This window comes from Cytobacillus spongiae (assembly GCF_021390075.1).
The window spans coordinates 115,343-173,013 of record NZ_CP089998.1; the positions used below are offsets into that span (position 1 = coordinate 115,343).

The 57,671-nt window shown below is 38.4% G+C and carries 63 protein-coding genes and 1 tRNA gene (2 of these 64 running past the window's edge); 55 read left to right on the forward strand and 9 right to left on the reverse strand.

All coding sequences use genetic code 11. From position 1 onward, the window contains the following. The 22 genes from LS684_RS21040 to LS684_RS21140 all read left to right on the forward strand — a co-directional run. On the forward strand, positions 1–46 hold the 3' end of the coding sequence (locus tag LS684_RS21040; protein WP_233812133.1) for a terminase TerL endonuclease subunit. Its footprint begins 1,598 nt before the window's first position; 46 of the gene's 1,644 nt are visible here — the last part of the coding sequence; its start codon lies off the left edge, out of view; the stop codon is at positions 44–46. Positions 47–54: 8 nt separating this feature from the next. Beyond that, on the forward strand, positions 55–1,206 hold the full coding sequence (locus tag LS684_RS21045; RefSeq protein WP_233811788.1) for a phage portal protein: 1,152 nt from the start codon (positions 55–57) through the stop codon (positions 1,204–1,206). Then, positions 1,203–1,994, forward strand: a complete 792-nt coding sequence (locus LS684_RS21050) for a head maturation protease, ClpP-related (RefSeq protein ID WP_233811789.1) — start codon at positions 1,203–1,205, stop codon at positions 1,992–1,994. Before LS684_RS21045 ends, LS684_RS21050 begins: the two co-directional genes overlap by 4 nt. Before the next feature lie 14 nt (positions 1,995–2,008). Further along, positions 2,009–3,163, forward strand: a complete 1,155-nt coding sequence (locus LS684_RS21055) for a phage major capsid protein (RefSeq protein ID WP_233811790.1) — start codon at positions 2,009–2,011, stop codon at positions 3,161–3,163. Between the two features lie 22 nt (positions 3,164–3,185). Next, positions 3,186–3,509 (forward strand): hypothetical protein, encoded by a 324-nt coding sequence (locus LS684_RS21060; RefSeq protein WP_233811791.1) that lies wholly within the window; start codon positions 3,186–3,188, stop codon positions 3,507–3,509. A 47-nt stretch (positions 3,510–3,556) separates the two neighbouring features. Next, entirely contained in the window at positions 3,557–3,817 is a 261-nt protein-coding gene (locus LS684_RS21065) for a phage gp6-like head-tail connector protein (RefSeq protein WP_233812134.1), read from the forward strand. Beyond that, the gene (locus LS684_RS21070) at positions 3,804–4,172 is read left to right on the forward strand and encodes a phage head completion protein (RefSeq protein WP_233811792.1); all 369 of its coding nucleotides are present in this window, start codon (positions 3,804–3,806) and stop codon (positions 4,170–4,172) included. Before LS684_RS21065 ends, LS684_RS21070 begins: the two co-directional genes overlap by 14 nt. After that, entirely contained in the window at positions 4,169–4,567 is a 399-nt protein-coding gene (locus LS684_RS21075) for a hypothetical protein (RefSeq protein ID WP_233811793.1), read from the forward strand. The genes LS684_RS21070 and LS684_RS21075 overlap by 4 nt, the downstream gene beginning before the upstream one ends. Next, on the forward strand, positions 4,564–4,938 hold the full coding sequence (locus LS684_RS21080; RefSeq protein WP_233811794.1) for a hypothetical protein: 375 nt from the start codon (positions 4,564–4,566) through the stop codon (positions 4,936–4,938). Before LS684_RS21075 ends, LS684_RS21080 begins: the two co-directional genes overlap by 4 nt. Before the next feature lie 16 nt (positions 4,939–4,954). After that, a complete protein-coding gene (locus LS684_RS21085; RefSeq protein ID WP_233811795.1) occupies positions 4,955–5,566 on the forward strand; it encodes a major tail protein in 612 nt (203 codons plus the stop codon). Positions 5,567–5,569: 3 nt separating this feature from the next. Beyond that, positions 5,570–5,752, forward strand: a complete 183-nt coding sequence (locus tag LS684_RS21090) for a hypothetical protein (RefSeq protein WP_233811796.1) — start codon at positions 5,570–5,572, stop codon at positions 5,750–5,752. Between the two features lie 57 nt (positions 5,753–5,809). After that, positions 5,810–6,175, forward strand: coding sequence for a phage tail assembly chaperone G (gene gpG / locus LS684_RS21095; RefSeq protein WP_233811797.1), 366 nt, complete (start codon positions 5,810–5,812; stop codon positions 6,173–6,175). 62 nt (positions 6,176–6,237) lie between these two features. Beyond that, positions 6,238–6,360 carry a phage tail assembly chaperone GT gene (gpGT, locus tag LS684_RS24340; protein ID WP_432418848.1) on the forward strand — a complete coding sequence of 41 codons (123 nt, stop codon included), beginning with the start codon at positions 6,238–6,240 and terminating at the stop codon, positions 6,358–6,360. A gap of 30 nt (positions 6,361–6,390) precedes the next feature. Beyond that, positions 6,391–10,074, forward strand: coding sequence for a phage tail tape measure protein (locus LS684_RS21100; protein WP_233811798.1), 3,684 nt, complete (start codon positions 6,391–6,393; stop codon positions 10,072–10,074). Beyond that, complete coding sequence (locus tag LS684_RS21105; RefSeq protein WP_233811799.1) at positions 10,075–11,505, forward strand: distal tail protein Dit; 1,431 nt, start codon at positions 10,075–10,077, stop codon at positions 11,503–11,505. It abuts the gene before it with no gap. Then, the gene (locus LS684_RS21110; RefSeq protein WP_233811800.1) at positions 11,502–14,717 is read left to right on the forward strand and encodes a phage tail spike protein; all 3,216 of its coding nucleotides are present in this window, start codon (positions 11,502–11,504) and stop codon (positions 14,715–14,717) included. The genes LS684_RS21105 and LS684_RS21110 overlap by 4 nt, the downstream gene beginning before the upstream one ends. A gap of 13 nt (positions 14,718–14,730) precedes the next feature. Beyond that, on the forward strand, positions 14,731–14,928 hold the full coding sequence (locus LS684_RS21115; RefSeq protein ID WP_233811801.1) for a hypothetical protein: 198 nt from the start codon (positions 14,731–14,733) through the stop codon (positions 14,926–14,928). Positions 14,929–14,967: 39 nt separating this feature from the next. After that, positions 14,968–15,180 (forward strand): hypothetical protein, encoded by a 213-nt coding sequence (locus LS684_RS21120; RefSeq protein ID WP_233811802.1) that lies wholly within the window; start codon positions 14,968–14,970, stop codon positions 15,178–15,180. 209 nt (positions 15,181–15,389) lie between these two features. Beyond that, positions 15,390–15,671: a hemolysin XhlA family protein gene (locus LS684_RS21125; RefSeq protein WP_233811803.1), complete on the forward strand. Its 282-nt coding sequence runs from the start codon at positions 15,390–15,392 to the stop codon at positions 15,669–15,671. Between the two features lie 15 nt (positions 15,672–15,686). Beyond that, positions 15,687–15,923, forward strand: a complete 237-nt coding sequence (locus tag LS684_RS21130; protein WP_233811804.1) for a hypothetical protein — start codon at positions 15,687–15,689, stop codon at positions 15,921–15,923. A 46-nt stretch (positions 15,924–15,969) separates the two neighbouring features. Further along, a complete protein-coding gene (locus LS684_RS21135; protein ID WP_233811805.1) occupies positions 15,970–16,881 on the forward strand; it encodes an N-acetylmuramoyl-L-alanine amidase in 912 nt (303 codons plus the stop codon). A 240-nt stretch (positions 16,882–17,121) separates the two neighbouring features. Next, entirely contained in the window at positions 17,122–17,724 is a 603-nt protein-coding gene (locus LS684_RS21140; protein WP_233811806.1) for a hypothetical protein, read from the forward strand. A gap of 597 nt (positions 17,725–18,321) precedes the next feature. Here the strand turns inward: LS684_RS21140 and LS684_RS21145 are convergent. From LS684_RS21145 to LS684_RS21155, 3 genes are read right to left on the reverse strand one after another with little or no spacing between them, the layout of a single operon-like run. Then, a complete protein-coding gene (locus LS684_RS21145) occupies positions 18,322–18,855 on the reverse strand; it encodes a GIY-YIG nuclease family protein (RefSeq protein WP_233811807.1) in 534 nt (177 codons plus the stop codon). Positions 18,856–18,904: 49 nt separating this feature from the next. After that, a complete protein-coding gene (locus LS684_RS21150; RefSeq protein ID WP_233811808.1) occupies positions 18,905–19,789 on the reverse strand; it encodes a hypothetical protein in 885 nt (294 codons plus the stop codon). A 14-nt stretch (positions 19,790–19,803) separates the two neighbouring features. Next, on the reverse strand, positions 19,804–20,001 hold the full coding sequence (locus LS684_RS21155) for a helix-turn-helix transcriptional regulator (RefSeq protein ID WP_233811809.1): 198 nt from the start codon (positions 19,999–20,001) through the stop codon (positions 19,804–19,806). A gap of 475 nt (positions 20,002–20,476) precedes the next feature. Here LS684_RS21155 and LS684_RS21160 point away from each other — a divergent pair, with 475 nt between their 5' ends. The 3 genes from LS684_RS21160 to LS684_RS21170 are packed head-to-tail and all read left to right on the forward strand — an operon-like array spanning position 20,477 to position 22,456. After that, entirely contained in the window at positions 20,477–20,707 is a 231-nt protein-coding gene (locus LS684_RS21160; protein ID WP_233811810.1) for a hypothetical protein, read from the forward strand. Next, complete coding sequence (locus LS684_RS21165; RefSeq protein ID WP_233811811.1) at positions 20,707–21,888, forward strand: FtsK/SpoIIIE domain-containing protein; 1,182 nt, start codon at positions 20,707–20,709, stop codon at positions 21,886–21,888. The genes LS684_RS21160 and LS684_RS21165 overlap by 1 nt, the downstream gene beginning before the upstream one ends. Further along, on the forward strand, positions 21,803–22,456 hold the full coding sequence (locus LS684_RS21170) for a hypothetical protein (protein ID WP_233811812.1): 654 nt from the start codon (positions 21,803–21,805) through the stop codon (positions 22,454–22,456). Before LS684_RS21165 ends, LS684_RS21170 begins: the two co-directional genes overlap by 86 nt. Before the next feature lie 303 nt (positions 22,457–22,759). On the opposite strand, the gene lexA is transcribed toward LS684_RS21170, so the two are convergent. Next, entirely contained in the window at positions 22,760–23,380 is a 621-nt protein-coding gene (lexA, locus tag LS684_RS21175) for a transcriptional repressor LexA (RefSeq protein WP_169215891.1), read from the reverse strand. A 155-nt stretch (positions 23,381–23,535) separates the two neighbouring features. On the opposite strand from lexA, the gene yneA reads away from it, so the two are divergent. The 9 genes from yneA (at position 23,536) to LS684_RS21220 (ending at position 33,313) form a co-directional block, all read left to right on the forward strand. Further along, positions 23,536–23,862: a cell division suppressor protein YneA gene (gene yneA / locus LS684_RS21180; RefSeq protein WP_169215890.1), complete on the forward strand. Its 327-nt coding sequence runs from the start codon at positions 23,536–23,538 to the stop codon at positions 23,860–23,862. 11 nt (positions 23,863–23,873) lie between these two features. Next, positions 23,874–24,524 carry a YneB family resolvase-like protein gene (locus tag LS684_RS21185; protein ID WP_169215889.1) on the forward strand — a complete coding sequence of 217 codons (651 nt, stop codon included), beginning with the start codon at positions 23,874–23,876 and terminating at the stop codon, positions 24,522–24,524. Positions 24,525–24,628: 104 nt separating this feature from the next. Then, positions 24,629–24,862, forward strand: a complete 234-nt coding sequence (locus tag LS684_RS21190; RefSeq protein ID WP_169215888.1) for a DUF896 domain-containing protein — start codon at positions 24,629–24,631, stop codon at positions 24,860–24,862. Positions 24,863–25,203: 341 nt separating this feature from the next. Then, entirely contained in the window at positions 25,204–27,210 is a 2,007-nt protein-coding gene (gene tkt / locus LS684_RS21195) for a transketolase (protein ID WP_233811813.1), read from the forward strand. A 356-nt stretch (positions 27,211–27,566) separates the two neighbouring features. After that, positions 27,567–28,004 (forward strand): sporulation inhibitor of replication protein SirA, encoded by a 438-nt coding sequence (gene sirA, locus LS684_RS21200; protein ID WP_169215886.1) that lies wholly within the window; start codon positions 27,567–27,569, stop codon positions 28,002–28,004. An 84-nt stretch (positions 28,005–28,088) separates the two neighbouring features. Then, complete coding sequence (locus LS684_RS21205) at positions 28,089–28,310, forward strand: YneF family protein (RefSeq protein ID WP_169215885.1); 222 nt, start codon at positions 28,089–28,091, stop codon at positions 28,308–28,310. A gap of 162 nt (positions 28,311–28,472) precedes the next feature. Further along, positions 28,473–29,594, forward strand: coding sequence for a CamS family sex pheromone protein (locus LS684_RS21210; RefSeq protein WP_233811814.1), 1,122 nt, complete (start codon positions 28,473–28,475; stop codon positions 29,592–29,594). Positions 29,595–29,755: 161 nt separating this feature from the next. Continuing rightward, positions 29,756–31,504, forward strand: a complete 1,749-nt coding sequence (locus tag LS684_RS21215) for an ABC transporter transmembrane domain-containing protein (RefSeq protein ID WP_169215883.1) — start codon at positions 29,756–29,758, stop codon at positions 31,502–31,504. A gap of 3 nt (positions 31,505–31,507) precedes the next feature. Further along, complete coding sequence (locus LS684_RS21220; RefSeq protein ID WP_233811815.1) at positions 31,508–33,313, forward strand: ABC transporter ATP-binding protein; 1,806 nt, start codon at positions 31,508–31,510, stop codon at positions 33,311–33,313. 88 nt (positions 33,314–33,401) lie between these two features. Here LS684_RS21220 and LS684_RS21225 read toward each other — a convergent pair whose 3' ends face one another. Continuing rightward, a complete protein-coding gene (locus LS684_RS21225; RefSeq protein ID WP_113968098.1) occupies positions 33,402–33,578 on the reverse strand; it encodes an aspartyl-phosphate phosphatase Spo0E family protein in 177 nt (58 codons plus the stop codon). 264 nt (positions 33,579–33,842) lie between these two features. On the opposite strand from LS684_RS21225, the gene LS684_RS21230 reads away from it, so the two are divergent. From LS684_RS21230 to LS684_RS21245, 4 genes are all read left to right on the forward strand, one after another. Next, complete coding sequence (locus LS684_RS21230; protein WP_169215881.1) at positions 33,843–34,550, forward strand: cytochrome c biogenesis CcdA family protein; 708 nt, start codon at positions 33,843–33,845, stop codon at positions 34,548–34,550. Positions 34,551–34,669: 119 nt separating this feature from the next. Continuing rightward, entirely contained in the window at positions 34,670–35,029 is a 360-nt protein-coding gene (locus LS684_RS21235) for a response regulator (RefSeq protein WP_267930441.1), read from the forward strand. Between the two features lie 117 nt (positions 35,030–35,146). Next, entirely contained in the window at positions 35,147–35,629 is a 483-nt protein-coding gene (locus LS684_RS21240) for a CcdC family protein (protein WP_225003791.1), read from the forward strand. A 266-nt stretch (positions 35,630–35,895) separates the two neighbouring features. Next, the gene (locus LS684_RS21245) at positions 35,896–36,375 is read left to right on the forward strand and encodes a site-2 protease family protein (protein WP_169215879.1); all 480 of its coding nucleotides are present in this window, start codon (positions 35,896–35,898) and stop codon (positions 36,373–36,375) included. Positions 36,376–36,521: 146 nt separating this feature from the next. Here the strand turns inward: LS684_RS21245 and LS684_RS21250 are convergent, their stop codons facing one another. Further along, complete coding sequence (locus LS684_RS21250; protein ID WP_169215878.1) at positions 36,522–36,947, reverse strand: DUF2621 domain-containing protein; 426 nt, start codon at positions 36,945–36,947, stop codon at positions 36,522–36,524. Between the two features lie 203 nt (positions 36,948–37,150). On the opposite strand from LS684_RS21250, the gene LS684_RS21255 reads away from it, so the two are divergent. Next, a complete protein-coding gene (locus LS684_RS21255; protein ID WP_233811816.1) occupies positions 37,151–38,476 on the forward strand; it encodes an ATP-binding protein in 1,326 nt (441 codons plus the stop codon). A gap of 70 nt (positions 38,477–38,546) precedes the next feature. On the opposite strand, the gene LS684_RS21260 is transcribed toward LS684_RS21255, so the two are convergent. Continuing rightward, positions 38,547–38,643 (reverse strand) — tRNA-Sec (locus tag LS684_RS21260). Positions 38,644–38,873: 230 nt separating this feature from the next. Between LS684_RS21260 and LS684_RS21265 the strand changes: the two genes are divergently transcribed. The 7 genes from LS684_RS21265 to LS684_RS21295 all read left to right on the forward strand — a co-directional run bounded on the left by LS684_RS21265 (position 38,874) and on the right by LS684_RS21295 (position 46,039). Beyond that, positions 38,874–40,004 (forward strand): SIR2 family protein, encoded by a 1,131-nt coding sequence (locus LS684_RS21265; protein ID WP_233811817.1) that lies wholly within the window; start codon positions 38,874–38,876, stop codon positions 40,002–40,004. A 94-nt stretch (positions 40,005–40,098) separates the two neighbouring features. Continuing rightward, on the forward strand, positions 40,099–41,469 hold the full coding sequence (locus tag LS684_RS21270; protein ID WP_233811818.1) for a PIN-like domain-containing protein: 1,371 nt from the start codon (positions 40,099–40,101) through the stop codon (positions 41,467–41,469). Between the two features lie 470 nt (positions 41,470–41,939). Continuing rightward, entirely contained in the window at positions 41,940–42,743 is an 804-nt protein-coding gene (locus LS684_RS21275) for a hypothetical protein (RefSeq protein WP_233811819.1), read from the forward strand. 32 nt (positions 42,744–42,775) lie between these two features. Then, positions 42,776–43,351, forward strand: a complete 576-nt coding sequence (locus LS684_RS21280) for a hypothetical protein (RefSeq protein ID WP_233811820.1) — start codon at positions 42,776–42,778, stop codon at positions 43,349–43,351. A 703-nt stretch (positions 43,352–44,054) separates the two neighbouring features. After that, positions 44,055–44,630 (forward strand): recombinase family protein, encoded by a 576-nt coding sequence (locus LS684_RS21285; protein ID WP_233811821.1) that lies wholly within the window; start codon positions 44,055–44,057, stop codon positions 44,628–44,630. 574 nt (positions 44,631–45,204) lie between these two features. Then, complete coding sequence (locus LS684_RS21290; protein WP_233811822.1) at positions 45,205–45,609, forward strand: hypothetical protein; 405 nt, start codon at positions 45,205–45,207, stop codon at positions 45,607–45,609. A 190-nt stretch (positions 45,610–45,799) separates the two neighbouring features. Continuing rightward, positions 45,800–46,039 carry a helix-turn-helix domain-containing protein gene (locus LS684_RS21295; RefSeq protein ID WP_233811823.1) on the forward strand — a complete coding sequence of 80 codons (240 nt, stop codon included), beginning with the start codon at positions 45,800–45,802 and terminating at the stop codon, positions 46,037–46,039. 115 nt (positions 46,040–46,154) lie between these two features. Here LS684_RS21295 and LS684_RS21300 read toward each other — a convergent pair whose 3' ends face one another. After that, entirely contained in the window at positions 46,155–46,325 is a 171-nt protein-coding gene (locus tag LS684_RS21300; protein WP_233811824.1) for a hypothetical protein, read from the reverse strand. A gap of 270 nt (positions 46,326–46,595) precedes the next feature. On the opposite strand from LS684_RS21300, the gene LS684_RS21305 reads away from it, so the two are divergent. Next, on the forward strand, positions 46,596–46,787 hold the full coding sequence (locus LS684_RS21305) for a hypothetical protein (protein WP_233811825.1): 192 nt from the start codon (positions 46,596–46,598) through the stop codon (positions 46,785–46,787). Between the two features lie 2 nt (positions 46,788–46,789). Continuing rightward, positions 46,790–47,275 (forward strand): HNH endonuclease signature motif containing protein, encoded by a 486-nt coding sequence (locus LS684_RS21310; RefSeq protein ID WP_233811826.1) that lies wholly within the window; start codon positions 46,790–46,792, stop codon positions 47,273–47,275. A gap of 23 nt (positions 47,276–47,298) precedes the next feature. Here the strand turns inward: LS684_RS21310 and LS684_RS21315 are convergent, their stop codons facing one another. Further along, positions 47,299–48,276 carry a tyrosine-type recombinase/integrase gene (locus LS684_RS21315; protein WP_233811827.1) on the reverse strand — a complete coding sequence of 326 codons (978 nt, stop codon included), beginning with the start codon at positions 48,274–48,276 and terminating at the stop codon, positions 47,299–47,301. Positions 48,277–48,799: 523 nt separating this feature from the next. Between LS684_RS21315 and LS684_RS21320 the strand changes: the two genes are divergently transcribed. The 7 genes from LS684_RS21320 to LS684_RS21350 form a co-directional block, all read left to right on the forward strand. Continuing rightward, the gene (locus LS684_RS21320) at positions 48,800–49,327 is read left to right on the forward strand and encodes a lipoprotein (protein ID WP_233811828.1); all 528 of its coding nucleotides are present in this window, start codon (positions 48,800–48,802) and stop codon (positions 49,325–49,327) included. Positions 49,328–49,429: 102 nt separating this feature from the next. After that, positions 49,430–49,567 (forward strand): YvrJ family protein, encoded by a 138-nt coding sequence (locus tag LS684_RS21325; RefSeq protein ID WP_169215875.1) that lies wholly within the window; start codon positions 49,430–49,432, stop codon positions 49,565–49,567. A gap of 162 nt (positions 49,568–49,729) precedes the next feature. Beyond that, complete coding sequence (locus tag LS684_RS21330) at positions 49,730–50,875, forward strand: exonuclease SbcCD subunit D (protein WP_233811829.1); 1,146 nt, start codon at positions 49,730–49,732, stop codon at positions 50,873–50,875. Beyond that, a complete protein-coding gene (locus LS684_RS21335; RefSeq protein ID WP_233811830.1) occupies positions 50,872–54,006 on the forward strand; it encodes an AAA family ATPase in 3,135 nt (1,044 codons plus the stop codon). Before LS684_RS21330 ends, LS684_RS21335 begins: the two co-directional genes overlap by 4 nt. 152 nt (positions 54,007–54,158) lie before the next feature. Continuing rightward, complete coding sequence (locus tag LS684_RS21340; protein ID WP_233811831.1) at positions 54,159–55,238, forward strand: endospore germination permease; 1,080 nt, start codon at positions 54,159–54,161, stop codon at positions 55,236–55,238. Positions 55,239–55,250: 12 nt separating this feature from the next. Further along, a complete protein-coding gene (locus tag LS684_RS21345; protein WP_233811832.1) occupies positions 55,251–56,726 on the forward strand; it encodes a spore germination protein in 1,476 nt (491 codons plus the stop codon). Continuing rightward, positions 56,707–57,671, forward strand: partial view of a Ger(x)C family spore germination protein gene (locus LS684_RS21350; RefSeq protein WP_233811833.1) — the 5' portion only. The gene runs 196 nt beyond the window's last position; the window shows 965 of its 1,161 coding nt (coding positions 1–965); the start codon lies at positions 56,707–56,709; the stop codon falls past the right edge of the window. The genes LS684_RS21345 and LS684_RS21350 overlap by 20 nt, the downstream gene beginning before the upstream one ends.

A 57,671-nucleotide genomic window follows, 5' to 3' on the forward strand; every position in this document is an offset into this window, starting at 1 on the left:
CCTGGAAGAAGAAGCTGAATTCTTCCTAGGCGATATTGATTTTTAAAGGGGGTGATGGTTATAGGATTAATCGAGACGATACTAAACCGAAATAAGGAAATTGCATTTTCTTTTGATCTTGAGCTTTTTGAACAACAATCACAAAGAGCCCATATGAAGCGACTGGCGATTGATACCTGCATTGCCTTCCTGGGACGCACGATAAGTCAGTCGGAATTCCGGGTCAAAGACGGCAGCAACCTTATTAAGGATGAACTGTATTATCGCTTGAATGTGCGGCCAAATAAAAACATGACCTCGAGCACATTCTGGGAAACTTTCGTTCACAAGCTTGTCTATGATAATGAAGGTTTAATCATACAAGCGGATGATGGAGATCTTCTGATAGCGGATGACTTTGAGCACAACGAATACGCCGTGTATGAAGATACGTTTACGAATGTCATGGTCAAGGATTTTACCTTTAAACGCCTTTTCCCTCAAAGCAAAGTCATTCATCTGAGATACCGAAATGAACGGCTGTCGCCATTGATTGACAGCATATTCGCAGATTATGGGGACTTGTTTGGAAAGTTATTAAACTCTCATAAGCGTAAGAACCAGTTGCGAGGGACGGTTGATATTGAATCGAATAAAGCAAAAGATGACGAGACGATGGCTAAGCTACAGAGCTATATCAACAAGATGTACAAAGCTTTCTCAGAAAATGACATCGCCATTGTCCCGCAACAGCCAGGTTTTAAGTACAACGAGACCTCATCGAATAAAGGCAGCACCTCGGGTCTTAGTGTGGATGAAATCAATAAAGTCACGGATGGATTTTTAAATCAGGTCGCGATGGCTCTTGGTATTCCTCTCACATTGATTTCTGGCAGCATGGCCGATGTTGAAAAACACACAAAGAACTATATGAAATTCACAGTAAATCCGTTGACTAAAAAGCTTCAGGATGAGAGTAATGTGAAATTTTTTACGATGGATGAGTACCTGGCTGGGAAGAGAATTGAGATCAAAACGATGTCGTACCAAAGTATTTTTGAGTTGGCTACCAGCATCGATAAGTTGGTTTCTTCCGGTGCCTTTACCGGTAACGAAATGAGACTGGAGGCAGGATATGAAAAATCTGCTGATCCTAAATTGGATAAGCATTACATTACAAAGAATTATCAAGAAATGGATACCGATGAAGGAGGTGAGAACAAGTGACAGTGAAAATTGAAATAAACGGGCCAATTGTTTCTAATGATGATGCCTGGATATATGAATGGTTTGAAATGGAGGCTACTTGGCCACGTAAGGTTATTCAAGAGTTAGATAAAGCGAATGGCGAAAATGTAATTGTGTCTATCAACAGTCCGGGAGGATATGTTTGGGACGGCTCAGAAATTTACACAGCGCTAAAAAGCTATCCTGGGTATACTGAATCACAGATTGTTGGCTTAGCAGCAAGCGCAGCCTCTTTCATTGCTTCTGCTACAAATAAAACCCGCATTGCACCTACTGGTCAGATAATGATTCACAATGCCTCATCAATTGGTTTTGGTGATCATCGAGATATGACTAAAACAGCTGAGAGGTTAAAGGTGACAGACAGAACCATTGTGAATGCCTATATCTTGAAGACTGGTAAGTCTGAAGAAGAGTTACTTAATATGATGGCAGAAGAAACGTGGATGGGTCCTCAGCAGGCTTTAGAATTTGGTTTTGTAGATGAAATCATGTTCGCTGATAATACAGTAAAATTTGCCGCGTCTGCTGCCAATAGTCCGGGTTTAATACCTCAACCGGTTATCGATGGCATTAGGAATAAGATTAAAAATAAAGAAGACAATGCACCTGATAATCAGGATAGTGTTGTAACCAAGGAATCTTTGCAACAGATGTTAGCAAAATTTAAGGACGAGCTAAAAAATGAATTACAACCTAAACCAAAAGAGCCTGAACAAGCGCCAGCTGCAAAGCGGAACTTGAGCAAGCTCTTTTTAAATTTATAATTGGAGGAATTTTGATGACAATCACATTTAAAAAATCGGAAGCATTTAACAATGCAAAAGCAAAACTCACAGCCACATTAGCCAATGCGGAGGCAACTGAGCAGGAGCAAACAACAGCTTTCCAGAGCTTCTTCGATGCTTTACAGAATGAAGTGGTGGACACCGTTCGTTCTCAAGTGAACGATGAGATGATGGATCGCTCCATCCTTCAACAGCGCGGCCAAAACGTCCTGACTTCTGAAGAGACGAAATTCTTCAATGCTGTTGTCCAGGATGGTGGGTTTAAAGATGACTCAATTTTGCCGGTTACTACACAAGAGCGCGTGTTTGAAGATCTCGTTTCCGAACATCCCCTTCTTGAAGCAATTGGTCTCCAGGACCTTGGAGCGGTTACTCGCTTCATTACATCTGATCCGACAAAAGCATACGCATGGGGAGCGCTATTCGGCGATATCAAAGGACAAGTAAATGCAGCCTTTGGTGAAGAACAGATCACACAATTAAAGCTCACTGCATTTGCAGCTGTCCCAAGTGACATGGTGGATCTTGGGCCGGTATGGGTTGAAAGGTATGTACGTACCCTTCTTGTAGAAAGCTACTCTGTTGGTTTGGAATACGGGTTTGTTAATGGTAAAGGACCTGCATCAAATGAGCCGGTTGGTCTTATGAAAAATGTAGCAGCCGATGGCGCCGTTACAGACAAGACCTCTTCAGGTACATTGACTTTTGCTCCTTCTCAAAACGGAGAAGTCGTCGCTGGAGAGTTATATGGTGTGGTAAAAGAGTTGTCTACAGATGCAAAAGGTAAGTCGCTGAAGGTATTGAATAAGGTGGTCATGGCGGTAAACCCTGTAGATGCCATCGGCGTGCAAGCGCGAAATACAATCCAAACGGCAAATGGTCAATGGGTAATGGCTCTACCTTACAACATTCAAGTTGTGGAATCCGAAGAAATACCAGTCGGCAAGGCTCTGTTCTTTGTAAAGGGACGCTACCTTGCTGCGTTAGCCGGTGGATATAAACTGAAGAAATTTGATCAGACTCTGGCGATTGAAGACGCTTTGCTTTACACCATCAAGCAATTTGCCAATGGTAAGCCGAAAGACAATAAAGCTGCATTAGTATATGACCTGAATATCACTTTCACTACAGAAGCGCCAGCAGTCTAAATTTTGAAAGAGGGAATAAATAATGCCAGAGTATAAAGTTGTAAATAGTTTCACTGATACTATGGACAAACGAAAAAAATATAACGTTGGAGATGTGTACCCTAAAGGGGAATACAAGCCGACGAAAGAACGGATTGAAGAACTATCTTCAGTCCATCCAGAACACAAACGTATTTTTATTGAGACATTGGAGGATAAGGATCCTGAAGGTGCCGAAAAGAAGGAAAAAGAAAAGATTAAAGCTGAGTTGGAGTCTCTGGGGGTTACCTTCCATCCAAACACAGGTCTTGAGAAGTTGAAAGAAAAGCTGGAAGAAGCGAAAGCAGAGCAAGAAGACAAGGAGTGATGTAATTGGACATCACAGATGACCTATTGAATGAATTCAAAGAGCGGATGCATATTACACATAATGAGGATGACAATCTGAAACGGTTGTTATCCTTTTCTATTGTGGCCATTAAAAGCAGTTGTGGATCTTTTGAAGTCTATGGTGAAACTGACATAGATCTTCAAGCAAAGGAACTCGTTTTTGAAAGAACAAGGTATGTTTACAATGACGCTCTAGAATACTTCAATGACAATTTTTTAAGCGAGATTAATAGTTTAGGGCTGGACATTGCACTGGAAGAGGAGGAAACCGATGCAACCGTTTAAGTATAAGCCACCAAGGGTGAACACAGGTGACCTTCGTACTCCAATCGTATTTTATGAATATGTAGAAAATAACGGTCCGATGCCTGGGGAATCCGAGAAGGAAATTAAATTTAAATCGTGGGCAAAGGTAGATAATGTCTGGATGAAAGACTTAGAGATTGCCAAATCCAACGGAACGTTATCAGATATCACGCTTACGATACGAGATCCACAAGAAGATTTTATACCAACCAATAAACATTATGTATCTATTGATCACCCGGGATATAAGGATAAGCGTTATAACGTAAAGCATGTTCAACCTGATTTCCAAAATCATGCTTTTATTAACGTTATCGCGAGGTTAGTAGAATGAGTAATGTTCAAATAAAAGGTGAAAAGGAACTATTGGCACAACTGGAGAAGCGACTTGGGAAAGAAAAGATGGATGAAGTAAGTGACATAGCGCTCATGCGCGGGGCTGAGGTGTTTGTGGAAGAACTAAAGAGTCAGTTTGCAAGTTTCAAAGACACAGGTGCTTCCATTGAGGAGATTCAAGTAACACAGCCTGAATCCATTCATGGTGTGAGAACAGTGAAAATTCACTGGAAGGGACCGGATAATCGATATCGTATCATCCATTTAAATGAGTTTGGAACAGTGAAGAACCCAAACCCTAAAGGAAAAGGTGCCATTGCTCGAGCGATGATGAATGCCAAGAAGGCGTACCGGAAGGCAATTAAGGATACGGTTATGGAGGGATTCAAATGATACAAAAGGTGCATGAAGCCTTTATCAATGACTCTATGATTAACTCCATGACAAACGGTCGAATTAAATTTTACACATATCCGGAGAGTGGAGATGTGACAGGACCTTATATCATTATCGATCCTCTCATCACGCCAAAACCAGGTGACTATGCAGATAACAAGTGGCTAACCAAGGAATATCTGTATCAAATTGAAGTTTGGTCGAAAAGCAAAGATGATACAGAAAGCTTAGCAGAGCAAATCCAGTTAGTGCTGTGGAATAAGATCGGTTATGCCAATACTGGCAGCGGGATGGACGAATATGATAAGGAACTCGGGATTTTCCGTGATGCGAGAAGATACCGAGGAAAAGAGTACGTTAATCAATGAATAGGGAGGGCTATACATGGCCGAAACAAAGAGCTACAGAGCAACAACGGGAGTAGACGAGTTTTATTATGGCGTCTTGGACGAAACAGAAGCAGCCATTATCGTGGGAACAATTGAAAGGGTGGAATTCCTCCAGGATATTACGGTGGATCTACCTTCTGAAATTGTACGAGCTTTCGGGGATAACCGAACAGCTGAACTTGCGACCTCTAACGGGAATGTCTCTGTTCAATCTGCTTTTCATAAGATCCCCATCGAGGATAGAAAAACCTTGTTAGGGTTGGAAGCGACCGCGGACGGATTACACTCCTATGGTAGTGAAGATAATCCACCTTATGTGGCCGTCGTTTTCGCCAAAACGGCTGAAGATGGTAGTAGAGAATGGGTAGGGTTGCCAAAAGGAATGTTTATGCGCCCGAACATCAAAGGTAAAACCAAGCAGGATAGCACGGAGTTCCAAGGAGATGAAATCTCTGCCGAATTTATGGATCGTCAGGTCGATGGATTCACAAAAGAAAAGTCGGTCATTTTCGGATACGATGAGAAAGGAAGTACAGCAAAACGCGATGCCTTATTCACAAAAATCTTCGGTCAGTCTCACCCTGACGCAGAACCGACGGGGGTGTAATGAATGGCGAAGAAGAAAAAGTATCAAGTTATTCAAGATTTTAAAGACCTTCAGGACAATGGAAAGATTTATCGTAAAGAGGATTCGTTCCCAAAACCAGCCAATAAAAAAGTGGATGAAGATCGTCTGGAAGAATTGCTTTCTTCTGAAAATAATCAAAAAAGACCGGTCATTAAAGAAGTATAAAAACCAACAAGCAGGCTTTTACCTGCTTTATTACATTGAGAAGAGAGGAAAATACTTATGGCAAATTTAAAGCGAAATATGATCGAGTTAGTGAAAGAAGTGAAAGAAGGGGAAATCGTTACAGAGAAATTTCTCACCCCTGTGTTTCTCCCGTTTTCTGTCGTATATGAAGCTATTGACATGATGGAGGAAATTGAAAAAAGTGAAGAAGAAACCAAAAACTCTAATTCAGAAAAAGAATTGATCAACAAGCTCTTAGACTTTGTGGCTAACAAAGTTTACAACAAACAATTTACAAAAGATGATCTCTTCAATGGGCTTCATGCTCCAGATGCGATCCAAACGCTCCAGGAACAAATCATGTTTGTGGCTCAAGGGAGACAGACTGATGAAACAAAAAAGTTCCTGGCGAAGAAGAACTGAGTGATGCAGACTTTACCCCTCAAAGGCAAAAAGAATACATGGATAGGCTGATCATGGACCTAATGAAAGATGGTAAGGACATAAGCGATGTGTTGAATATGCCCTTTCACTTTCTAATTGAGGTACTTCATGAGAAAAACAAACCTAGACGAGAAAAATCCTTAATTTCCGCCTTCGGAGGTTAAGGATTTTTTCATGGGAAGGGAGGGGGAAGTTTGGAGAAAATCGAAGGTCTTTCCATAGGACTAGATTTAAATACCTTGAAAATCGATTCTGGATTAAAAGACCTTAAGTCAAAGATTAGCCTCGTCAATAGTGAAATGAAAGCCAATATGTCTGCGTTTGACTACGCTGATAAGTCCATTGGTAAGTACGAGACTCGACTAAAAGGTCTGAATAAGAAGCTCGAAGTCCAGAGGGAAGTCGTAGAAAAATCAAGAATAAGCTACGAAAAAATGGTTACTGAGCATGGAGAGGGATCTAAAGAAGCAGAGAAGGCAGCTACTGCATATAACTCAGAGGTTACGTCTTTAAAAAGTTTAGAAAGATATATAGAGAGAACCACAGAAGAATTAAGCGATTTAAGGAAAGAGCAACAGCTAAGCCAATCAGGATGGACCAAGATGGGAAATACCATCGATGCTGCTGGTCAGAAATTGACCAAAGTGGGAGACGGAATGAAAACGGCAGGGAAGAGTTTGTCTATGTATCTTACCGCCCCACTTACTGGTATGACCTTTGCTGCTAACCGGGCTTTTTATGAACTGGATGAAGGCTTGGATAATGTGACAAAAGCAACTGGAGCCACCGGAAATCAGTTAGGTGCTCTTAAAGATTCATTTAAGAATGTCTATGGTCGATTCCCAACCGAATCAGCCACCCTAGGTAGTGTTTTAGGAGAAGTAAATACTCGTTTTGCCTTTGTAGATAAGAAACTGGAAGATTCCTCGGAGAAATTTTTAAAGTTTGCTGATATAACGGGGTTAGACGCTACCACAGGGGTTCAGTTAGTTGCCCGAGCGATGGGAGATGCCGGGATAGAGGCAGATGAGTTTGAGAAAGTCCTGGACAGTGTTGCGAAAGCAGCACAAGCAACCGGCATAGGTGCCGATCGATTACTGGATTCCATTACAAAGTACGGAGCTCCTATGCGTGCCTTGGGCTTTGAGATGGATGAAAGCATTGCGCTATTCTCCAGTTGGGAATTAGCCGGGGTGAATGCTGAAATCGCTATGTCTGGGTTAAAGCAATCCATTTCTCGTTGGGGGAAAGAAGGGAAAGATCCTCGTAACGAGTTTAAGAAGACATTGAAAGAAATCGAAAAGGCTCCAGGCATTGCAGAAGCTACAGCCTTATCCATTGAAGCATTCGGAGCCAAGGCAGGTCCTGACTTAGCGGACGCAATTCAAGGAGGACGCTTTGAATTTGAAGAACTACTCAAAACGTTAGAAAGTTCTAACGGCACAGTGGATCAAACATTTGATGACACCGTAAGTGGATCCGAACAATTCCAAGTGGCTATGCAAAAAGCAAAGGTAGTCGGAGCAGATCTATGGGGCATCATGGAGAATTTATTAGCCCCTGGATTAGACAAAGTCATCACTAAATTGCAAAGTGGCGTTGAATGGTACGGTTCGTTATCCGATAAAACCAAAATGACTGGAATTGTCTTTGCAGGACTCGTGGCGGCACTAGGTCCTGTTATTGCTTTTACCGGAATCTTTTTAGCTATGTTAGGAAACATCATCAGTGGGTTCGCTCCTGTCATGGCATCCATAGCAAAAGCTGGCGGATTACTGAAATGGTTACGATTAGGGTTTTTGGCGTTTACGGGACCGGTCGGAATAACCATAGCCGTTCTTACTTTACTGGGAACCGGTTTTATCGCCTTGTATAAGAATTCCGAGACGTTCAGGAGCGGGATTCAGAATTTACTCGAAAAAGTCAAAGTATTAGGGACTCAATTTCTTGCTCTCTTACAACCCGCCATTGAATCGATTGTTGGCTTTTTCAAGAGTCAATTAGAGGTTCTTAGGAGGTTTTGGTCTGAAAATAGCGCAACTATTATAGGAGCTCTAAAAAATCTCGGTAAATTTGTAGGGGTAATCTTATTAGGGATTTTAGAAGTCATCAAATTTGTGATGCCATTTGTCCTGGCTATCATTAAATCTATATGGGCGAATATCCAAGGGGTTATTTCTGGTGCTCTAAACATTATTATGGGTCTCATCAAGGTTTTTTCAGGGTTATTGACTGGAGACTTCAAAAAAATGTGGGAAGGCGTAAAACAGATATTTTTTGGAGCCATAGAATTTATTTGGAATTTTGTTCAGTTAATGTTTTGGGGCAAGTTACTCAAAGGACTTGGAGGCTTTGTAAAATCATTTGGTTCCACTCTTAAAGGCGGTTGGGATAATGCCATCGGAGGAATCAAAACCTTTGTAGGCAATGCAAAGTCTTGGTTTAAGAGTTTCGTAGACGACGGCTTAAAGAAATTCAATGACCTTGTTGCAGGAGCCAAAGCTCTTCCAGGAAAGATCAGTAACGGCATGAAGAGTATGGCCGGTAAAGTAACTGAAGGAGTCAAAGCGGTAGCAAATAAAATGACCGAAACCCTTGGTAAGGGTGTCAATGGGGTCATTGGTGGAGTGAACTGGGTTCTTGGAAAAGTAGGTGTAAAGGGGAAAATTGCTTTGTGGAATGTCCCTCAGTATGCCACCGGAACCGACAATCACCCAGGAGGCCCGGCCGTGGTAGGTGAGAAAGGGAGAGAACTTGCTCATGTTCCTGGCGTAGGGTACACCATGCTAGGAGAGAAGGGTGCTCAATTCTTAAATCTTCCGGCAGGCACATCGGTATTACCGAATAAAGAGACAGAGTCTCTATTAAGCTCGTTTTTCCCTGCATACGCAAAAGGGACAGGCTGGCTCAGTTCTGCATGGGAAAAAACAAAGAGTGCTGCAGGGAACATTAAAGAGGGTGCATTGGATGTCTGGTCTCACCTATCTGACCCTAACAAACTCTTTACTAAAGCTCTCGAATTATTTGGGGTGGAAACCCCAAGCTTTCCTTCAATGTTAAAAGATTTAGGAAGAGGAGCTTATAGTAAGTCAAAGGGAGCTCTCAAAGGCTATTTGACTGGAAAAATCAAAGAAATCGGTTCTATGTTTGGTGGGAATGTTTCAGGTAGTGTAAAGCAATGGATTATGAGCGCCATCGCGGCTACTGGAGTTCCTCAATCGTGGGCGGGACCATTGGCCACAATCGCGCAAAAAGAGTCCGGTGGGAATCCTAGAGCTATCAATCTATGGGATATCAATGCGAGAAACGGAATCCCTTCTAAAGGATTGATGCAGACCATCGATCCAACTTTCAATGCGTATAAATTGTCTGGAATGAATGATATTTGGAATCCAGTGCATAACGCAGCAGCAGCCATCCGGTACATTAAGGCGCGTTACGGAAATGTTTTTAACGTGCCAGGCATTAAATCAATGTCTCAGGGTGGTGCGTATAGAGGATATGCAACCGGAGGACTCATCAATAATGATGGTCTCTATCGTCTTGCTGAAGGGGGTTGGCCGGAGTGGATCATTCCCACTGACCCAAGCAAACGGACAGATGCCATGAAGCTCCTTGCGTTAGCTGGAAAAGACATATCGGGGAATAAGCGCCCAGGTCAATTACCAAACGCAGGAGGACAAGATGATTCTTCTTTCCGCGAACTTTTAGAATTGACGGCCAAACAGAATCAGATACTCCTATCCATTTTGCAACAACTCGCAAATTCGGGAGATATTGATTTTAGAAGGCTCGCTCAGTATCTGCATAAGCCTATGGAAGAAATTTTGGAATTTAATAAAAGTCGATCTCAAGGGTTTCAAGGGAGGGCGTACTAATTGTTGTTTTCATTTTCATTTGACGGAGAGAAAAAAGACTATATTATATGTGGCAGCAAAAGGCGCTCTGCCTTTGCTCCTATTAAGCGGAATTTACTTTATTTACCCAATAGGCCCGGTGCCCTTTTAGAGTCAACAACAAGGGAAATAAGGGTCATAGAACAACCTATAACCATCAATGGTAAGGATCGTTATGACGTGAGGAAATTGGAAGAGGAAATATCAGACTGGTTGATAAAGGATGAAGAAAAATCACTTGTCTTTGATGATGAACCTAATCGTGAATATTTTGCGTATGTTGATGGATCACTCGATATTGAGGATATTGTCCGGTTTGGAAAAGGTGTCATTACGTTTATTTGCTTGGATCCGAACAAATATGGAAGTTCACATAATGAGACGTTTACAGGATCAGAGTTAAGTGCTCCAATCAATCTAGTTAATAACGGGACTAATCCTTCATACCCTCACATCACTATTACTCTATCAGGTCCGACTACCTTGCTGGATATCATTGGTGACGAGGATTATATGAGAATTGGTAAACCAATGATGGTGGATGAAACACCTTTTGAAAAGTATGAGACCATTTGGTCCGATGATGGGATTACGACAGTCGGATGGGCCACGGCGGGATATGTGCCTGATGGAGGAGTAAACTCAGGTGCGATGAGTGCTGCCAATGGAGAGTTTTATGCATCTAGTTATGGAAGTGGAGCAAGTTGGCACGGACCAGCACTAGCAAAATCAATAGGATCAGTATTGAGTGATTATGTAGCCAGGGCATATTTTGATGTCTCCTCTTCAAACGGTAGCCAAAGAGGACGAGCAGAAGTGTATTTACTCGATGCATCCAATAAAATCATTGGGAAAGTGGCAGCTGTCATCAGAAAGTCTACAGGTGAGGCCGAGGTAGAAATCGCGCTTAGAAATGGAGCCATTAAGCATTATGTAACGTCCATGGATTGGACGTACAAGAACTTTTATGGATATCTGGACATCATCAAAGAGGGAACATCCTTCATCGTTTCCGTCGCTCAGCACGGGAATGACGGGACAAAGGTCTATACACGCCATAAACAACAATTTCCTTACTTAGATATTAACAACCGATTTCAAAACGATTTAGCAGCCATTGGGATTCATACGGCAACACACGGAAGTTCTCCAGCAACCAAGGCAGCTATCAGAAAAATAGAGGTTGATAGAATCAATCAAAAATCCAAGGGAGTCCCGTACATCGGTAAGGCAGGAGATGTGTTTGAATTCATTATGGAGAAAGATCTTATATTGAAAAATGGTGAGCCCTTTATGAAAAAAGATTTCGGATCACGCTTTTTTCAATTAAAACCAGGTAATAACTTTTTTGTCTTAAACTCTCCCAATGTCATTGCAGAATTCAATGCGAAGTGGAGGGACCCATATAAATGAGTATGATTCATATTCTCGATTACCAAACAGATGAAGTGGTTGGATGGATATCGAATGTCAAAACAGATAGCCATAAAACGGCCATTACCAATGAAGAAACCTATGATTTTATCGTTCCCACCTCAGAGCTAGGTGCCGACAAGCTGACAAAAAAGCGTAAGATTCTAATTCCTTCAGAAGAGGGTGATTATCGGGAGTTCATTATCCAACAATCGGAGACTTATACAACGGAAAAAGAAATGGATATAAAGACCTCCGGATCGTTCTTAGAATTGAAAAAACTAAAGTGGATTCCTCCTCAAGTTCTTGAAGGACAAACCGTTGAAAGTTCTGGAACATTCATATTGGAAGGATTGCCGTGGAAGCTTGGCATTGTGGAATACAACGGAATCCAGAAGTGGACCATTGACAGAGATATCAATGCTTATGATGCTTTAAAATCCATAGCCTCTTTATTTAATTGTGAAATTCGCTTTCGCGTGGAAGTGAAAGATGGAGAAGTCACAGGACGGTACGTGGACTTTATCCAGAAAGTCGGCCAAGACAGAGGGAAAGAAATTACGGCCGGGAAGGATCTCATCGGAATCAAAAGAAAAGTGAATTACGATCGTGTCGTGACAGCTTTAATCTGCCTTGGTCCCGAACGAGAGGATGGAACGAGGTTAAGAGTGACAGTAACGGACGATGCAGCATTCCAAAACTGGAATTATCAAGGATTACACCTCATTGAGCTATACGAACCTGAGACGAATGATCAAGAGATGACCGAGGAAAGGTTGACACAACTAGGGAATACCGAACTGAAGAAAAGGATTTCAGCGGCCGTAGAATACGAAGTAGAAGGCGCTTCTTTAGAACATATCCTAGGTTATGAACACGAAAAAGTCACGCTAGGTGATTCCAGTAGAGTGAAAGATGAACTATTTGACCCTCCGATGTATCTCGATTCGAGGGTTATTTTTGTTGAACGATCCGTTTTTGATAAGACGAAAAAGCGGTTTCTCTTGGGAGAGGTCATCGAGTACAAGAAAGAAGAAATATTCCGTGTTTGGAAAGACCTCCAGGCACTGTACGCCACCAAAGTGATTAAGTCCCCCACTCCTCCAGAAGGAAAACCAAATATCATTTGGATCCAAACAGGTGGAAAAGTAGACGTAGCGCACACCTGGAATGCAGCCACTGGTAAATGGGAGAAAATCACTCCGACAGAGGCAAGTGAAGTGGGATCATATACTCAAGAAGAAGTGGATAACAAAGATCAAGGAACGTTTGAGGCAGGTACCTATTACTCCGATCAAGTTGCAAAGAATGCGGAAGACAATGCGAAGCAACATACCGAGACTTACGCAATCGATAAGTCCACATACACGCAGAAGATCCAGGACATTGAAAATGAGCTCACCGAAAAAGTGAGTAAGTTGTTATACGATAACAACCTTGCTACTCTTCAGCAGGACATAGCAGCCAAAGCTGGTCTTGAATATGTGAATGGTCAATTAGTATCCAAGGCGGATAAGAACAACACGTATACGAAAACAGAAGTAGATAATCAGTTGAACAGTAAGGTATCTACTACGAAGTACACAACTGATCAGGACGGTGTCGTTACGCAGCTTACGAACCATGAGAGCAGGATTAATCAAACTGAAGAGGGGTTGACCTCTAAGGTCTCTCAGACATCCTATAATCAAAAGGTTTCTACACTAGAAACTCAAATCAGCCAGGCAAACACGTTAATTCAACAGAACAGTGATCAGATTCAATTGAAAGCTTCTAAGTCAGAATTAGATACGTTAGAAGGGCGGATTTCAAGCACGGAGTCTTCCCTTTTAGTACAAGCGGACCTCATTGAGAGTAAAGTAGCTCAGACGGAGTTTGATGGGAGAATGAGCAGCGCTGAGACTAAAATCAATCAAAACACAAGTGCTATTAATCTGAAAGCTTCTCAGTCTAGTGTCGATTCTTTAGCAGGAAGAGTCTCTAATACAGAGGCATCTATTCAAGTTCAATCAGGATTGATTGAAAGCAAAGTTTCAAAGACTGAATTTCAATCTTTAGAATACGGGATCAGAAATCTCATACGTAACAGTAAAGGGGATAGCTTAGAAGGGTTCAAATGGTGGGGGAATACGGTCACTACCTTAACAACCTTCAATAATTCCACTTGGATTAGAGTCAACAAGTCAAGCGTTAACAATCAAGTAGGTATTCATACTACTCCATTTAATATGAAAGCTAATAAAACGTACATCATTAGCTTCGATATTAAGAGCATGTACAATGTAGGATACGATCTAAACTACTTATTCCTTAGATACATCGACTCAAATAATAATGTAATAACTGTTAAATCCATACCTAGTGTCAATATGAGAACAGGATTTACCGGTGACATATCTGGAAATGGTTTAAGAGTATGGTTCCCGGTCTCTCACACGTCCGACATTTCTAATGCAACTATCTTAATTGCTGTATCAGGGGTTTCTGAGGGTGCAGGTTTTGCGATGAAGGAAATTAAAGTCGAAGAAGGGACAAGACCAACGAACTGGACACCTGCTCCAGAAGATACTCAAGAACAAATTAAGAATGCTGAAGGAAGAGTAACTTCAGCAGAGTCATCTATTAGTCAACTGTCCAATCAAATTCAAACAAAAGTTTCAGAAAATGGTGTTATATCCTCCATTAATCAGACGGCTGAGATTATTAAGATTGCAGCATCGAAAATTCAATTCGAGGGTGCCATTTTCGGGCAAAATGCGAGGTTTGCAGGATCAATTGTTTCAACAGACGGTAGCAACACATTAAAGATTGATGGCGACTCAATATCTATAAATGACCGTGATATTTTTGATTCCGAGAGTACATTGCCAAGTATGTATGATGGTAATCTTTCCTTTCCAATAGTTTCGGCATACGGGAAGATGTACTTGCAAGAAATTACGTTTTCGATTCCTTCTGGAACGCACTCTCCGGGATCCTATATAGAGAAGACGTTGAACATATCCAATTACACGAGAGTGGCCATCCCGAAGGTGTTAGGGTTCTTTTGTCATGCCGTAGCAAAAGAATGGTATGCCTACGAAAATGACAGTACCCGTGTTTATGGAGGGACGGACATCATGAGCACGAAAATCCGAATTTCTCCTCATTACCAATATACGAGTGGTGGATCCAGTGTAAAGGTGTATATCATGATTGTCGGATACAGATAAGGAGGTGAACAGAATGAGCAATCAAAATATTGACCTGGTATTAAAAAGCTTGAAAGAAACTGTGGGAAAGCTTGCTGAAGAGAAAGCAATTTATGAAGCTATGGCCATTGAAAAAACGTCAAAAAATCAGCAATTGCAGGAACAAATTACTCAGCTAAAGAGTCGCATTTCAGACTTGGAAGGTTCTGTAGTGATCGAGGAAGCCGAATAAGGCTTTTTTATTTTACCCAAAAAGAAGGAGAGACTTTAAATGAATTTTCGAATTTCAAACGTTCAAATCAAATACTCTGAAGATGGCCAATTGGAAGCTGTGCAGGTTTATTTCATCGCCAATGAGCAGGACAACTCAATCAACATGAATGGAAACATTCCTCTTACGGCTGAAGAGTATGCAGGGAATGAAAGTGTCACTGCCTTGTCTGGAATTATCAAGCAGAGAGTGATTGAGAGGCTTCAAGCTTAAGGGGTAATAGACTACAAATATAGGTGGTGAGGGAATGAGTAAACTGATATCGATTGTTGGAAAAACAAGAATCATCCAGGATAATGAATCAATTAAAATTCAAGCAGACAAAATCGATATGGCATTTAAGGATAAAAAGAAGTAATCTTTTGTAATTTATCGAGAGGAGGTGATCCCACTCATGATAAATAGAGAAGGGGGCAATGACCATGTCAAAGGCGGTGGAGGGACATCATGAAATGAACCATTACGAGAAGGATATCGTGGAAATGAAGAGTGACATTAAAATCCTTGAAAAAGAAGTTAGTGACCTGAAAAGCACGACTACACGGCATGAGGAACAGATCACCACACTCAACAAGACACTTAATAAGATTGATGAAAACACTACGTGGATTAAAAGGAAAATTACAGGTGCGATCATAACAGCAATTAGCTCAGGAGTTATAGGAGGAGCAATTGCTATTTTTTATGGTTTTTTTCAAAAATAGAAGGGAGCTTTTTAAATGAAAAAAGATATCTTTACGTTACTCGGAGGTTTTTTGACTTCCATATTTTTATTTCTAGGAACAATCGGTGTTAGCTTTGACTGGTTTAATCAAACAAGCATCGATGCTTTTGTGTTTATGGCAGCAGCTGCCGTTACTTTCGTTGTAAACCTATACGCTGTTTGGAAGAACACTCATGTGAGAGATCGATTAAAAGAGAATGCCCTCAAAAAACAAAAATTGATGAAGAGGTAAGAGCTGCCATTACGGTGGTTCTTTTAATTTGAAAGGAGAGATTTTTATGATTTATGTAGTGTTAAGGGACGCAGGACATGGATTATGGGATACACCTGGAAAACGCACACCATACATTCCCTCGTTGGGAAGAGCCATTAGAGAAAATGAATTCAATGAACCTACAGCTCAATATTTTGAAGATGAATTGAAAAGGCATGGAGTCATTGTTCATGACATTTCTCCAGGTACAAAAGACATTCCACTTACCCAAAGAACAAATGAAGCCAATCGATTGCTCAATCATTACATTCTTAAATACGGAGCAGCCAACGTTAGAGTAGTATTAGTCAGCTTTCATTTTAATGCCTTTGATGGATCTTTTTCGGGATCCAATCCTAGCGGGATTTCAGTCCATATTCAACCAGGGAGTAATTACGCCCGGGAGCTTGCGGAGTGTGTAGGCAAGTATTTAAAACAGGGAACCAAGCAAGTATGGAGAGGAATTGTCGAACAAAACCTTCACATCACGAGGGAATTTGATGGTGTTGGGATTTTGCTAGAACTCGGTTTCATGGATCATCCTGAAGAGGCTATGCTCATGCTGAATAAAGCATTTCAAAAGGAGCAAGGAACTGAGGCAGCCAAAGGAGTGCTTGAGTACTTTGGTCTTCAGTACAAACCATTAAAGAATCCAGTTGCAAAACCACAACAAAAGGAGGAAGAAGAAGTGATTAAAATGGCAGTAGTAGTTTATTCAGATGCAGACTTAAGTGTGGGGTACGATTTAGCAAACGAAAAGAAGTGCGGTCTCTATAACCGAAAATCCTTAGCAAATGAACAGCTGAAGATCAACGAACTCATGGTTGTGGGCGGACCGACTGAAGGGTTGGAGAAAAAGACGAACCGTGTGATTAATCTATCTGGAGCGAATCGTTGGGATACTCGGAAAAAAGTTATTAATTATTTAGGTAAGTGATTTAGAATAAAAAAGTTTTGTAGAGAAAAATAAGTTCTAGGAGGAGTATGTGAAGATAGCTCCTTTTCGCATGCTCCTGAAGCCATGGATGAATTACATCTTTCCCTGATTTTTTTATTAGCTAAACTATATGTTTATGAGATTAATAAAATAATATTTTTTGGAAACTATAGAAATAAATACCTTAATAGTATATAATTGGTCACTGTGTTAAAAATCTATTATAGGAGTCGATTTATTTTGTTGAAAAATGTTTTTACTAAGGTTACAGTTGTTTTATTAGTTGGATTTATGTTTTCTGGATTTACATTGTCCTCATTTGCTAGTGCCAGCGGGACTGGAAATGAACTACAAGGTTATGCAAATGTACAGTATTACACCGATGAAGAATTCTTAGTTCTTATGGAACAAGCTAATATTGATCAAGAATCGATAGATGTATATAAAAACTTATTAAAAGAAGATTCTAAACCAATTAAACCTTTTCAATCATCTACTAGTTTTGATGGAACAAATATATCTTTATCAAGTAATTTAGTAGCCAAAAGTAGTTCAGTTGATGGCGGTGGTAACTACGCATACACTTACAATACGCCAGAAGGTACGTACATAGAAATAGGATTGAGCGCAAAAACTTTACAGTGGATATCTGTAGTAGGAGTTGCTGGAGTTGTAGGCGTACTTGCTGCTATTCCGGGTGTTGGTTGGGCTGTTGCTAGTGCTGTAAGTGGGGTTATTCTTGGGTTTGCTGCAAGCCAGATTTCAATAGGCAGATCTTTTGTGTTTAAAAGAAAGTCAAGTACTAGTTATTCCTATGTATCAAGTTACCCTCAAGCATTTTAATAAAATATAAAAAAGGATATGTTTATAATGAAAAGAATCTATGTATTTATTATATTATTTATTATCTATACTATAGGACTAATTGCAATTACGTCATTTATTCATAATCCTTTTATTCGAGGTATTTTGTCTTTTCTTCTAATTCTATCGGGTGCACTGTTTTTCAATAGACCTAAATATTTGAAAAAATAATTCACCAATAAAATATATAGATGAATAGAAAATATTAAAAACTATCTTCATATTTTTGAAGATAGTTTTTTGGTGTTCGAATAAAGTGACCTAATAATAATTTTCTCCTTATTCCTTCTACTTTATTGTAGGGAGCTTTAAATATGCCTAAAAGAATAATTAATCGAAGTTAGCTTGTGATAAACTACTTAAGGATTGACATATCCATGAGCATACATAGTGCTACCTTCCGGAGGCTTCTGGAAGGCTTTTTTTATTTTTATGCTTAAAAGAATGTTTAGTGTTTAGTAATAATTGGTACAAGGAGAGTAGGATTGGCTATCCTACTTTTAGCATATTAGTAAACCCCTTCCCTAGAGGGCATACTAATGATGCTGCCTCTTCTTTAGGGAAGGGGTTTTTTAGTTAAAGATTCAGCCTGTCCATTGCTTCATCCAACCTTTTCTGGATTTTTTCCTCTATCTCATCGGGGAGTTCGACTCCAGTTTTATCACAATACTCCTTTGCAAAAGGGTCCTTCAAATAATATTCCTGACTATATTGGCATTGGGTTGTTAATAGATATTTTGGGTCGTATCTGTTTTCATAATTGTCATTATCTTCAATGTTAAATGGAGGGGACTCCAACTTAATTGCTAAATTCTTTACGTGCTCCCTGACTGATTTATCTTCAAAGATCATAAAACTAAAAAATTTAACATTATGAATTATATAGTCTAGGTCTGTATGAGCGGTATTAGAGAAGTACTTTATTAAACTCTGTTTAATGTTATTAGCTTTACCAATATATAATGGGCGTTTAAGCCAATCGTACATAATAAATACACCAGGACTTTCAGGGGCATTTCCTTCAATAAAATAGATATTCTTTTTATTTTTAAAAGTGTGATCGGGACCAATTAAATCGATTAGCTGGTCTTTTACAGTAACTTCTGTCATTAAAATCATCCTTTCTAACAAATTAGCATTAAAATAGACTCACTTCTCTTTAAGGTTGGTGACATGGATTTTCCACTCTTGATTTACCCAATTTAATTGTGGACACATCCAATTCGTTTATTGAATTTGCAATAAAATCAAATAGTAAAATTACTTTTAGAGAATTTGTTTCAGTTCCGAAATTAGTATCCCCACCATGTAAAATTGCATGCCTACTTATTTCAGATTTAACTTCTTCGCCATGAGCGAATTCCACCAATATCTTATTTGAGTAATACTCGTGTATTTCGTAATCAAAATGGAAACCTGATAAGTCTTCTTTTATTAAGAGAGTCTCATACAATATTTTTTGGATTTTTCCGTTTACTCTACCCCTGACTCCAAAAGCGTCTACGATAATCCCTTCAAATTGAGATAAGATAGAAGGAATGACCAACTCATACATTCCTAAATTATGCGCCTTTACAGCATTCCTCAAAAGAGGGAGCCTCTTATTAAGAAAATCGTATTTTTCCCACTTAAACGCAATTTTCTCTTGGATAACTTTTGGTGTGAAAAAGTATAGCATGAACTCATCTATGTATTCTTCCACGTGTTTTTTGCCATTTTGCTTGTAATCCCCAGCAATACTTCTCATCATTTTAATTGAAATTTGATCGTGTGGTGGATATCCTAAATCAACCATAGCCTTTTTAAAAATAACGATATCTTCTTCAGTTTCACTAAACCCTTCGGCAATTCGATCTAAAGATTGAATAAGTCCAATATGAGTTTTAAAGCTTGCTAACTGACTACTAAATTCCATAGCTTTTCTTGTTGCTTTTGCAGCTGGAGTTTGAACAGTGAAATTTATACTGTTAACTTTTCTAGCTGCGTTACGTATTAAATTTGTAGTTTCATTTATCCTTTGAAATGCATCCTTAAATTCACTCAAAATATCCCTCCATCTTAATTGGATCTTTCATGTAGATCATCAACCTTCACTCCTAACAAATCAGCCAATATAAATGCTTTATCTAATGGTGGTTGTGTTTTATTTGTAGTCCAGTTAGAAAATGTTTGTGCTGCCACTCCACATTGCTTGGCTAAATACCCATGCTTTAGCCCTTTTTCCCTTGCTAGCACGCTAATTCTATTAGTAAACATTATGCACACCTCTACTACTTATTCTCTTTGAGAAGATGAATACCCTTTATAAATTATTTTATATTTTCTTATAAAAAAATTTATATGTACATGCATTTTCTAGGCTGACATCCATACATTGAACTAATCAAAGAAAAAGAGGAGAGTGGTCATCATTGAACCTTTAACATTTGGAATAGTCGCTACTGGAGTTTTTGGAGGCAGCTTACTGGTAATAACTGCACTTGAAAAAAGCGGCCTCCAGATTAACGAGGAGGTGCTCATAGTTATGATGGAACTTGTTAAAGTGGGTGCGTTTTGCAAGCTCATGGTATTGGTCAGTGGATTGTTCTTGTAGTGAATAAGTCAATGAAGTAGATACCCATTGGTATACGTATTGTCTCTCTTGTCATTGCTGGTCCATAATTACTCAACTTGATATATTATCATATATCTTTTTTCGATGATTTACATCGGAAAAACAGGAGGGGATTTTATGTTATCGAAATATCGTGATGATGGTTTAGATAAAAAGATGGAATGGAGTTCTGCAAGAGAGTCAGCACTCGAAAAAGGATTAGAGGGGTCCATGAAGGAGATTGATGAAGATAATAAACTAGGGTTGTACTATATTAGTTCACATTGGATGGAAAACCCTAAGTACATTTGTAAAGCGAAAGGATTGAAAGGTGATGTAGTAATAGGTTGGAAAGGTATTCATTACTAATGCTTGAACTGCTAACGATTCCAGCAGTTCTCATAGGTGCAGCCCTGATTCCTAAAAAGAAAAACGACAAGCGGACCATTCAACAGGTACTGGTTAACCGCAAGGTATGCTTCAAGAAAGGTGATACCTTTATCTACCCTAAACTTAAATCCACTCACGACAAACTAACATACACCACATTCATCTACACGTTGCCTAAAGGGATGCCGAGCGAAGTTTTTGACACTATACTACCAGCCTTAAAAGAAGCCCTTAACAGGGAAGTTGAGTACGAATACGAGGGAGCGCTGAAATTGAGAGTATTCAAAGGGAAGCTACCGAAGAAATGGGACTATGATAAATCATTGATCCAACCTGGAACATGGGAGGTACCAATAGGCAAGAATCATCAAGGGGTACTGTACCACAATTTCGACCATTACCCTCACATGCTTGTAGGAGGAGTGACGAGGTTTGGGAAAACAGTGTTCATGAAGGGAACCTTCCACACTCTGATGATGAACATGGGGGACGATGTAGAATTTTATATTCTCGATTTAAAGGCAGGGTTAGAGTTCTATAAGTATAAAGCCTTCCCACAGGTAAAAGAGGTCGCCTGTGACGTATTTGAAGCAGCAGAGACACTGATAAACGTTACAGATGAATTAAAGCGAAGGGAATTAATGTTCAGAGATAATGGTTACACGAATATCCTGGACACTCCCATCAAGAAACGGACATTCATCATAGTGGATGAGGGGGCAGAGTTATCCCCTAACATTGTGAAAGATAAGAATGCGAAGAAGTATGCAGAGTTTTGTCAGGCTGCCCTAAGTGAAATTGCACGTATAGGCGGGGCTGTCGGTATGAGATTGATCTATGCGACCCAGTACCCAACAAAGGAAGCCGTTCCTATGCAAGTGAAAATGAATATTGTGACCCGTATGTCTTTTATATGCGCTTCACGGATTGCTAGCCAGGTGTTGTTAGATGACGTTGGGGCAGAGGATTTACCTTCTATTCCAGGGAGAGCGATTTACATGGTGGAAAAGAAACGTATCGTTCAAGTACCGTATATTGACGATAAAATGATTTATAAGATGATGGAGGGAGAACATGAAACAGGAAAGGCTAGAAAGTCTGTTAATGACCATAGACCGATTGGGGATAGTGAAGATCAAACACCTACAACATATTCATAAACTGGGGAGTTACCGAAACGCTTGTAAGATTATAAATGGGTTGATTGATTACACACATCAGAAATACTGGAATAAAGAGAAAATAATCTACCTCAATGAAAAGGGAAGGAAGCTTATCGACTCTGAACACAGCGTAACCATGTCACTTAACACCGAACATTATTTATTACGAAATGACATCTATATTCATTTCAACTGCCCTCAAGATTGGGTGGTTGAGTACACGATCGAGTCAGTCGCAGATGCACCATCCCGAAGCGATATCATCATACAGGGGGTAAAGCCTTCAAATAAGAAGAAAGTCATCACGGACGCTTTTTTCACACGTAATGGCTATGCTTATTTAATTGAGATAGATAACAAGCTGAATATGGCTGATAATCGAAAGAAAGTGCAAAAGTACGCGGAAGTATTACCACTTGTTCGAAAGGATTTTCAAAGTGTCCCTGTTCTCCATTTTTTCACCACCACTGAGAACCGTAGAAAAAAGCTTGTAGCCTGGTTAAAAGAAAACAGCATAAGGCATGAAGTAAATACTTTTAATAAGATTGACGATAAAATCCATTGACCAAAACAACGACCAAAAAATGACCAAAAACTATACATTCTTATACATTATGTATTATTGGTTTAGATATTCTTCTTCTATTATATGGCGTAATTTTTAAGGTTTTTGTGTTTCAATATCATGCATTTTGTTCCCAAGTTATGTTCCGTACACAAGTACATCCTTGGGAGCGCGAGCAGTACATTCAAATGTATTAATCCCTTCACAAAAGAACCCTGACAGACAGCGCATTTGCTGTCTGTCAGGGTTCTTTTCTATTTATTCAATCAAAAAACCGATATGCGAAAACATATCGGTTAATGTTTAATGAACTTGCCGGTAGACGCCTACGACCTTTCCGAGGATCGATACGTTTCTTAATATGATTGGATCCATTGTGGAGTTCTCAGGTTGTAATCGAACATAATCCCTTTCTTTAAAGAACCGTTTTACAGTCGCTTCATCTTCATCTGTCATCGCTACGACGATGTCTCCGTTGTTCGCTGTTTGCTGTTGACGGACTATAACGAAATCACCATCTAGAATCCCGGCTTCGATCATGCTATCTCCCATGATTTCCAGCATAAAGACCTGCTCATCGGAAGGTGCCATCCGCTCTGGAAGCGGGAAGAATTCTTCTACATTTTCAACAGCAGTAATAGGTTGCCCCGCAGTGACCTTACCGATTAGGGGAACGTTTACGACCCGCTGGCGTGGAATGTTGTCTTCTTCAAGGTTTAAGATTTCGATGGCTCTAGGTTTAGTGGGATCCCGGCGGATAAGCCCCTTGCTTTCAAGTCTGGCTAAATGTCCGTGTACAGTGGAACTGGAAGCCAGGCCGACAGCTTCACCGATTTCCCTGACCGATGGCGGATACCCTTTTTCCCTGACGGCAATTTTAATGTATTCAAGTATGTCCTGTTGTCTTTTAGACAATTTTGTCATATTCACGCACCTCTATTATAGATCTTATGTTCCCATTATAGCATGTCTTTCCAGACGATACAAACATAAGTTCGAATTTGTGTTGACACCAAACGAATGTTCGTATTACAATGAATGTAACAAAACAGAACAAACATTCGTGTGGAGGTTGTTTTATGTTAACACATATCTGGAATCGTTTCTCTTACATTATTATATTATTTGTATTAGCTATAGTATCTTCAGTCTATTTTCTAATCGTTATGGGAAGTCAACCTTCTTACCAAAGCATCACGGTTCAGCATGGAGACACCCTCTGGACAATTGCCAACCAGTATAATGAGGAATATTCTATGACTGTAGAAGAGTTCATTTCCTGGGTGGGGGAAGAGAATAACCTTACCTCTTTCTCGATCAAACCCGGTGAATCACTGATCCTCCCTATACAAAACCCGAAACTGTCCACCCATTCGGATAATCAATTTGTAATGAACCAAGAATAGAGGGATAAAAGATGAAGGCAGTTATCTACTGCAGAGTCAGTACAACAAAAGAAACACAGGAAACTTCCCTGGAACGCCAGGAAGAAGAGTTAGTTCAATTAGCAAAAGTCCATCAATTTGAAGTAGCTGCCGTCATAAGGGATCAGGCAAGCGGTTTTGAACTGGATCGTCCAGGTATCCTGGAACTTCTGGATATGATTAAAGACGACTCAATCGATGCCGTACTTATACAGGATGAAACCAGGATAGGCAGGGGGAATGCAAAGATAGCGCTTATTCACTGTTTATTGAAAGAGGATATTAAGATTATCAGTCAAACACATAGCGGAGAATTACACCTGTCAGAATCAGACTCAATGGTGATTAAAATAGTCAGTATGGTGGAGGAATATCAAAGAAAACTGCATAATTTAAAAATTAAGCGGGGGATGAAAAGGGCAGTGGAGAATGGTTTTCAACCCCATAAAAATTTAAAGAATAAAGGTAATGTGGATGGAAGGGAAAGGATTGAAGTTCCTATCGAGGAGATTGTCCGCTTAAGGAAAAATGAATTAACTTTCGCAGAGATTGCAGCCACATTAAGAGGGTTTGGGTATAACGTTTCTAAGGCAACCGTCCATAGGCGTTATAAAGAATATATGGATTCATTGAAAAATGCATAGCTCTTGTTTTATCTCCTTAAATCTAGTAACATGACGATAGAATAATGTTCAATCTTCGTTGTGTTATAGATTTTGCTCACTAGGCAATAAAGGAGTTTTTATAGATGCTTTCAAAAACAAAAATGAACCGAATCAATGAACTTGCCAAGAAGTCTAAAAGTAAGGGATTGTCTGAACAAGAAGCAAAAGAGCAGTCCAAACTAAGAAAAGAATACCTGGAAACCTTTCGCCAATCGATGAAGGGAACAATAGAAAACACAAGAATCTTTGATCCTGAAGGTAATGAAGTAACTCCTAAAAAGATTCAGGATATACAAACGAAAAAGAAAATGCATTGATGGGTGAAACTGCCAGGTCTATTTGAAATAGACCTGGCAGTTTTTTGTCAGCTTCCTATTAAGTTTAGGGGGAGAAGTGTTTACTTCCCGGCAGGAAAGTTCAATCTTTATCTCAAAAGGGAATGCCTTTTCAATGTTTCAAAAAATCAACATGGATTTACACCCCCGGTTCAAGAAGATGGCTTTTTTTTCAATAACCGTGAGCATATTAATATGGGTGCTTTTGCGAGGGTTTTTATTTTCAAGGATGACAAAGTCGTGTTATCATTCAAGATAGTTGTATAAAAGACAAAAGAAGATTAATATTAATAAGGTACATTAAAAGGAAGGATGTCTGACATATGTTTGATAACACAGATCAATTAGCAATTAATACAATCCGTACATTATCTATCGATGCAATTGAAAAAGCCGGTTCTGGACACCCGGGAATGCCTATGGGTGCAGCTCCAATGGCATATGCTCTTTGGACGAGATTCATGAATCATAATCCGAAAAATCCTGAGTGGTTTAACAGGGATCGCTTTGTTTTATCCGCTGGTCACGGATCCATGCTATTATATAGCCTGCTTCATTTATCTGGATACGACGTTTCGATGGACGACCTGAAAGACTTCCGTCAATGGGGAAGTAAAACACCTGGACACCCTGAATACAAACATACTCCGGGGGTAGAAGCAACGACTGGACCACTTGGTCAAGGAATCGGCATGGCTGTTGGTATGGCCTTAGCTGAAAGACATTTGGCATCTACATACAATAAAGATCAATATGATATAGTAGACCACTTTACATATTCTATCTGTGGTGATGGAGATTTAATGGAAGGTGTTGCTTCTGAAGCAGCTTCATTAGCAGCTCACTTAAAATTGGGCCGCCTTGTAGTTCTTTATGATTCAAATGATATTTCACTTGATGGAGACTTGGATAAATCATTCTCTGAAAGTGTAAAAGGACGTTTTGAATCATATGGCTGGCAATATATCCGTGTGGAAGACGGTAATGATCTTGACGAAATTTCAAGAGCAATCGAAGAAGCTCAAGGTGATACGACGCGTCCTACAATGATCGAAGTCAAGACGGTCATTGGGTACGGTGCACCTAATAAATCGGGGAAATCAGCTGTTCATGGTGCTCCACTCGGGGAAGACGAGATGAAGCTTACAAAAGAAGCATATCAATGGACGTTTGAGCAGGATTTCCATGTGCCAGATGAGGTTTACAGCAGATTCGAAGAAAGAATTCAGCAAACAGGATCTGAAAAAGAAAAAGAGTGGGCTGACTTATTCATTAAATATAAAGAAGAGTACCCAGAGCTTTCAGTCCAATTGGAAGCAGCAATCAAAGGGGAGCTAATTGAAGGATGGGATCGTGACATCCCTGTATATGAAGAAGGAAAAGCATTAGCGAGCAGGGCTTCCTCAGGTGAAGTATTAAATGCCATTGCTAAGAACCTGCCTTCATTCATTGGTGGTTCTGCTGACTTAGCAGGGTCTAATAAGACAATGATTAAAGATGAAGCGGACTTTACATCTGAATCTTATGAAGGACGTAACATCTGGTTCGGAGTACGTGAATTCGGCATGGGAGCAGCCATGAATGGTATGGCACTTCACGGAGGCCTTCACGTATTCGGTGGGACATTCTTCGTATTTAGTGATTATTTAAGACCTGCCATCCGTTTAGCAGCTCTAATGGGCTTACCTGTGACCTATGTATTCACCCATGATAGTATCGCAGTAGGAGAAGATGGCCCTACGCATGAGCCTGTGGAACAGCTTGCATCCCTTCGTGCCATGCCGAACCTTTCTGTCATCCGCCCAGGTGATGGAAACGAAGTGGCTGCTGCTTGGAGATTATCTTTAGAGTCAAAGGATCAACCTACCATGCTGGTACTATCCCGACAGGACCTTCCGACACTTAATGGGACTGCGGATAAAGCTTATAACGGCGTATCAAAAGGGGCATATGTTGTATCTCCTTCAGGAAAAGAACAGCCTGATGCTTTATTGATCGCAACTGGTTCTGAAGTGCATTTAGCAGTAGAAGCACAAAATGCCCTTGAGAAAGATGGAATCAGCGTGTCAGTCGTTAGTATGCCATCTTGGGATCGTTTCGAAAAACAGACAAAAGAATATAAAGAATCCATCCTACCTAAAGGCGTGAAAAAACGTCTTGCTATTGAAATGGGATCTCCGATGGGCTGGGATCGCTATGTAGGGGACGAAGGTGACATCTTAGGGATTGATGGCTATGGTGCATCGGCTCCTGGTGAGAAAGTCATGGAAGAGTATGGATTCACTTCAGAAAATATTGTGTCAAGAATCAAAGCCCTTCTTCAGTCATAAATATAGATTTGATGGGTCAACTCCCTAATACTCATTAGGGAGTTGACCTTTTTATGGTTTTAATGTACGAAATATAGTCCAAAGCTCTGTCAGGCGGCAGGTGCTGAGTGGCAGAGCTTAAAACAATTCAAGCTTTTTAAATAAGTCGATATTTACCTTATTTTAATAGCGGATCTAAATAGTGAAAGAAAAGAATCGAACACAGAAAGAGTTGTTTGTGTGATGGTGGAGCCTTCAAGAATCACATGTAGTCTAATCTGAATTCGACAAAACTAGTGTAGATTCTCAACAATTTCTGACAGTGACTCCCTTCTAGTTGATTTATACTATATAAAAGAATGGTAGGAGGGGGAAAAGTGCGAAACTATCAGATCTATTGGATTGAAGAAATGTTTGTTCAGCACTATTATGGTCGGGAAAGAATTTTCTTTCAGTTGTTTTCGGAATGGGAAGCAAGTTCAGGTGAGCTTCACGATATTATCTCGAAACAAGTAGATTACATTACTAAACCTATACCATACCTTCCTACACAAAGAATACTGCAACACGAAATCATGAAAATAGAAGGTTCAGCCTGGGTAGATTCAATTGCAACGATTGAACGGCTGGAATCAGGTGCAACCCTAGTCCTACATGAAAAGTGGATGACTCTTAATGCCTGGGGGTCAGATGAATCTGAATATATCTTTTTTGAGATATTGCGCAGGAATATCGGACAACTTCTGGCAATCGATATCCAAAATGAACGTTTTGGATGGTTAAAACCTATAAAACAGAGAAAATTTATATATTAATAAGAAATTATGACAGAAATATTGTATAATGTTTCTTGGTTTAGTACACTTTTATAAGGACAACATGAAGGAGGAAGTAAGAATATGGGAACGACTGGTTTACTTATTCTAGTTGGAGTTCTGGCATTACTTGCTGGAGTTGCACTAGGATTTTTCATTGCTCGTAGATATATGATGAGCTACCTTAAGAAAAATCCACCAATTAACGAGCAAATGTTACGCATGATGATGATGCAGATGGGTCAAAAGCCTTCACAGAAGAAAATCAACCAAATGATGAATGCAATGAATAAGAACATGAAATAATAGGTAGAAGCACTCAGGAAATGAGTGCTTTTTCTATTTGCGGCCAATCTTGAATAAATGAATTAGGATCATATGATCATTTTCATATATTCATGAAAACTTGATGGTTATCATTCAGGTTGAAATTGAATTTATGATAGAATATAATCCGGAGGGAGTCATATGAAAAAATGGATGATTGCTTCACTGTCTCTCATGATTCTTGTTGCCGGATGCAGCAATAAGCCTCAGGAAGTGATGGATGAAGAAACACTTGAAATTCAAAATAGTGCAGCAGGAGAAGCACGGGAATATTTAAATTATACAGTGAACAAAGAGAAGAAATCGGTCAATCGAGGTCTTATTACGATGATGATTAACAATCGGAGTGACATGGATGAAATTGAAACCGGTCTTATGTCATTATCCACCAAGCATTTTTCTCCTGATGATTATGTTTATGAAGAGGGTCAATATCTAAAAGATCTTAGATCGTGGCTGAGGAGAAAGTCAGAATCAAATAAGTCAGGCCTTAATCCCCCTTTGGACATCAAGGAAGACATGGGCTGGGAACAGAAGATGGAGCTGGAAAAAAAGAATCCCATGTACCTCGCTTATATTCACGAGCAGAACTATGTTGATTCAGACGGAAAGATTAAAGGGATATCCCTCGGTCTCGCTTTGAATACGGTGGATTATATTCGCGTAGAAGATGAAAATAAGCTCATGCATTTCGATGAGGCGAAAATCGGCGATAAACAGTTAGAAGCCTACGGGAAGAAAATAGCCGACACAGTGGTAAGTCGTGTTAAGGGGAATAAAGAACTGAAAGATGTTCCTATCATGATTTCCTTATACAAACTTCAACCATTAAATAGTGTGGTATCAGGAAACTACATCTCCACGGGTTATGTAGATGAAAATGATAAGCGAGTAAAAAAATGGAATGATGTATCTGATAAATATTTTTATTTTCCCAGTGACGAAGGAGAAGAGAAAGACCGAGATCTGCATAATCGAATTCGTGATTTAGAGGATTATGTCTCTAAATACTTCTCTCATCAGGACATTGAGTTTGTCGGTAAAGCCTTATACCAAAAAGACACACTAAATAAGCTAGTCATTGACGTACATACTGGAATGGTCAAAGAAACTGAACTTATCGGCTTCTCCCAGGCAATCGGCCCTGAAATTGTGGATTACTTCCCCCATACACCTGTATACCTTTACGTAAAGACACCTAAAGGCCTGAAAGCAACCATTGTCAAAGAAGTGGACCAGGAACCCTTTGTTCAGATCCACTAAGAGTATGTAGAGCAGAAGAAGCATCCCTTTCATAAGTGAGGGATGCTTTTCGTTTTTATAAAATGCAGGGTTGAAGGCTGTCCATCTAAAAAAAGATTTCTCATTTTTTTGAAATTTGGTAAAATAAAGAGTCGATTCTATACAGTAACGGGGGGGACGGTATGAAAGTATTTTTAGATTTAAAATGGTTTTTTCTTCAAGAGAAAAAGTCTTATATAGCAGGAATTTTACTGCTTTTATGTGTAGCATTTCTTCAATTGATCCCGCCAAGGATCGTAGGGATCATAGTGGACAGTATTAAAGGGAATTCCTTGACTAGAGGAGATATGATGAAGTGGATTTTCATCCTGATCATCACGGCGCTATCTATGTATGGGTTGAGGTTTGTTTGGAGAATCATGATTTTTGGTTCTGCCACCAAGCTTTCACGATTGCTCAGGAACCGTCTGTATGAACATTTTACAAGGATGTCACCATCCTTTTATCAAAAGAGGCGGGTCGGAGATTTAATGGCCCATGCAACAAACGATCTTCAAGCTATCCAGCAAACAGCAGGGGTGGGTGTGTTAACATTTGTGGATTCAATCTCTACAGGAGGATTTGTGATACTGGCAATGGCTTTCACCATCAGCTGGAAGCTTACACTCATTGCGTTGATTCCAATGCCTTTCATGGCCATTCTGACGAATTATTACGGTACTCTTCTACATAAGCGTTTTCACAAGGCGCAAGAAGCCTTTTCTTCGTTAAATGATAAAACCCAGGAGAGTGTTACAGGAATCAAGGTAATAAAAACGTTCGGACAAGAAAAAGAAGATATTGAATCGTTTAGAAAGCAATCCGAAGATGTTGTACAGAGGAATGTATCCGTTGCAAGGGTGGATTCCCTATTCGATCCGACGATTTCCATCATTGTGGGTATTTCATTCTTTCTGTCGATCGTATTTGGATCAAGGTTTGTGGTCAACGGGGATATGACCATAGGAGAATTAATTTCGTTTACTACTTACCTTGGGCTCTTAATCTGGCCGATGCTTGCTTTCGGGTGGTTATTCAATATTGTGGAGAGAGGTCGCGCGTCATACGATCGTGTTACTAAAATCTTAAATGAAAGGATTGAAATCAAGGATCAGGAAGGAGCCCTCAATCAATGCCCATCAGGGGATATAAAGTATCAGATTGATTCCTTTTCGTACCCGAATGAGAAGGAGCCTGCATTGGAGAATATTCAATTTTGCCTGAATAAAGGTCAAACGATTGGTATTGTAGGGAAGACGGGTGCAGGTAAGACAACCTTGTTAAGGTTGTTATTAAGGGAATTCGAAGGGTATAAAGGAACGATCACTTTTGGGGACCATATCATTCAGGATTATCAATTAACCCGTTTAAGGGAGAGTATTGGCTATGTACCCCAGGATCATTTCCTTTTTTCAGCCACAATTCTAGAGAATATCGCGTTTTCCCAGCCTCACATTCCGAAAGAAGATGTGGAAAAGGCAGCAGCGCTTGCCCATATCCATGAGGATATCGTCCATTTCAGTGATGGGTATGAAACGGTAGTCGGTGAAAGGGGCGTTTCGTTATCGGGGGGGCAAAAGCAGAGGATATCGATTGCAAGAGCCCTGTTAATGGATCCGGAGGTACTCATCCTGGATGACTCGTTGTCTGCGGTAGATGCAAGGACGGAAGAATCCATTTTACATTCTTTAAAGAAGAACAGGATCGGGAAGACGACCATGATCACTTCTCATCGTTTAAGTGCTATCCAACATGCAGATTTGATCATCGTCCTAGAAGAAGGAAAGATCACGGAGAGAGGCACTCACAGTGAATTGATGATGAAAAAGGGTTGGTATCGGGAAATGTTTCTGCGTCAACAATTAGAAGAAATAGTGGAGTATGGGGGATAAGAAATGGATACTATACCGACATTGACGGCGAAAGAACAACGGACCATTTTCTTGCGCCTAATCAAATATGCTAAGCCGCATAAAAAAAAGATTGCATTCGCTTTTTCATTACTGCTTCTGACAACCATAGGTGACGTCTTAGGGCCGATCATCATTAAAATCTTTATTGATGATTACTTAACACCCGGAAAATTTCCTTATGGTCCACTTGTCGGGTTGGCAGCATCTTATTTATTGATCTTATTGATCAATGTATTGATCTCTTACTTTCAATTGCTGAAATTCCAAGAAATTGCGTTGAAAATCATTCAACAACTGCGAGTGGATGTGTTCACGAAGGTACAGAGTTTAGGAATGAGGTATTTTGACAAAACTCCCGCAGGAAGTATCGTGTCACGGGTAACGAATGATACAGAAGCCATTAAAGATATGTTTGTAAGTGTCCTTGTGTCCTTTATTCAAGGATCCTTCCTATTGACGGGAATCTTCATTGCCATGTTTGCGCTCAATACGAGGCTTGCATTCTTCTGTTTATTCATTCTGCCGGTCATATTTATGATTATGAAGCTTTACCGTAAATATAGCGCTGTCTTTTATCAGGATTTGCGTGAAAGGTTAAGTCAGCTTAATGCAAAGCTAAGTGAATCCCTTCAGGGGATGGCTATCATTCAAGTATTTAGACAGGAAAAGAGATTAAGGGAAGAATTCGGAGACATAAATACTAAACACTATTTAGCAGGCATGAAAAATATTAAAGTGGACGGATTATTATTAAGACCTGCCATAGATCTTGTTTATGTGGCTGCTTTAATAGTGGTGTTAAGCTATTTTGGTGTGACCTCCTTCAATCAGCCAATAGAAATAGGAGTGTTGTACGCTTTTGTGAATTATCTGGACCGTTTCTTTGAACCGGTCAATCAAATTATGATGAGGCTGTCGATGTTTCAACAGGCAATCATCGCCTCTTCACGCGTCTTCAAACTACTTGATGAAGAAGAACTTTCACCTGGGCAAAACGTGGATAAACCAACGAAAGAAACGATCAGTGCAGGTGAGGTCACATTTGACAATGTTTCGTTCTCATATGATGGCAGGAAAGATGTATTAAAGAAAATTTCATTCACAGCAAGACCGGGTGAAACAGTCGCACTGGTCGGGCATACAGGTAGCGGGAAAAGCTCCATCATCAATTTACTCATGAGGTTCTATGAATTCGAGCGTGGTGATATAAAGATAGACGGCCAAAGCATTAAAGCATATCCAATGGAGGAATTAAGGGCGAAAATGGGGCTTGTCCTACAAGATCCATTTCTTTTCTTCGGCACCGTCAGGGACAATATTAAGCTATATGACGAAGCTATGAAGGATAAAGAAGTGGAAGAAGCAGCAAGATTCGTCCAGGCGAGTTCATTTATTGAAAAGTTGCCTGACCAATATGGGCATGCGGTGGTTGAAAGGGGTTCGACGTTTTCGAGCGGTCAAAGACAGTTGATTGCATTTGCAAGGACTGTAGCAACAAAGCCTAAAATCCTTGTCTTAGACGAAGCGACAGCCAATATCGATACAGAAACCGAAGACAGCATCCAGGAAGCGCTATCGAGCATGAGAAAAGGAAGAACGACGATTGCGATTGCACACAGGCTTTCTACCATTCAAGATGCTGACCTTATCCTGGTTCTTCATCAAGGAGAGATTGTCGAAAGGGGAAGTCATCAGGAATTACTCGTTCAGAAAGGGATTTATCACAAGATGTACCTGCTTCAAAATGGTTTAGTGGAAGGTATGGAGGATGCCATCTCGAATACATGAAGGAATGAAAGGCAGGCTCATGATCAGAGCCTGCCTTTTCCTTCATGTATATATAGTAGAGTTGTATAATTGTAATCAACAAGATGCCTTAACTCATTTGTGGCGAGCACTTTTTTATGTATAAGGAGTTGTAGCTATTTAACAGACGATCAAGTTCCTGACTAAATTGAATAGCTTGGGGTGATGTGAGTCCATTTTCAGCGACAATATCAATTAATTGAGCACGCTTTTTTTCAATTCGTTCGAGAAGCTCTTTTTTAGACACGGCTGTTTCCTTTCTTTTGTATGTCCTTACATATGGAATACAAAACTAGTAATAACTGTAACTTTTTATAAGTATAACGAAATTAAATCAAATTTTCAAAGTAAAATTAACGGAATTCTAAAAAGAAAAGAGAGTTTAATACAAATGAAAAAGTAGAATGTGCATGTAATATAATGGTCACAAATCTTTCACATAAACATTCCTCATAGAATTCGGGTTTCTTTGATAGAATAAGGTATATACTAAAAAGTAGGAGTTGTAAAAATGTCAGATATTAATATTTTCTTAGCATTTGGGGCCGGTTTCCTGAGCTTTATATCCCCTTGCTGCCTGCCGTTGTATCCCGCTTTTCTATCTTATATAACAGGGATGAGCGTTAATGAGCTCAAGGCGGATAATGCATTACTACAAAGAAGAGGCTTATTACATACGTTATTTTTCTTAGTCGGTTTCTCGGCAATCTTTATTGCCATCGGATTTGGTACGTCTCTTATCGGAAGCTTCTTTTTAGACTATAAAGATCTCATTCGACAGTTGGGAGCAATCTTCATTGTGGTGTTTGGATTAATCGTCATCGGCGTGTTTACTCCAGAATCCCTGATGAAGGACCGTCGCTTCGAGTTCAAGAACAGGCCGGCGGGATATATGGGTTCCGTGTTGATAGGTATGGCTTTCGCTGCAGGGTGGACACCATGTACAGGCCCGATTCTTGCTTCTGTTCTGGCCCTTGCTGCTACAAATCCTGGCTCGGGGGTCATTTATATGACGTCTTACGTCCTGGGATTTGCGATTCCCTTTTTCATTCTGTCATTCTTCATTGGGAGAATGCAGTGGATCAGAAAGAATAGTGGAAAGATCGTAAAAGTGGGTGGCTACGTTATGATTGCTGTAGGGATTATGCTGTTCTTTGATTGGATGACGGTCATTCTTGCCTATTTCACTTCGATGTTTGGGGGATTCACTGGTTTTTAATCCAACCCAATTTATAATAAAATATACAATGAATTACGTTTTATGGTATAGTTTAATTGGATGAATCAGGAAATGAGATTCAATAGACATCGGGTAGGCTTATAGAGGAGGAAACATCTGTGGCAACGATACTTGTAGTGGATGATGCGAAATTTATGAGAATGACTCTTGGAAACATGCTTTCCTCCGGCGGTCACGAGGTCGTAGGGGAAGCGGGAAATGGACTTACTGCCGTAGAAAAGTATCGCGAGCTTCAGCCGGACCTTGTAACGATGGACATCACGATGCCTGAGTTGGATGGAATAGAAGCGGTCAAAAGGATTTTATCGGAGTTCCCCCAGGCGAAAGTCATCATGTGTTCTGCCATGGGACAACAGAAAGTAGTGGTGGAAGCCATCGAAGCAGGAGCCAAGGATTTTATAGTGAAACCCTTTGATGATGTGCGTGTGGACGAGGCCATCAAAAGAGTGTTGGGATGATCATATCGAAAGAGAGATGAATGCTTTTATTCATTCTCTCTTTTTTTGTGTTTTCGTTTTTCTTTCATTTCAGCTATAATAGGGGATAGATTAAAAGTAGAAAGTAAAAGGATGATGATTATGATGATTGCTTCATCCATTGTAGCGATTTGTATGGGTATCATGGTGATCTTTATAAGAATGAAGGCCCAGAAAAAACCGGTAAGCGGCAGGAAGATTATTTTACCCCCTTTGTTCATGAGTACGGGTGCTTTAATGTTCTTATTCCCGGTCTTTCGAGTCACGTTGAGTGAGTTTCTTGAAGCCATTACGGTAGGAATGCTTTTTTCTATCTTATTGATTAAAACCTCAAAATTCGAAATTCGTGATAACGATATCTATTTAAAGCGATCTAAAGCGTTCGCGTTTATTTTAATGGGGCTTCTGCTGATCAGGATAGTGGCCAAGTCAATACTCAGTGCTTCGATTGATTACGGTGAGCTAAGCGGAATGTTTTGGATTCTTGCCTTTGGTATGATTGTACCTTGGAGAATCACCATGTATCTGCAATACAGGAAACTTCACCAAGAGCAACAGGATTTAACGACGAATTCAATATAATTCATTGTGGAAATAGCAGGGTGTTGCTTATCACCCTGCTATTTTTTTATCGTAGGTTTCTGCTTTATATGCATGACATAAAAAATCACTCTGCCAATAAAAGCAACAAATTTTACGGAAACAGTATGATGAAGGTGCCAATGAATAGAAATTTTTTCATCTCAGATTACGCTTTCTTTACAGAAGGTATCAATATGCTTAGAGAAGTATCATTTGGGGCAAAGAAAAGATGGAAAGAATAACAAGAGCTACAGGTGGGATGAAAGTTGTTTACGTTAGCAGATATTTGGACGTTTTTTCTGGCATTTTTCCTGACCTTGCCCATGGTAACCATTGTCCATGAGGCTGGTCATGTTCTCACGGCCCGTCTATTCGGAGCAAAGATCAAATTCTGTATTGGGACTGGAAAGCGTCTATTCAATATCGGTCCCCTGGAAGTGAAGAGAATGTACTTTATGGAAGGATGGTGTCAATATACTGAATTGAAATATAACAAGGTGTGGGTCCATGTCCTTATTTATCTTTCTGGAAGTATATTTAATCTGCTGGCAATCCTGGTCATTAATTTCCTGATCTATGAAGGAATCATTCCTGTTCACCTCTTTTTCTATCAGTTTGCCTATTTTTCCGTGTACTTTATCTTCTTTTCCTTATTTCCATTTCGCAACGGACAAGGGAAACCGAGTGACGGACAAGCAGTCCTTGACGTCATCAGATATGGAAAGGCAGAAGATCCCATCGACTAATCATAGAAAAAAGGTAAACGATGATCGTTTACCTTTTTTTGCTTCGTTTCCATTTAAAGAACAGAAATGCAGCACCCAACATAAATATTAAATAAAGTACAATCGGAATTATAAGTATCGATCCCATTTCATTCCCCTTTCAATACCTAGAACAACCCTTCGTAAGGTGTTACATCTATTTGCATTTCGTTTAATTTTTTTCGGAGGAACTTATGGTCCCGTTTAGGTGTCGCCAGGATGTATCCCCTGATGACCAATTCCTTGTTAATGGCTGTCGCATTCTCATTTAACGCCAACTCTCCGATTTTACCGGCAATCTTCTGCTTGGCTACATCCCTGAATAATTCGGGGACGGGTGTAACCAATTCATTGAGCATTTTCTTTTCCTCATCCCCCCATAGGTGGATGGTTTCATTAACATAGTGTTCTTCCCAATCCAAGTCGGATTTACCATCTTCTTTAGGAAATCTCTTTAAAAATTTCCTAAACATAAAGAATCCACCAATAGCAAATGAAGCTACTAGGAACACAACCCAAAATAGTATGAAATATAAGAACCAACCTTCAAGCATGCTTTCACCTCAATCTCCAAAAAGCGAGTGTATCGTATTCATTATAGACAAGCTGAATGCTTGTGACAAGAATATCGCTGTTTTTACAAAAGAAGTCTATACTGTTCTTAATAAGAAATGATATACTAATAATTAACAAAAATCGCGAAAATTCTATCTATTTCGATTCGATACTCGATTTAGGACGGACGGGGGGGCATTGAATGAAATATAGGGGGAGAATAGTATCGGTAATCATCGGGCTTTTATTAGTATTGACGTGGGATTTTATTTATTACTTTGTTCTACAATATCCAGTGGATTTGAATGTGGACATTTTTTTCACTCTGTTGATCCTCTTCATCAGCTATTATATGGGGAAACATTATGACATCAGCCATAAAGAACTAGCTGCATTACGTAAAAGTGAAGAAAGAGTGAAGCTCCTGAATGAAGAAATGCAGCATGTACTTCAAAGTATCGATGAAGTTGTCTTTCATACCAACTCAAAAGGAGAGTTCCAATTTCTGAATCAACCTTGGGAAGACTATACGGGTTATACGGTTAAAGAAAGTCTACATAAAAATGCCCTTCATTTTATTTCCCTTCATGAACGTCATGAAATCCTCAGACTGGTCAGACATAGTATCAGTTTGAAAAAGGATAAAATGAAGATGGACTTTTCCTATCAGAAAAGGGATGGACAATTTCGCTGGGGAGAAGTAAATGTAAAGTTGAGTTATACCGAAGACGGTCACCTCCTTGGAACAGTAGGGACCATTTCAGATATTACCGAAAGAATACATAATGAAGAAGAATTGATTGAAATGAATGAGACATTAGCCATCGAATCTCAAAAACTATCAGTTGCCGGTCAATTAGCAGCCGGTATCGCACATGAAGTCCGTAATCCTTTAACATCGATAAATGGATTTCTACAGTTATTACGAGATGATGCAGATGAGAAGACGAAAGAATACTTGGGGATTGTTTTCTCTGAAATCAAGAGGATTGAACTTGTGCTGAGCGAGTTATTGATTCTGGCCAAACCTCAATCTGTTACATACAAAAAGATTAATATTATTGAAACCCTTGATCATGTTGCCAGATTATTGAATACGAATGCCATCTTATATAATATAGAAATTTTAACCGATTTTCATGAAAGGGAACTGTATATTCGAGGCGATGAAAATCAGTTGAAACAAGTGTTTATTAATTTGATTAAAAACGCGATAGAAGCGATGCCTCACGGAGGCACGATTACAGTGATGGCATGCATGATTTCTAAGAATAAAGTTCAATTAACCTTTAAAGATGAGGGGGTAGGGATGAAGAAGGAAACGCTGGATAAACTGGGAGAGCCCTTTTTCACCACGAAAACAAAAGGAACAGGTTTAGGCCTGACGATATGCCTTAGGATCCTTCGTGATCATGGTGCAGATATTGGTGTGCAAAGCGAACAGGGGGAAGGAACCACCTTCCACATCACTCTCGATGGGGTTCAGGCTTCTGAGAGAAAAAGAAGAGAGAATATGCAGACTCACTGAAAATAAAGAGCCCCCATGAGATCATTCATGGGGGCTCATAATATGTAGAAAATTCTATTCTTATCCTAAGTGGCGGGACTGCCTGGGAATCGAACCCAGCGGAGACGGCACGCGCCTCCCAAGAGGTTTTGAAGACCGAGGCATGCACCAGCAACACAATCAGCCCCATGTAATGTTGTTAAATCAATGTTTTTATAACCATTAACTAGGTTTAAGTCCAATATTACCACTAGGTTTCCTTTATAAACCACTAGGTCTATTATACATACTTCTATAATATTTTCAAAAGATAAGTGTTAATTTCCATACCTTAATTCAAAATGACTTCAAAATGTATTTTTTTGTTAAAATAAATTGAAATTTATGGTAAAATGGAGAAAAAGGGGGGATGGAGATTATGAAAAGAGTTGTTCTCACTGGAAATGGATTATCAATGGCTCTCAATAGGGATTTTGGATTAAAATCTATAACAGAAAGATTTTTTAACAGGTTAGATGAAGAGCATAAGGAGTTTATAAAGCACCATATGCAAGAAAACTATTCACAAATAGACTTTGAAGAAGCAATTGCATCAATTGAACAAGTATATGACTCACTAGCCCATTACAATGGATTCTTGGCAGGTGAGAAAGGGCAGAATTTTCTAGAAGCCTATAAGTTAAAAAATAGTGAGTTTGAAGCCCATATAAGTGCAATTCAAAATATAATTCATCAATACACTTCATCTATTCTTGATTTAATAATTGACAATGTTAAACACAGAGATATTTCTGAAAAGCTACAACCTTTTGTAGACTGGTTAGTAGAAACCATTGATACCTCTGGGGAAATAGATTTATTTACCCTTAACTTTGACTTGCTTCTTGAAACCATCTTGCTTAACTATTATGAAAAAGATAAATTTGCAGACTTTCATTATTTAGGTAAGAGATGGGATCAAATAGAAAACCAATATCAGTATTATTTTGATCCTGACAGAAGCAGACAAATCCACCAAGTGAATTATGAAAACAATGTGAGATTGCACCATCTACATGGTTCATTGTCTTCATTTAAAGATGTTACTAGTGGAAGGCTTTTTAAGATTACTACTCAGTCATTGAGGGATAATAACTTATATGAAAATATTTTTGAAAAAGGTGTAATTCCTTCAATTGTAACTGGTGGAGGGAAAAGCCTTAAGGTTCAACAAAATCCATTCCATTTCTATTACAATGAGTTTAAGAAGAAAATGGTTATTGAAGATTCATTATGTGATGAGCTCTACATAATTGGTTATAGTTTTAGAGATGAGCATATAAACAAAGCAATATCTAATAGGCTTGAATTAACAAGAAAAAGAAAAGATCCCAAGCCACTTAATTTAGTTATTGTTGATTATGCAAGTGATGAAGCTTCAAAAATAGATTTTGTTAATAGGGTAAACAGCAGCTTAAAAATTCCTCAAAGAAATTTATTCACTATTGAAAGTGAAAATATACTATTTGGTGGAGCAAACAGTATAAAGGACTTGTTAGTAGAAGCTTGAGGCATTAATTTGCCTCTTTTTTATATGAACACAAAAAATGGAAATATTGTTATAATTAATTTAATAAACATTTAGAAAAATAGGAGTGGGCAACATGATACCTCAATTTAAAGGTTTTGTTGGTTATAATGATTTAGAGTTTGAAGTCTTATGGGAAAATGCAATATTTGTTGTTGATACAAATATATTAATCAATTTTTATAAATACACTACTAAGGAGTCTACTAAAAGCTTACTGGATATTCTAAAGAAACTAAAAGAATCTAATAGGCTATGGATACCACACCAAGTAGCACTTGAGTACTTTTTTAATTATGAAGACAATATGTTCAAACAAAAGGAAGGGTACGATTTTCTTGGCAAGGAGTTAGAAAAGTTAAAAGAAGAAGCTAGAAAAACTTTAAGTAGAGTAAAATCAAAGCACCCTTACATAATGACTGAAGACTTTGACTTAATAATTGATAGCATAGAGCAGTCCAATAACAAACTACATCAAAAAATAGAAAATGAAGTAAATAGTTTACCTGATTCTTTGGATATTAAAGAGGATATATTAAAACTTCTTGAAGGGATAGTGGGTGAACCATATAATCAAAAAAGGATTGATGAGATAGAGAAAGAGGGGAAAGTTAGATATGAATATAATGTTCCTCCAGGTTTTAAAGATAAATCAGAAACAAAACTCAATTATAGAACTTATGGAGACTTTAGATATCAACAATTATATGGGGATTTAATTGTTTGGTTTCAAATTATTGACAGAGCTAAGAATGAAAAGAGCCCAACACCAATTATTCTAATTACAGAAGATAGAAAAGAGGATTGGTGGGAAAAAGAAAATGGAAAACTTAAAAGGCCTCAACCACAATTACTTCAAGAGTTCTTGAATAAGACAAGTCAAAACTTTTACATGTACAGAACAGATGAATTCATTAGAAATGCAATGAAGTATTTAGGGGCAGATGTATCCCCAGAACAAGCAGAAGAATTTACAAAGGAAGTTGAGCAAATCAGGAAATTAGAAGAAGAATATAGTAAAGCAAATTTAGAGCTAGATAAAGAATTCATGGAGGAAATAAACAATAACATTAAGTATGATTTAAGGAATCATATAAATATAAATAAGTTAATTGAGATTATGCCTAAGGATGTGAAGGAACAGTTTGACAAAAGAGTAAGTTTAGCTTTCTCAGTTGATTCAACACCTGAAACATCAAGAACTAAATACAATCATGCATTGCAATGGGCAGTGAAATTATCCATTGATCCTTTAGAAAGAAAAATAAGAGATTTATTAGGGAAAATTGCTCTGGAGGATTACAACACAGCAGAAGACTATATTGAATTAATGAAATCTTTGCCCAATTCTACAACTGAAAGAGGGATGGCATTAATTTCACTAATTGAAGAACTTGAGAGAGAGCTGGTAAGCATTCAAATAAAAAATGGAGCTTTACCTTTCTAATTGTAGTAACTCCTAAATGTAAAATCACTTGAAAAAAATAATTTGAGTGAATAAAGATGTTTGAAGATAAAAGTGAGGTATTTCTAGCAGAAAAACTGAATTACACAAGGGGAGTTCTAGTCCAAATCATCAGCTATTAGACTTGTGTGATCAAAATATAAGAGAAGAATGTATAGGTGTTTATGTACAGAAGGCAAGAAAACTTTTTGATATAGGGTTGTTGACCATGCAGTACTAGATTACTGGAACAGAGCAATGACTGATGTCAAAGATAGGCTTACTGTATATGGTTTTTAGCATTTTTCTGTGTAACTAAACTATAAAATCAAGTCAAGAGAAGAATTAGATAATAATGCAAAGCAAAAGATATAAGGTTATTTAGGTAGAACAAATAAGAATAATCAAAATGCAATAGGCTTGGCAATGTTTTTATTTATATCTGTTAAATAAGAAAATGGTGGGGTGTCTTAATGAAGTATTACGGAGTAAGAAATGGCAAAATCAACTTAGATGATTTGAAAATTAGTTTCAAGAGATTCAGAGAATTTTTTCTAGATGTTTATTTTTATTTTGAAAATAGAGGTGACTTTAAGTTAGCTCTAGAGGGTATTGGGCATAGACCCAGATTAATGAAACCAAGCCCGGAAGCATTTTTATTTAATCATGTAGGGAATGTCAATGTGTTTCCTATAGAAGAGTTTGGACATAGACTAAAAATGGACACGGTATTCACACTTATTGAGGTTTTACATCAGTATATTTGGAAACTTGAAGACCTAGGGGATTTTGACTTATATTTGGAAGCTGAAAGTACCGCCAAAAAGGAGTTTAGAGAAGAAATAAATAAATACTTAATGCACTTAGATGAAGGATACATATTAACTGAGAAGGGATACATAATTGATTTACCAGATGATGGATTAGGGAATCTAATTACAAGTGATCTGCCCCCTCAAACAACTGATACAGTAACAGAGCAGGTAGAAACAGCAATAAAAATGTTCTTCAAATATGATTCAAACTTAGAAGAAAAAAGGAAGGCAATAAATATATTAGCCGATATTCTAGAGCCTTATAGAAAAGACTTGAAAAATTATACAACAGATAAACATGATACAATGATTTTTAGCATTGTAAATAATTATGGTATCAGACATAATAATCTACAACAAAAAGAAGAGTATGAAAAACCTATTTGGTACCAGTGGATGTTCCATTATTATTTATCAACAGTACATGCAGTATTAAATTTAAAAGAGGAACACCTAAAGTAAGATAAAAACATGTTTGTCTTTTGGGAGGAAGCATGAGTAAAGAAGGAATAACAAAGATTGATGCAGCCTTGTTAATAGCCATTGCCTCAGGAGTAGGATATGGAGTAGTCTATATTTATGAATTAAATTTTTTAAGCTATTACTATTTACCAGACATGTACATTGACTTCAATTTGAAGACAATAGTGAGACCACTTATGTTGATAGTATTTTTATTTTCACTTGTTTTATTAATTGATTCCTTTTACAACAACAAATATAAGCCAATGCCTCAAAGAATTCTAGAATATATAGGAATTAAAGTAAATATTTATTTTATTCTAGGTATCACAATATTTTCCTTAGCAATACTTGCAGGCTATATTGGGGATAGTAATGCATCAAGTAAAAAAGAGTATCAAGTAATTAGAAAAGAAGATGGATTATATCTTGCTGTTTATAAGTATAATGAAAGTTTAATAATTGCACCTGTAGATGTAAAAAAGGGGATAATCTTACCCAATTACCAATTAGTAAAGATAAGCTCAATAAAAAATTCTGAAATAGTAAGATTTGAAGAGGGTATAGACGTAAAGAAAATAAAAAATAACACAGAATTTGAAAAGTAATTATTACTCCAAACCTGCTCTCCAAACACAGGGCTCATTCTGAAGAAACAAACCCCATAGAGGTCAAATTATCAAAAAGAAGGGGCAGGGTGGTAGAAGAAACTCACACCAATACCCCCACATGAGTAGAATAGCAATATTCCTAGACTTAATTATGAACAAAGTGAGAACAGGATAAAAATTTAACACAATTGTAACATTAGAGAAAAATTTGGTAAGAACAGCCTTGATCCTTAGAGCCACAAGGGATAGAAGGTTTTTTAGAGGTTTAGAATGTACCCCTACAAGCAGGAACTTTATTAAGTAGAGTGGGGGAAACCTTTAGGAAGGGGGCAAAGGTTTTTGCCCAAGAGATTTTAAAAGATAGAAAAGCTTGAAAAGCTTTTAGGCTGAAAGCCTAACAAGAAAGTATTCTTGTTCTTAAGTACAAATAGTATTTGGTGAAAAACCAATAAGTACATTAAATACATAAATAAGTAGAAAAGAAGGCTAGGCAGTATCATAAATGAACAGTATCTAACTTAAGGCTTGTAATCCATGTGGTTGCAGGTCTTTTTTTATCCCTACCCCCCTGCCCCTATTTGCTCTTTTAAATATGTATCATTGGGGTGTACTCACTTGATACATTTTTGGATTGTTGCTAGAATTGCCTTTATAGTATCTCATATGAGTGTATCAAAAATCAGTGAAGGGAATTACATAAATGTTATATGGTTATGGCAGGGTTTCTAGTAAGGGGCAGAATCTTCAAGCCCAAATAGAACAGTTAAAGGTATATGGTTGTGAGAAGATTTATAAAGAAAAGGTTAGTGGAAGATCATTAGAGAAAAGAGAACAATTCACAAAGTTGATTAGAACTGTTCAATCAGGAGATAAAATTGTTGTTACTAAACTAGATAGGTTTGCAAGGTCAACTAAGGATGCTCTTAATACTATTGATTTACTTAATAATAAAGGTGTCTCACTGGTGGTACTAAATATGGGTGGAGATATTCTTGATACTTCAACACCCATAGGTAAATTAATGGTTACAGTACTAGCTGGTATATCTGAATTTGAAGCAGATATGATAAAAGAAAGGCAGATAGAAGGCATTGAGAGGGCAAAAGAGAGGGGTGTCTATAAGGGAAGACCTAAAACATATACTGACAAGCATAAAGGCTTAGAGCATGCTTTAGAGTTGATTAAAAATAGGAATGAAAATAAAATGACAGTCAATCAAATTTCTGAAATAACAGGAATCAGTAGAGCAACTTTATACAGGGAAGGGAAACTTTAAGGGCTGAATTTAGCTCTTTTTTTTATTGGTTAAAAAATGCATGATACTTTTTTAAAAGTAATCTATAAGTTCTTGCTCAGAATAATTCCATCATATTGCCCCTAATGTAAAGCTTCTTAATAATTTAATTAATCAATTTAAATAGAATTGTGATTTGAATCCATTGAAAATGAGAGTAGTTATTAATATTTAATTTGGATACTTAATATTTTAAGTGATTCTGACATTTATCAATCTTAGTTTTAAGGGGGTTACCCTTTTAAAAATTACAGGGGTGGCTATTTCCATTTGGCACTACACTAAATATATTTTTTGATTTTTGTTTTTTATGTCTGTAAAACCCCTACATTGATGAACTTTATATATTAGAAGGGGATATTAGAGACAGAGTAGTCTTGATATTATTCTTCTAATTAATGACTTGAATTTCTCTTCAAGTTATTTCACCTTATTGAATTAGATTGAGTACTAATTCCTTCAAAAGTCATCCTGTATCTTTAATATAGGATGGCTGCTTTTTAATTATGAGAAAAACGAATGGCATATAGAATATAAAGAAAATGGAGGCTTTAATATGAGAAACAATGTAGAGAAAATGGGGCAGATGAATGTTGCCAGTATTGCAAATAAATATCTAGACAAGGCACAAAGTAAAGTGACTGATTTTGCTTCAGAGGTTAGTTTCAATAAGTATGAAGAGAAGGCAGAAGCAAATAGGGAAAATGCAGTAATTAAATTAAAATCAGGACAAACAGTAAATGTAACAGAGGGATCAATGCTATATGAAAAAGTAAAAAACTATGCTCAGTCTAATTTCTTAATGATTAATTCTGAAAGGTTCTTAAATCCTTCTGAGATTGCAGAATTTATTGACATAGATTTTTCAATTGATTATTCAACAAAGGATATAAAGGTTGAAGAAGAAGATATTGATAAAAACTGGAGAAGTGTATTTTATCCAGATGAGGATCAAAAATAATTATTTGAGAAGAAAAGGAGTGTTTCATTTTGCCTGAGAAAGAGCAACTCACCCAAGAAGAATTAGATGAAATCATGAAAGAAGCTTATGATGTTGATTTAAATCAATAAGAACACCTCAAGGGTAATAGCTATTCCAATATTATTGGGGCTGTTGCCTTTTTTTATTTAGGAAAAGGAGGGATGAAAAAATGCACAATTTATGCCAGGAGCTAAGAGAAAGAAGAAATAAGCTAGGGTTATCTCAAGCAAAACTTTGCAAGTTTTTAAAAATTCCACTTGCCACATATGAAAAAATTGAGTCAGGAAGAAGAGCAGTCCCTAAAACACAAGCATATAAGCTGAATGTGTACAAACATCTAAGGGATGAAGATGTTTTGATAGCAATATATCACAAAAAAACTATTAAAGACTTATACACTAACCATTAAGTCCAAGTGTTGCCAAGAAATTAAGAGGCATTTTCACCTGAAAGAATGTAAGATCTTATAGGAGTAAAAAAAGATGCTAAAAACTCAAAGAAAAGCCTTCACTAAATGTGAGGGTTCATTCTCTTAAAGTGTCTTCAAGGTCTTCAAATAATTTGATAGCTTCCTCTAATTCAATAGCTATATCATTCCGAGGGGTTGGCTTATCACAAATTGATAAACCAATATGAGCTAATTTCAACTTAATTTCAGCCAACTGGGCGACTAATCCAAAGTAATTTCCATCCATTTTTTTTCTCACTCTTTACCATGAAGGAAATTGATAATCTTACTTAAATCATTATGTATTTATCAATTCTTCATATTATATTTACCTCTACTGCTTCTATCTATCCAAAGAATCCCCTGTATATCAATATATTAATGTATATCTGTATGCTCCTCCTGCCCCTATAACCTGACTTTTTATACCCTACAACATTGAACTTTATATCTTGAAAGAAGTTTTTTTATATATATAAAACTACAAATGAACTACAAAGAGGAAGGGGGTGAGGAAGTGAAGGGTTACAAACCAACTAGTTTTAGATTTCCACAAAGCATAATAGGGAAAATTGAGGAATTAGCTAAAGAAAAAAAGGGTGAGTTAGGATTTCACAAGATGATTACCAAAAGTGATATGGTAACGATTTTAGTTAACCAAGCATATGATCAGTTACTTAAAGATAAATCTAATAAGAAGGTGAAATAAATATGAGGTTAGAGAAAAACCTTTATAAGAAAGCAAATAGGTACTATGTGAATGTAATGAGAAAAGGGGTGGATTTTAGTGCCTCCTTTTTAAGTATTGAGGATGCTAGGCATTATCTTTCAGAAGTGAGATCAATTCAACATGGGGCAAGGGAGTGGCAACAAAAAGGGATTGAATATAAGGGGCAGGCTTATATTGTTCTATCTAGAAATGAAAAAATCCATCCAGTAAATGTTGACTTAGACATGGTTGATGAACTAATGAAAGTGAACTGGTGCATAACTAAAAATGGTTATGCTTATGGCTTTTTGAATGGAAAGAGATTATTTATGCATCAATATGTAATGCCAAGTGAGAAAAAAGGTTATGTTGTCAACCATATTAATCATAATAAACTTGATAATAGAAGAGAAAACTTAGAAGTTATAACACATCAAGAAAACATAACAAAAGGATACCAATATAAAAAGGGTAAGCTTTATGCTTAACCCTTTACTTATATCTTTATTTCTCACTTGAATATGCTCCTAAGTGGAGAAAAGGTATTATGTTGTTTCTTTACAGTTTCATCTGTCATTTGTATATATTTTCTCACCATTGACATATCAGAGTGACCTAAAATTTTTTGTAAACTGAAAGGGTCACCACCATTAAGCACATAAAACAATGCCCCTGTGTGCCTAAATGTATGTGGAGAAACTCTTTTATTTGTCAGCCCTGCTGCTTCTCCTAAATCTCTAAATCTCCATCTAATGGTGTTGTCAGCAAGTTGTTCTCCCTCATAGGTAACTAATAGCCACTCAGAATAAAAATCTTCAGTTTCATCCATATACTCTTTTAGTATCTTTACTGTTCTAGTAGAAAGGGGAACTTTTCTAGCTCTTTTAGTTTTTGTTTCATGTGGTTCCAACTTTATTGACCCTTCTTTTAAGTCAACATTTTCCCTTCTTAGTTGTATCAATTCAGAACATCTAATCATTGTATCTAAAAGAATAAATATCATAACTTTGTCCCTGAAGCCAGTATAGTTAGTTTCATCAATAGCATTTAAAAGCATTTTTATATCTTTAGGAGTAAAGGATTCTAATGTATCCTCTTTAGTCTTTAAAGGCTTGAATCTTTCATGAATAGGGTACTCTATATAGTTTTCGAGATAGCAGTACCTTAAAAAAGCTCTGGTTGTTCTAATTCTTACATTGGCAGTTACAGGTGATAGTCCCTTTTCATTTATCATAAAATCTATATAATCCCTAAAGACTTCAAGTGTTATTTCATCCTTCTCTAAGTCACTTTCCAAAAAGTCAATTAGATAATTAAAGTGAGTATAATAATCATTAATTGTTTTTTTAGCCAAACCCTCTGTTTTCTTAAATGACATAAACCTATCAAACATCTCACTGAAAGTATAATCAATAGGTTTGTTGTAATTTCTTGGCCTGCCTTTGCCTGCCCCTTCTCTTTTAAGTTTTCTTTGCACAATTTTGGACATAATAAAAACCCTCCTCAAATAAGTAGGTGGGTTAAAAAGGAATTATACAAAATATAAGATTATGTACCACTAGGTTTTACCTAAAGGTCTCAATAGGTCTTGATATTTTTGACTCTGAGACCTAGTGGGAATTATTCTAATACAATGGCTTTAAATCAACATTTTAGGCTTGTTAGACGGCACGCGCCTCCCAAGCGGTTTTGAAGACCTAGGCAAGCACCAGCTCAACAATCAGCCCCAAATGAGGATATATATCATTTATAACACGAATGAAAAAATTTGTACAAATGTTTTCATTCTCTGTGGCAAACGTTTTGATTTTCTCTAGCCTAATAGGCTGTATATTTGTAATTTTTACAAGATTTAAACTTTCAAGAAATTAGAAAAATCTTCTTTACCAGTCTATTCTGGCCGTGATAAGATACTTTTTGCCGGCTTATCATAAAGAGGAAGCGATTTCTTATATGTGTTGCTTACCTTTTATACTTGAACATATTGATCGATACAGAGAGGGGAAACAAGTATGAAAAAAGTATGGGTTTTAGGTCTGGGTTTAACGTTAGCATTAGCTGGGTGTTCAGATACAGGTTCTGATGAGGCTAAAAAAGAAGACACATCAAAAGCATCTGAAGAAACTACGAATGTTGCTGGAGAGTTAATGGATTTTTATTTAAATTTAACAACAACTGTAAATGGTGTAGATATTGATCTTAATGGATTCGAAGAAGCGATGGCAGGGGAAGAGCCTCCAGCAGGGGAAGAACTTGCTGAAATGAAAGAAGCTGCCTCTGCATCTGCCACGGAATCAGCTAAAGTTGTAGAGGGAATGGAAATTCCTGAAGGTCTTGGAGAACAAAAGGAAGACGTAGAATCATTCAAGTCCACTTTGGCAGAATCCTATAATATGAAAGCTGAAGCTCTATCTAAAGAAGGCGAAGCAGATTTAACCGCTGCCAATGAAAAATTGAACGAAGCAGAAAATCAGATCAAAGAAATTCTTGAGGAAGCCGGACTAGTGAGTTCAAGCTTAATCAGTGACATTAACGGATAATATGAAAAAACGGATCCAATGCCGATTGGATCCGTTTTTTAATCGGTACGTATCCTTTTTCCTGTGAATCTACTATATACAAAGTGAGAGGAGGGAGGAAGGATGGAAGCCATTATTTCTTTCGTGTCTGAAGTGGGATTCCCGATTGTAGTCACGATGTATCTTCTTTATCGTATTGAGACGAAACTCGATGCCGTGATTACTTCGATACAAACACTGCCACAGCACTTAAAAGAATAATCGTAAAGGAGATCCCATAATCAAAGGATCTCCTTTATAGTTAACGGAATAAGGATCCGGGTGGAACGGATGTTCTTTTAAATGGCATTTCCTTTCACCTATGAGAGATTAGTTTGGTATAATTTAAGGAGATACTTTTTGAACGGAAAGGAGAAATGGAGCATGAAATTCATACATACCGCTGATTGGCATTTAGGTAAATTGGTTCATGGTATATTCATGACCGAAGAACAAAAATACATATTGGAGCAATTTATTGAAGTGGTGAAGGAAGAAGAGCCTGATGCTGTCATTATAGCAGGAGATCTTTATGATCGGTCTGTTCCTCCCACTGAAGCGGTAGAGTTGTTGGACGATGTCTTATATAGAATCAATGTGGAATTGAAGACGCCCATCGTAGCCGTCACAGGAAACCACGATAGTGCAGAACGATTATCTTTTGGTACATCATGGTACAAGCATAGTCAATTACACTTAAAAGGGAAACTGACCAATGATTTTACTCCAATTACCATTAAAGGAGTGCAATTTCACTGCGTCCCTTATGCTGAACCGGGAAGTGTGAGACAAATTCTCGAAGACGAATCGATTCATTCCCATCACACTGCCATGGAAGCCATTGTCAAGAGAATCGAAGAGAATATGAATCAAGAAGGACCTCATGTATTTGTAGGCCATGCATTTGTGACAGGAGGTAAAACGACGGATTCAGAGCGAACGCTATCGGTAGGGGGGGCTGGTTGTGTCGGTGCAGAGGTGTTCCGTTCCTTTCATTACACGGCCCTTGGTCATCTGCATAGTCCTGATGCCATTAAGCATGAAACGATAAGGTACTCAGGATCTCTATTAAAATATTCATTCTCGGAAGCAAGACAGCGGAAGTCTGTCACGATTGTCGAAATAGAAGGAGACGGTTCATTCCATTTGCGGGAAAGAGTACTTCAGCCGAAGCAAGATATGAGAGAATTGCAGGGACGAATGGAGGAACTTCTGGATCCCGGATTCTATGGATCACAGAAAGTGGATGATTATTTAAAGATCACATTACAAGATGAAGGGACGTTGATCGATCCCATCAATCAATTGCGGCAAGTTTATCCTAACGTCCTTCATTTAGAGAGGAAGCTCGATGTCACTGATGCGAAAAAGAAAAATTCTTTTAAAGTACTAGAGAATAAAAAACGGTCTGAACTGGAATTATTTAAAGAATTTTACACGGATATGACTACGGGTGACTGGAATGAAGGAAAGGAAGAAACTCTTCTGAATGTTATAGAGCAAGCCAGGAAGGAGGTAGAACAAGCATGAAGCCCCTTCAATTAATGATGCAGGCATTCGGTCCCTATGCACGAAGAGAGGTCATCGATTTCCGTTCCCTTGGTAACAGGACAATGTTCGTGATATCGGGGAAGACAGGATCCGGGAAGACGACCATCTTTGATGGATTATCCTACGCAATTTATGGAAAAGCAAGTGGTGAAGATCGCAGTCCCTCTGAATTGAGAAGCCAATTTGCCAGTAATGAAGATTTAACGGAAGTAGAGCTTATCTTCAGTTTAAGAGGAAGGTCCTATCGTATTTGGCGTTCTCCTCAACAGGACAAGAAGAAAGCAAGGGGAGAAGGTTTCACGACCATCAATGCCCGTTCTGAACTATATGTTTACGATGATGAGGGCAAGGAACAGCTGCTCGCGGCAAATGTCCGGGATGTTGACGAGAAGATCAGAGGGTTGATACAACTCGATGCCAATCAATTCAGACAGATTCTGATGATCCCTCAAGGAGAGTTTCGGAAACTCTTAACGTCAGATAGTAAAGATAAAGAGCTCATCCTGCAGCGCCTATTCCATACAGAGCTATATAAGACGATCCAGGAGAAACTGAAATCTGAGGCTGACGATTTGAGAAAGACAGTTGAAACTTCTATAGATGAACGGACACGGGAATTACTTAGGGTTCATTTTGAAGAAAATGAACAGCTTGAAACATTATTATCGGAAACTCCGTTAAATGAACACCATATCCTTCAAATTCTCCCTATTCATATCGAAAGCATGGAGAATAGAGTAAAGGAAATGCAGCTGAAATATGAAGGGGTGCAGGAGAAAAGGGATGCTCTTCATAAGGAGCTCCAGGAGGCAAGGGGATTAGTGGAACAATATGCCCTTCAAGAAAAGCTCAATGCCCGGAAACAATCCCTTATAGAAACAAAGCCTGAAATTGAAAGAATTGAACAGGAGATTCTATTGGCGCAGCGCGCCTCCCATTTAGTCCCAAAGGATGAGTATTGTCATAGACTGAGTAAAAACTTGAACGAACTAAAAAAGCAATTCACACAACTTTCGGAGGAAAAGAAAGCAATTTCCCATAAGCTCGTGATAGCCCAAAAAGCATTAAAGCAAGAATCAGACAACGAAAACCTGAGGGAAGCTGTGTCGAGAAAAGTTGCTCAACTTGAAGAATTGGAAAAAGACATTGATTCCTTGGAAGGAATGACGAAAGAAACCGAAGAATTAAAAGCGAGATACGAGAAACAGCAAGAGGTCGTTAATAAACAGACAGAGCAAATCACATTCTTACAGGAAGGTATAAATGCACGGGAAAAAAGACTGGAAGAATGGGAAAATAGCCAGACAGAATGGTTTCAGTTGGAGACTTCCCTTCAGGAAAACCTATCATTGCTAGAGCAACTGAATGACATTGAGAAAATGAATAGCAAGCTTCAAAAAATCCAAAAAGAGGAGCAGAGTTTAAAGGTACAGCATAGTCATCTTAAAAAGCAATTGGATGATGCTGCTCTAACCATGGCACATATAGAAGGAAAATGGCATTCAGCTCAGGCTGCATATCTGGCGAAAGGACTTACAGATTCAGAGCCATGCCCTGTCTGCGGCTCTCTGCATCACCCCTATCCTGCAGATGAAGTCGATGCTTTACCTTCTCAGGAAGATTTGAAGGCAGCTAAAGAAAGGCTTGAAGAGCTGAACCAAGAAGAAAAAAGAATAAGTCTTTTGATCGTTCAGGAAGAAATGAAAATAAGAGGCATTCAGGATCAAATAGAAGTGATCGTTCAAAAGATAAAAAAGAAGAAAGTGAACTTTAAAGAGGCCGATGCAGCGGATTCTATTACCGAACTGACATCAGAGATTGAAGCATTGGAACGTACGATAACGAAAAAGAAACAAATCGTTGAACAATCAAGAGTGATGAAAGAAGAAGTAAGAAAAGGAAAGGAAAAGTTGGAAGAGCTTGAAGAAGCTAAGCATTCTAATCACGAAGTGCTTCAGGAGCTGAACACGTTGTTTCTGACGAAAGCAACAACTCTTGAAAAAGTGAAGGAAGCTATTCCATTTGAGTTAAGGTCAAAAGTTCAATTTAATAAAGCTTTAAATGAGCAAAAGCAAAAGAGAGAAGAATTGAAAGCGGCATTTGAACTGGCACAGAAGCGATACTATGAACTAGAGAACTCTTTCAGCGTAAAAGAGTCTCAGGTTATGGATAAGGAAAACCAAATTGAAAAAGCAAATGCAGAAATGAAAACAGAACGTGAAGCATTTTTGGCCCTTCTAACAGAACAAGGCTTTTCTCATTATCAATCATTTCAAGATGCTAAGAAGTCTGAAGCAGATATTCTTACACTACAGGATAAAGTGAAGAGATATGGTGAAGAATGGCGGTCGGTTTCGGATCGTTTGGAAGACATCGATAAGCTTCTGAAAGATAAAGACAAGCCGGATATTATAAGCATTGAAAGAAGAATTTCCCATGTAACGGAAGAAATGAGTCTTGTGAATGATGAACTTAATAAGATCAAGACAAATACAAATGAGAATAAGCGGATTCTTTCAAGAGTCACCACCATCAATGATGGAATAAAACATATGGAGTCCAAGTATCAAATGGTAGGACATCTTGCTGAGGTGGCAAGGGGACAGAATGCAAATCGCATCACCTTTGAAAGATACGTCCTTGCATCATTCCTTGAAGACATACTGAAGGTGGCAAATGAAAGATTAATCAAAATGACATCAGGTCGATATCAATTGATTCGTAAAACAGACCGGAGCAAAGGGAACGTGCAAAGTGGTTTAGAGCTGCTTGTTTTTGATCAGTACACAGGTCAGGAAAGACATGTTAAAACGTTATCCGGAGGGGAAAGTTTTAAAGCATCATTAGCATTGGCATTAGGACTTGCTGATGTGGTACAGCAATATGCAGGCGGGGTATCACTGGAAACGATGTTCATAGATGAGGGGTTCGGAACGTTGGATCCTGAATCCCTGGACCATGCAATTGAGGCACTCATGGATATCCAAAGCAGCGGACGGTTAGTAGGCTTGATTTCTCATGTTCCAGAGCTCAAGGAAAGAATCGATGCACGTCTTGAAGTCATATCCTCGCAAAATGGCAGTAGGACGGAATTTCAGTTTTTAGTATAAATAGGCAGAAAGGGGTCCAGGACAAGTTCCTGGGCCTTTTCTAGTTCTTATAACAAAGCAGGATTAAATAAATTCTTCCTAGTGGGTTTCCAAAGACAAGGAGGAGGACATAAATAGAAATATACTTTTATCTATGTCTGGAGATCAATCAAATGAAGAACATTCGTCACATCTTACTTCCTAGACAACTCCTATTATTATTGATCCTTTCAACCGGGTTGTTGAATCATGTCATGCTTATCCCGAGCATTCTGAGAGCAGCGGGAAGAGATAGTTGGATCAGCATCCTTGCTTCCTATCCCATCCTGCTCATCATGACTTTTTTAGTCTATTACATCGTAAAAAATTCTCCTAAAGAGGGATTCTTTTATTTACTGAATCAAAAATGGCCGAAGTGGATCGTGTTTCTATTTTCTCTTCCCCTTTGTTTATTTTTGTTAACCAGTGCATATATCACCTTTGATGACTTAATACTATGGCTAAGTGCATACTTCCTTGCAGATGTGCCTTCCTTTATTGTGATAGGATCCATCTTCATTATCTGCTTTCTGATCACATGGGCGGGTGTTAAACATATGGCGATAGCGAGTGGAATCCTATTGCCACTGGTGATGATCTTTGGTTTCTTCATTGCTTTTACCAATACGAATATGAAAGAGCCCAGTTTACTTTTCCCAATTTTCAGCGACGGATATGTTCCTGTTACGAAGGGGATGATTTATGTATTATGCGGGTTACTTGAACTCTATCTGATTGTGCTGTTGCAGCCTTATACGGAAGACAAAATAAAATTTCATCATTTAATCGTGCTGGGTCTCATTTTCATGGGTCTGATGTTTGGTCCATTGACGGCATCGATTATGGAATTCGGTCATGTAGAGGCCGCTTACATGAGGTATCCTGCTTACGAACAGTGGAGGATCCTGGCAATCGGAGAATTCATCACTCACCTGGATTTTTTCGCCCTTTATCAATGGTTGTGCGGAGCGCTGATAAGAATCAGTTTATTTATGTTCTTTTTAGCCGGTTTTTTCTATAAAAAGAAAGCCCAATATCGCATTCCAATAAAAGTGCTGATTCCCCTGTACATTCTCTTATTTGTGATGGTACTTTTCCCGGTCGATACCCACTCGTTTTATAATTATTTATTCGAACTATATTTTCCGGTAACGGTTGTGCTTTTCATGGTGCAAATCGTCGTGTCTGCCATATTACTTCGATTCATAAAGTAAAGGATGTTTCCTATGAAGAAGGTCTTTCAAGAAAAACAAACGACGGAAGAGAAACTGGATGTTCTGTCTCAGCTGAAAGAGCAATTCTTATACAGTCAAGATCTGATCATGAAACAACATTTCTTTAAAGAACAAGAGGTGACGATTGTTTATTTTGAGAGCCTGGTAGATCGTCAATACCTTGACCAATATATCTTTCCCAAACTGGAAGTGGGCCAGGGAGAATCTTATTTGGAAAAGCTGGTGAGAACGTTTCAAGCGGAAGTACTCCCAGACGATAACCTTGATAAGGTTTCCGCTTCACTATTTACAGGCTACGCGGTATTCTTCATTGATGAGAAAATCGTCTCGATTTATGCTGGAGACCTCCCCCTAAGGCAGCCAGAAGAGTCTTCCTTGGAAACATCCATCCGTGGTCCAAAAGATGGATTCGTCGAGGATTTATACACCAATATATCATTAATTAGAAGAAGACTGTTCACTCCTTCCCTTTGTGTGGAAAAATATGTGATAGGGAAAAGATGTAACACAGAGATGGCCATCATGTATTTAAGTGATGTCATTGATAAAGAGGTTCTAAAAGAATTACATACAAGGCTGGATAAACTCGATATCGATGTGATAACGGGCAACAAACAGGTAGAGTCCCTTCTAGAAGATAATCCTTATTCGATTTTTACCAGCTTTAATTATACAGGGAGGCCGGATTTTATTGTCGATACATTAAATCAAGGGAGATTTGCCCTTATTGTCGATGGGTTTCCAACTGTATCGATAGCACCCGTGAATTTATTACTTCAAACCAAATCACCTGAAGATGCCAGTATTAATTATGTTTATGTATCCTTTGAAAGGATCATCAGGATGGTCGGTATTATGATCTCTGCATTTCTGCCAGGATTATGGGTGGCTTTCTCGGCTTATAATATTGAGCAAATACCCTATTTACTCGTAGCAACGGTATCTATGTCGCGATTCGGGCTGCCCCTTTCAGCTCCCTTGGAAATGTTCATTGTCCTTTTTTTATTTGAATTCTTTAATGAAGCGGGTGTCCGTCTTCCGAGAGCAATCGGTCAAACCGTATCCGTTCTCGGGGGACTGATCGTAGGGGATGCAGCGATACGGGCAGGATTAACATCACCGACGATGCTCGTCATGGGGGCTATCACCTATATTTCATCCTTTACCCTCGTGAATCAAAGCCTGAAGTACGGGACGACCATTTTAAGGTTTGTCGTTTTATTCGTCAGTACATTTTTCGGCCTCTTTGGAGTGATCATGATGTTCATATTAACCGTTATATATCTTTCTACACTATCCTCATTTGGTGTGCCCTATTTAGGTACAGTTGCTCCTATCAGCTGGAATGAGACGATTCGGTCATTCTTCAGGCTCCCGATCCAATTCTACAAACAACGTAACAACTCAACGAATCCGGAAGACCAATCAAGGAAAGGATCCGTTCATCGTGTACAACAAAAAAAGTAAGTACATCATCTTAATGTTCATTTCTGTTCTCTTTTTATCTGGGTGTACAGGCTCAAAGAACATCCAGGACTTAACATATATCGTCTCCATAGGGCTTGATTATGACAAATCGAAAGATGAGTATACGGCCTATCTCCAAGGGTTGAATTTTGCAAATGTAGCCAAACAAGAAGGGACGAGACCAATTGAACCTATTCCGACGTTTGTAGGGTCGGCATCAGGGAAAACATTAAATATGGCCGTAAGTAATTTGTATAAACTTACGAGACCTCCTCTGTTCTTTGGGCATACTAAAGCACTTGTTTTATCAAGAGATCTATTAGAGAATAAATTTAAAGAAGTATTGGAAGATGTAGGAAGGAACCGTTCTTTAAGGCCAAGTCTTGAATTGTTCACAACCGATATGAATATGGAAGAGGTCTTCAGTGCCAAAGGGCTGTTCGATTATCCACCTGTATATACGGTCCTTCTTACAGAAGAGAAGGTAGAAAGTCTGCAGGATGAAATTGAAACCATGAGCCTTATGCACTTTCTGAGAGAATATTATGAACCGATGGGAACAGCTTTCATACCGAACATCAGAATTGATCAAGATTCATGGAAAAGCGGGGACAAGCTCCCCCTGCTTTATTTGGATGGATACAATGTATTTCAGGATGCTCAATTAATGGGACATATTTCTTCAGAAGACTCCATTTTAGTTGATTGGTTAATGAAGGATCATAGTACGCTAAATTATTCTCTGTTTAAAGAAGAGGATTTACTTTCGACTTTTAAGTTATCTTCCAAAAAGCCGAAAGTGAAATATTCTAAGGAAGACTCTGGATTTCCAAAGTTCTCGTTAGAAGTCAATGTGGAAGCTGAATTATTAGAGAAGATAAATGATGTACCGTACGAAGAATTACAATCAACCTTAGAAGATTCTATTGAAAAAAGGGTAGAGAC

What these genes read in the sequence shown, in the direction of transcription:
- LS684_RS21090 (WP_233811796.1), top strand. Translation starts at nt 5,570, where the DNA reads ATGGCGAAGAAGAAAAAGTATCAAGTTATTCAAGATTTTAAAGACCTT.
- LS684_RS21285 (WP_233811821.1), top strand. Translation starts at nt 44,055, where the DNA reads ATGTTATATGGTTATGGCAGGGTTTCTAGTAAGGGGCAGAATCTTCAA.
- LS684_RS21115 (WP_233811801.1), top strand. Translation starts at nt 14,731, where the DNA reads ATGAGCAATCAAAATATTGACCTGGTATTAAAAAGCTTGAAAGAAACT.
- LS684_RS21160 (WP_233811810.1), top strand. Translation starts at nt 20,477, where the DNA reads ATGTTATCGAAATATCGTGATGATGGTTTAGATAAAAAGATGGAATGG.
- LS684_RS21155 (WP_233811809.1), bottom strand. Translation starts at nt 20,001, where the DNA reads ATGTTTACTAATAGAATTAGCGTGCTAGCAAGGGAAAAAGGGCTAAAG.
- LS684_RS21295 (WP_233811823.1), top strand. Translation starts at nt 45,800, where the DNA reads ATGCACAATTTATGCCAGGAGCTAAGAGAAAGAAGAAATAAGCTAGGG.
- LS684_RS21220 (WP_233811815.1), top strand. Translation starts at nt 31,508, where the DNA reads ATGGATACTATACCGACATTGACGGCGAAAGAACAACGGACCATTTTC.
- LS684_RS21210 (WP_233811814.1), top strand. Translation starts at nt 28,473, where the DNA reads ATGAAAAAATGGATGATTGCTTCACTGTCTCTCATGATTCTTGTTGCC.
- LS684_RS21215 (WP_169215883.1), top strand. Translation starts at nt 29,756, where the DNA reads ATGAAAGTATTTTTAGATTTAAAATGGTTTTTTCTTCAAGAGAAAAAG.
- LS684_RS21300 (WP_233811824.1), bottom strand. Translation starts at nt 46,325, where the DNA reads ATGGATGGAAATTACTTTGGATTAGTCGCCCAGTTGGCTGAAATTAAG.
- LS684_RS21270 (WP_233811818.1), top strand. Translation starts at nt 40,099, where the DNA reads ATGATACCTCAATTTAAAGGTTTTGTTGGTTATAATGATTTAGAGTTT.
- LS684_RS21265 (WP_233811817.1), top strand. Translation starts at nt 38,874, where the DNA reads ATGAAAAGAGTTGTTCTCACTGGAAATGGATTATCAATGGCTCTCAAT.
- LS684_RS21190 (WP_169215888.1), top strand. Translation starts at nt 24,629, where the DNA reads ATGCTTTCAAAAACAAAAATGAACCGAATCAATGAACTTGCCAAGAAG.
- LS684_RS21310 (WP_233811826.1), top strand. Translation starts at nt 46,790, where the DNA reads ATGAGGTTAGAGAAAAACCTTTATAAGAAAGCAAATAGGTACTATGTG.
- LS684_RS21335 (WP_233811830.1), top strand. Translation starts at nt 50,872, where the DNA reads ATGAAGCCCCTTCAATTAATGATGCAGGCATTCGGTCCCTATGCACGA.
- LS684_RS21125 (WP_233811803.1), top strand. Translation starts at nt 15,390, where the DNA reads ATGTCAAAGGCGGTGGAGGGACATCATGAAATGAACCATTACGAGAAG.
- LS684_RS21170 (WP_233811812.1), top strand. Translation starts at nt 21,803, where the DNA reads ATGAAACAGGAAAGGCTAGAAAGTCTGTTAATGACCATAGACCGATTG.
- LS684_RS21085 (WP_233811795.1), top strand. Translation starts at nt 4,955, where the DNA reads ATGGCCGAAACAAAGAGCTACAGAGCAACAACGGGAGTAGACGAGTTT.
- LS684_RS21065 (WP_233812134.1), top strand. Translation starts at nt 3,557, where the DNA reads ATGCATATTACACATAATGAGGATGACAATCTGAAACGGTTGTTATCC.
- LS684_RS21330 (WP_233811829.1), top strand. Translation starts at nt 49,730, where the DNA reads ATGAAATTCATACATACCGCTGATTGGCATTTAGGTAAATTGGTTCAT.
- gpGT (WP_432418848.1), top strand. Translation starts at nt 6,238, where the DNA reads ATGAAAGATGGTAAGGACATAAGCGATGTGTTGAATATGCCCTTTCAC.
- LS684_RS21120 (WP_233811802.1), top strand. Translation starts at nt 14,968, where the DNA reads ATGAATTTTCGAATTTCAAACGTTCAAATCAAATACTCTGAAGATGGC.
- LS684_RS21280 (WP_233811820.1), top strand. Translation starts at nt 42,776, where the DNA reads ATGAGTAAAGAAGGAATAACAAAGATTGATGCAGCCTTGTTAATAGCC.
- LS684_RS21255 (WP_233811816.1), top strand. Translation starts at nt 37,151, where the DNA reads ATGAAATATAGGGGGAGAATAGTATCGGTAATCATCGGGCTTTTATTA.
- LS684_RS21080 (WP_233811794.1), top strand. Translation starts at nt 4,564, where the DNA reads ATGATACAAAAGGTGCATGAAGCCTTTATCAATGACTCTATGATTAAC.
- gpG (WP_233811797.1), top strand. Translation starts at nt 5,810, where the DNA reads ATGGCAAATTTAAAGCGAAATATGATCGAGTTAGTGAAAGAAGTGAAA.
- LS684_RS21340 (WP_233811831.1), top strand. Translation starts at nt 54,159, where the DNA reads ATGAAGAACATTCGTCACATCTTACTTCCTAGACAACTCCTATTATTA.
- LS684_RS21145 (WP_233811807.1), bottom strand. Translation starts at nt 18,855, where the DNA reads ATGACAGAAGTTACTGTAAAAGACCAGCTAATCGATTTAATTGGTCCC.
- LS684_RS21130 (WP_233811804.1), top strand. Translation starts at nt 15,687, where the DNA reads ATGAAAAAAGATATCTTTACGTTACTCGGAGGTTTTTTGACTTCCATA.
- LS684_RS21205 (WP_169215885.1), top strand. Translation starts at nt 28,089, where the DNA reads ATGGGAACGACTGGTTTACTTATTCTAGTTGGAGTTCTGGCATTACTT.
- LS684_RS21055 (WP_233811790.1), top strand. Translation starts at nt 2,009, where the DNA reads ATGACAATCACATTTAAAAAATCGGAAGCATTTAACAATGCAAAAGCA.
- LS684_RS21185 (WP_169215889.1), top strand. Translation starts at nt 23,874, where the DNA reads ATGAAGGCAGTTATCTACTGCAGAGTCAGTACAACAAAAGAAACACAG.
- LS684_RS21290 (WP_233811822.1), top strand. Translation starts at nt 45,205, where the DNA reads ATGAGAAACAATGTAGAGAAAATGGGGCAGATGAATGTTGCCAGTATT.
- lexA (WP_169215891.1), bottom strand. Translation starts at nt 23,380, where the DNA reads ATGACAAAATTGTCTAAAAGACAACAGGACATACTTGAATACATTAAA.
- tkt (WP_233811813.1), top strand. Translation starts at nt 25,204, where the DNA reads ATGTTTGATAACACAGATCAATTAGCAATTAATACAATCCGTACATTA.
- LS684_RS21075 (WP_233811793.1), top strand. Translation starts at nt 4,169, where the DNA reads ATGAGTAATGTTCAAATAAAAGGTGAAAAGGAACTATTGGCACAACTG.
- LS684_RS21045 (WP_233811788.1), top strand. Translation starts at nt 55, where the DNA reads ATGGTTATAGGATTAATCGAGACGATACTAAACCGAAATAAGGAAATT.
- LS684_RS21060 (WP_233811791.1), top strand. Translation starts at nt 3,186, where the DNA reads ATGCCAGAGTATAAAGTTGTAAATAGTTTCACTGATACTATGGACAAA.
- LS684_RS21135 (WP_233811805.1), top strand. Translation starts at nt 15,970, where the DNA reads ATGATTTATGTAGTGTTAAGGGACGCAGGACATGGATTATGGGATACA.
- LS684_RS21230 (WP_169215881.1), top strand. Translation starts at nt 33,843, where the DNA reads ATGTCAGATATTAATATTTTCTTAGCATTTGGGGCCGGTTTCCTGAGC.
- LS684_RS21345 (WP_233811832.1), top strand. Translation starts at nt 55,251, where the DNA reads ATGAAGAAGGTCTTTCAAGAAAAACAAACGACGGAAGAGAAACTGGAT.
- LS684_RS21320 (WP_233811828.1), top strand. Translation starts at nt 48,800, where the DNA reads ATGAAAAAAGTATGGGTTTTAGGTCTGGGTTTAACGTTAGCATTAGCT.
- LS684_RS21315 (WP_233811827.1), bottom strand. Translation starts at nt 48,276, where the DNA reads ATGTCCAAAATTGTGCAAAGAAAACTTAAAAGAGAAGGGGCAGGCAAA.
- LS684_RS21325 (WP_169215875.1), top strand. Translation starts at nt 49,430, where the DNA reads ATGGAAGCCATTATTTCTTTCGTGTCTGAAGTGGGATTCCCGATTGTA.
- LS684_RS21165 (WP_233811811.1), top strand. Translation starts at nt 20,707, where the DNA reads ATGCTTGAACTGCTAACGATTCCAGCAGTTCTCATAGGTGCAGCCCTG.
- LS684_RS21250 (WP_169215878.1), bottom strand. Translation starts at nt 36,947, where the DNA reads ATGCTTGAAGGTTGGTTCTTATATTTCATACTATTTTGGGTTGTGTTC.
- LS684_RS21070 (WP_233811792.1), top strand. Translation starts at nt 3,804, where the DNA reads ATGCAACCGTTTAAGTATAAGCCACCAAGGGTGAACACAGGTGACCTT.
- yneA (WP_169215890.1), top strand. Translation starts at nt 23,536, where the DNA reads ATGTTAACACATATCTGGAATCGTTTCTCTTACATTATTATATTATTT.
- LS684_RS21110 (WP_233811800.1), top strand. Translation starts at nt 11,502, where the DNA reads ATGAGTATGATTCATATTCTCGATTACCAAACAGATGAAGTGGTTGGA.
- LS684_RS21275 (WP_233811819.1), top strand. Translation starts at nt 41,940, where the DNA reads ATGAAGTATTACGGAGTAAGAAATGGCAAAATCAACTTAGATGATTTG.